At 71.9% G+C, this 57,671-nt stretch carries 47 protein-coding genes (2 of these 47 running past the window's edge); 28 read left to right on the forward strand and 19 right to left on the reverse strand.

Annotated features, from left to right (window positions below; translation table 11 throughout):
• Positions 1-167: the 3' end of a patatin-like phospholipase family protein gene (locus D3218_RS14060; protein ID WP_119540725.1), read on the forward strand. It extends 736 nt beyond the left edge of the window; only the last 167 of its 903 coding nucleotides appear in the window; its start codon lies off the left edge, out of view; its stop codon occupies positions 165-167.
• Here the strand turns inward: D3218_RS14060 and D3218_RS14065 are convergent.
• Positions 133-1,173: a DNA topoisomerase IB gene (locus tag D3218_RS14065; protein WP_119540726.1), complete on the reverse strand. Its 1,041-nt coding sequence runs from the start codon at positions 1,171-1,173 to the stop codon at positions 133-135. The genes D3218_RS14060 and D3218_RS14065 overlap by 35 nt on opposite strands.
• A 168-nt stretch (positions 1,174-1,341) precedes the next feature.
• Between D3218_RS14065 and D3218_RS14070 the strand changes: the two genes are divergently transcribed.
• Positions 1,342-1,566: a hypervirulence associated TUDOR domain-containing protein gene (locus D3218_RS14070; RefSeq protein WP_119540727.1), complete on the forward strand. Its 225-nt coding sequence runs from the start codon at positions 1,342-1,344 to the stop codon at positions 1,564-1,566.
• Positions 1,567-1,597: 31 nt separating this feature from the next.
• Here D3218_RS14070 and D3218_RS14075 read toward each other — a convergent pair whose 3' ends face one another.
• Positions 1,598-3,442, reverse strand: coding sequence for a monovalent cation:proton antiporter-2 (CPA2) family protein (locus tag D3218_RS14075; RefSeq protein WP_119540728.1), 1,845 nt, complete (start codon positions 3,440-3,442; stop codon positions 1,598-1,600).
• A gap of 120 nt (positions 3,443-3,562) precedes the next feature.
• Here D3218_RS14075 and D3218_RS14080 point away from each other — a divergent pair, with 120 nt between their 5' ends.
• Genes D3218_RS14080 through lpxK form a run of 6 tightly spaced genes read left to right on the forward strand, consistent with a single transcriptional unit; the run spans position 3,563 to position 9,109 of the window.
• A complete protein-coding gene (locus D3218_RS14080; RefSeq protein WP_119540729.1) occupies positions 3,563-4,900 on the forward strand; it encodes a TldD/PmbA family protein in 1,338 nt (445 codons plus the stop codon).
• Between the two features lie 2 nt (positions 4,901-4,902).
• Positions 4,903-5,688: a 3'(2'),5'-bisphosphate nucleotidase CysQ gene (locus D3218_RS14085; RefSeq protein WP_245415050.1), complete on the forward strand. Its 786-nt coding sequence runs from the start codon at positions 4,903-4,905 to the stop codon at positions 5,686-5,688.
• Between the two features lie 50 nt (positions 5,689-5,738).
• Positions 5,739-5,975 carry a DUF4170 domain-containing protein gene (locus D3218_RS14090; RefSeq protein ID WP_119540731.1) on the forward strand — a complete coding sequence of 79 codons (237 nt, stop codon included), beginning with the start codon at positions 5,739-5,741 and terminating at the stop codon, positions 5,973-5,975.
• Between the two features lie 22 nt (positions 5,976-5,997).
• The gene (locus D3218_RS14095; protein WP_168990530.1) at positions 5,998-6,774 is read left to right on the forward strand and encodes a lysophospholipid acyltransferase family protein; all 777 of its coding nucleotides are present in this window, start codon (positions 5,998-6,000) and stop codon (positions 6,772-6,774) included.
• Entirely contained in the window at positions 6,771-8,093 is a 1,323-nt protein-coding gene (locus tag D3218_RS14100) for a 3-deoxy-D-manno-octulosonic acid transferase (RefSeq protein WP_119540732.1), read from the forward strand. Before D3218_RS14095 ends, D3218_RS14100 begins: the two co-directional genes overlap by 4 nt.
• Positions 8,093-9,109 (forward strand): tetraacyldisaccharide 4'-kinase, encoded by a 1,017-nt coding sequence (lpxK, locus tag D3218_RS14105; protein ID WP_119540874.1) that lies wholly within the window; start codon positions 8,093-8,095, stop codon positions 9,107-9,109. Before D3218_RS14100 ends, lpxK begins: the two co-directional genes overlap by 1 nt.
• Before the next feature lie 12 nt (positions 9,110-9,121).
• Here lpxK and D3218_RS14110 read toward each other — a convergent pair whose 3' ends face one another.
• The 12 genes from D3218_RS14110 to D3218_RS14165 form a co-directional block, all read right to left on the reverse strand.
• Positions 9,122-9,337 (reverse strand): DUF2093 domain-containing protein, encoded by a 216-nt coding sequence (locus D3218_RS14110; RefSeq protein ID WP_119540733.1) that lies wholly within the window; start codon positions 9,335-9,337, stop codon positions 9,122-9,124.
• 56 nt (positions 9,338-9,393) lie between these two features.
• Positions 9,394-11,241: a DNA mismatch repair endonuclease MutL gene (mutL, locus tag D3218_RS14115; protein WP_119540734.1), complete on the reverse strand. Its 1,848-nt coding sequence runs from the start codon at positions 11,239-11,241 to the stop codon at positions 9,394-9,396.
• Positions 11,242-11,329: 88 nt separating this feature from the next.
• Entirely contained in the window at positions 11,330-13,354 is a 2,025-nt protein-coding gene (glgX, locus tag D3218_RS14120) for a glycogen debranching protein GlgX (RefSeq protein ID WP_119540735.1), read from the reverse strand.
• Between the two features lie 11 nt (positions 13,355-13,365).
• The gene (locus D3218_RS14125; protein WP_119540875.1) at positions 13,366-13,953 is read right to left on the reverse strand and encodes a DUF2585 domain-containing protein; all 588 of its coding nucleotides are present in this window, start codon (positions 13,951-13,953) and stop codon (positions 13,366-13,368) included.
• The gene (locus tag D3218_RS14130) at positions 13,950-15,581 is read right to left on the reverse strand and encodes an alpha-D-glucose phosphate-specific phosphoglucomutase (RefSeq protein ID WP_210209687.1); all 1,632 of its coding nucleotides are present in this window, start codon (positions 15,579-15,581) and stop codon (positions 13,950-13,952) included. The genes D3218_RS14125 and D3218_RS14130 overlap by 4 nt, the downstream gene beginning before the upstream one ends.
• The gene (gene glgA / locus D3218_RS14135) at positions 15,578-17,023 is read right to left on the reverse strand and encodes a glycogen synthase GlgA (protein ID WP_119540737.1); all 1,446 of its coding nucleotides are present in this window, start codon (positions 17,021-17,023) and stop codon (positions 15,578-15,580) included. The genes D3218_RS14130 and glgA overlap by 4 nt, the downstream gene beginning before the upstream one ends.
• Entirely contained in the window at positions 17,020-18,288 is a 1,269-nt protein-coding gene (gene glgC / locus D3218_RS14140) for a glucose-1-phosphate adenylyltransferase (RefSeq protein ID WP_119540738.1), read from the reverse strand. Before glgC ends, glgA begins: the two co-directional genes overlap by 4 nt.
• Positions 18,289-18,444: 156 nt before the next feature.
• Positions 18,445-20,934, reverse strand: coding sequence for a glycogen/starch/alpha-glucan phosphorylase (locus D3218_RS14145; RefSeq protein ID WP_119540739.1), 2,490 nt, complete (start codon positions 20,932-20,934; stop codon positions 18,445-18,447).
• A gap of 8 nt (positions 20,935-20,942) precedes the next feature.
• Positions 20,943-22,592 (reverse strand): glucose-6-phosphate isomerase, encoded by a 1,650-nt coding sequence (pgi, locus tag D3218_RS14150; protein WP_245415051.1) that lies wholly within the window; start codon positions 22,590-22,592, stop codon positions 20,943-20,945.
• A 208-nt stretch (positions 22,593-22,800) separates the two neighbouring features.
• The gene (locus D3218_RS14155; RefSeq protein WP_119540741.1) at positions 22,801-23,028 is read right to left on the reverse strand and encodes a hypothetical protein; all 228 of its coding nucleotides are present in this window, start codon (positions 23,026-23,028) and stop codon (positions 22,801-22,803) included.
• A gap of 78 nt (positions 23,029-23,106) precedes the next feature.
• Positions 23,107-28,485 carry a translocation/assembly module TamB domain-containing protein gene (locus tag D3218_RS14160; protein WP_119540742.1) on the reverse strand — a complete coding sequence of 1,793 codons (5,379 nt, stop codon included), beginning with the start codon at positions 28,483-28,485 and terminating at the stop codon, positions 23,107-23,109.
• Positions 28,486-30,459 carry an autotransporter assembly complex protein TamA gene (locus D3218_RS14165; RefSeq protein ID WP_245415052.1) on the reverse strand — a complete coding sequence of 658 codons (1,974 nt, stop codon included), beginning with the start codon at positions 30,457-30,459 and terminating at the stop codon, positions 28,486-28,488. It lies immediately after the preceding gene.
• 483 nt (positions 30,460-30,942) lie between these two features.
• Between D3218_RS14165 and D3218_RS14170 the strand changes: the two genes are divergently transcribed.
• The 3 genes from D3218_RS14170 (at position 30,943) to D3218_RS14180 (ending at position 34,688) form a co-directional block, all read left to right on the forward strand.
• On the forward strand, positions 30,943-31,443 hold the full coding sequence (locus D3218_RS14170; RefSeq protein ID WP_119540743.1) for a (2Fe-2S)-binding protein: 501 nt from the start codon (positions 30,943-30,945) through the stop codon (positions 31,441-31,443).
• A gap of 76 nt (positions 31,444-31,519) precedes the next feature.
• Entirely contained in the window at positions 31,520-33,874 is a 2,355-nt protein-coding gene (locus D3218_RS14175; RefSeq protein WP_119540744.1) for a xanthine dehydrogenase family protein molybdopterin-binding subunit, read from the forward strand.
• 10 nt (positions 33,875-33,884) lie between these two features.
• Positions 33,885-34,688 carry an FAD binding domain-containing protein gene (locus D3218_RS14180; RefSeq protein ID WP_119540745.1) on the forward strand — a complete coding sequence of 268 codons (804 nt, stop codon included), beginning with the start codon at positions 33,885-33,887 and terminating at the stop codon, positions 34,686-34,688.
• A 74-nt stretch (positions 34,689-34,762) separates the two neighbouring features.
• Here the strand turns inward: D3218_RS14180 and D3218_RS14185 are convergent, their stop codons facing one another.
• Positions 34,763-35,203: a BA14K family protein gene (locus tag D3218_RS14185; RefSeq protein WP_119540746.1), complete on the reverse strand. Its 441-nt coding sequence runs from the start codon at positions 35,201-35,203 to the stop codon at positions 34,763-34,765.
• A gap of 191 nt (positions 35,204-35,394) precedes the next feature.
• Entirely contained in the window at positions 35,395-35,838 is a 444-nt protein-coding gene (locus D3218_RS14190) for a BA14K family protein (protein ID WP_168990531.1), read from the reverse strand.
• Between the two features lie 226 nt (positions 35,839-36,064).
• Between D3218_RS14190 and D3218_RS14195 the strand changes: the two genes are divergently transcribed.
• The 5 genes from D3218_RS14195 (at position 36,065) to D3218_RS14215 (ending at position 41,994) form a co-directional block, all read left to right on the forward strand.
• Positions 36,065-37,300 (forward strand): putative DNA modification/repair radical SAM protein, encoded by a 1,236-nt coding sequence (locus D3218_RS14195; protein WP_119540877.1) that lies wholly within the window; start codon positions 36,065-36,067, stop codon positions 37,298-37,300.
• A complete protein-coding gene (locus D3218_RS14200) occupies positions 37,300-38,778 on the forward strand; it encodes a UdgX family uracil-DNA binding protein (protein ID WP_119540748.1) in 1,479 nt (492 codons plus the stop codon). Before D3218_RS14195 ends, D3218_RS14200 begins: the two co-directional genes overlap by 1 nt.
• A 280-nt stretch (positions 38,779-39,058) precedes the next feature.
• A complete protein-coding gene (locus D3218_RS14205) occupies positions 39,059-39,757 on the forward strand; it encodes a D-lyxose/D-mannose family sugar isomerase (RefSeq protein ID WP_119540749.1) in 699 nt (232 codons plus the stop codon).
• Positions 39,758-39,887: 130 nt separating this feature from the next.
• Entirely contained in the window at positions 39,888-41,411 is a 1,524-nt protein-coding gene (locus D3218_RS14210; protein WP_119540750.1) for a helicase HerA domain-containing protein, read from the forward strand.
• Positions 41,412-41,469: 58 nt separating this feature from the next.
• On the forward strand, positions 41,470-41,994 hold the full coding sequence (locus D3218_RS14215; RefSeq protein WP_119540751.1) for a GNAT family N-acetyltransferase: 525 nt from the start codon (positions 41,470-41,472) through the stop codon (positions 41,992-41,994).
• Between the two features lie 43 nt (positions 41,995-42,037).
• Here the strand turns inward: D3218_RS14215 and D3218_RS14220 are convergent, their stop codons facing one another.
• A complete protein-coding gene (locus D3218_RS14220; RefSeq protein WP_168990532.1) occupies positions 42,038-42,619 on the reverse strand; it encodes a DUF2585 family protein in 582 nt (193 codons plus the stop codon).
• Positions 42,620-42,755: 136 nt separating this feature from the next.
• On the opposite strand from D3218_RS14220, the gene D3218_RS14225 reads away from it, so the two are divergent.
• Genes D3218_RS14225 through D3218_RS14240 form a run of 4 tightly spaced genes read left to right on the forward strand, consistent with a single transcriptional unit; the run spans position 42,756 to position 47,608 of the window.
• The gene (locus tag D3218_RS14225; protein WP_210209682.1) at positions 42,756-44,018 is read left to right on the forward strand and encodes a glycosyltransferase; all 1,263 of its coding nucleotides are present in this window, start codon (positions 42,756-42,758) and stop codon (positions 44,016-44,018) included.
• Positions 44,015-45,181: a lycopene beta-cyclase CrtY gene (crtY, locus tag D3218_RS14230; protein WP_119540754.1), complete on the forward strand. Its 1,167-nt coding sequence runs from the start codon at positions 44,015-44,017 to the stop codon at positions 45,179-45,181. The genes D3218_RS14225 and crtY overlap by 4 nt, the downstream gene beginning before the upstream one ends.
• The gene (locus D3218_RS14235) at positions 45,178-46,695 is read left to right on the forward strand and encodes a phytoene desaturase (protein ID WP_119540755.1); all 1,518 of its coding nucleotides are present in this window, start codon (positions 45,178-45,180) and stop codon (positions 46,693-46,695) included. Before crtY ends, D3218_RS14235 begins: the two co-directional genes overlap by 4 nt.
• Entirely contained in the window at positions 46,682-47,608 is a 927-nt protein-coding gene (locus tag D3218_RS14240) for a phytoene/squalene synthase family protein (RefSeq protein WP_119540756.1), read from the forward strand. Before D3218_RS14235 ends, D3218_RS14240 begins: the two co-directional genes overlap by 14 nt.
• A 29-nt stretch (positions 47,609-47,637) precedes the next feature.
• On the opposite strand, the gene D3218_RS14245 is transcribed toward D3218_RS14240, so the two are convergent.
• Both D3218_RS14245 and D3218_RS14250 read right to left on the reverse strand, forming a co-directional pair.
• A complete protein-coding gene (locus tag D3218_RS14245; RefSeq protein WP_119540757.1) occupies positions 47,638-48,147 on the reverse strand; it encodes a sterol desaturase family protein in 510 nt (169 codons plus the stop codon).
• A gap of 128 nt (positions 48,148-48,275) precedes the next feature.
• Positions 48,276-49,208 (reverse strand): polyprenyl synthetase family protein, encoded by a 933-nt coding sequence (locus tag D3218_RS14250; RefSeq protein WP_119540758.1) that lies wholly within the window; start codon positions 49,206-49,208, stop codon positions 48,276-48,278.
• Between the two features lie 209 nt (positions 49,209-49,417).
• Here D3218_RS14250 and fni point away from each other — a divergent pair, with 209 nt between their 5' ends.
• The 8 genes from fni to D3218_RS14290 all read left to right on the forward strand — a co-directional run.
• Positions 49,418-50,461 (forward strand): type 2 isopentenyl-diphosphate Delta-isomerase, encoded by a 1,044-nt coding sequence (gene fni, locus D3218_RS14255; RefSeq protein ID WP_119540759.1) that lies wholly within the window; start codon positions 49,418-49,420, stop codon positions 50,459-50,461.
• Positions 50,462-50,546: 85 nt separating this feature from the next.
• The gene (locus D3218_RS14260; protein WP_119540760.1) at positions 50,547-51,590 is read left to right on the forward strand and encodes a class 1 fructose-bisphosphatase; all 1,044 of its coding nucleotides are present in this window, start codon (positions 50,547-50,549) and stop codon (positions 51,588-51,590) included.
• Position 51,591: 1 nt separating this feature from the next.
• Positions 51,592-52,269 carry a ribulose-phosphate 3-epimerase gene (gene rpe / locus D3218_RS14265; protein WP_119540761.1) on the forward strand — a complete coding sequence of 226 codons (678 nt, stop codon included), beginning with the start codon at positions 51,592-51,594 and terminating at the stop codon, positions 52,267-52,269.
• Positions 52,270-52,539: 270 nt separating this feature from the next.
• Complete coding sequence (locus tag D3218_RS14270) at positions 52,540-53,598, forward strand: TerC family protein (RefSeq protein ID WP_245415053.1); 1,059 nt, start codon at positions 52,540-52,542, stop codon at positions 53,596-53,598.
• 262 nt (positions 53,599-53,860) lie between these two features.
• Positions 53,861-54,976 (forward strand): ABC transporter substrate-binding protein, encoded by a 1,116-nt coding sequence (locus D3218_RS14275; RefSeq protein ID WP_119540763.1) that lies wholly within the window; start codon positions 53,861-53,863, stop codon positions 54,974-54,976.
• Positions 54,977-55,076: 100 nt separating this feature from the next.
• Positions 55,077-55,961 carry an ABC transporter permease gene (locus tag D3218_RS14280; protein ID WP_119540764.1) on the forward strand — a complete coding sequence of 295 codons (885 nt, stop codon included), beginning with the start codon at positions 55,077-55,079 and terminating at the stop codon, positions 55,959-55,961.
• Positions 55,958-56,773 carry an ABC transporter permease gene (locus D3218_RS14285; RefSeq protein WP_119540765.1) on the forward strand — a complete coding sequence of 272 codons (816 nt, stop codon included), beginning with the start codon at positions 55,958-55,960 and terminating at the stop codon, positions 56,771-56,773. The genes D3218_RS14280 and D3218_RS14285 overlap by 4 nt, the downstream gene beginning before the upstream one ends.
• A protein-coding gene (locus D3218_RS14290) for an ABC transporter ATP-binding protein (protein WP_119540766.1) crosses the window boundary here: on the forward strand, positions 56,770-57,671 show its 5' portion. Its footprint extends 226 nt past the window's final position; 902 of the gene's 1,128 nt are visible here — the first part of the coding sequence; the start codon lies at positions 56,770-56,772; its stop codon lies off the right edge, out of view. The genes D3218_RS14285 and D3218_RS14290 overlap by 4 nt, the downstream gene beginning before the upstream one ends.

Here is a 57,671-nt window from a genome sequence, read left to right on the forward strand (position 1 = left end):
TCCTGATCCGGCCGCCGGTCTCGTCCTACCGGGTGCTCGATTTCCTGCGGGCGCGCACGATCCTGCGCGAGACGCATGGCGTGCGCGAGGAGGTGAAGCGGCGGCTCGGCGAGGCGCTGGAGGGCCGCGCGGCTAGTGGGTCGCGGTTTCCTCCAGAAACCGCATGAGCCCGGTCTCGACCCGCGTCAGACCCTCGCGCGTGCGCCCGCGCATCAGGTCGGCGGGCAGGCGCTCCCCCTCGAAGGCGGCGACGATCTCCGGGTGCACATAGGACGCGCGCGCCACCGTGGGCGTGTTGCGCAGGAGCACGGACACCGCCTTCATCGCCTTGGCTACCGCGCGCTTGCGCTTGGCCTGCGTGTCCGCCTTCTCGGCCGGCACCTCCTCCAGCAGGAAGCGCAGCGCCTCGGCGGAGCCGTGGAAGGTGCGGAAGTCCTTGGCCGACACCTTCTTGCCCGACGAGTCCCTCAGGTACTCGTTGAGGAGGTTGGCCGTCAGGTCCCGGGGAGGCTCGCCCTTCTCGCGGAAGCGGAACAGGCGCTTGGCGCCGCGCTCGCGGCGCATCCGGTCGAGCGAGCGCACCAGCGCCGGCTCCACGACCTCGATGACATGGGCCTTGTTGGACTTGCCCACGAACTTGAGCACCGCGCGCTTCTTGGCGATCTTCAGGTTCTCGCGCCGTAGCGACGCGACCCCGCGCCCGCCGTCCTTGGCGTATTTCTCGTGGCCGGGGCGCATGGCGGCGACGTCGATCAGCCGGGCGGCCACGGCGGCGGTTCCGCGCCGGTCGGTGCCCTGGCGCTTGAGGTCGCGCGCGATACGCCGCCGCAGCTTGGGCAGCGCCCGCCCGAAGCGCAGCAGGCGCTCGGTCTTCACCGCGTTGCGCACGTTCACCCAGTCGTCGTGGTAGCGATACTGGAGGCGGCCCTTCTCGTCGCGGCCCGTCGCCTGGATGTGTCCGTTCTCCTCGACGCAGATCTTCACGTCGCGCCAGGCGGGCGGCAGCACCAACGCCTTGACCCGCGCCTTCAGCACCTTGTCGGTGATCGTCTCGCCGTTGGTGAAGCAGATGCGCTGGCCGCGCCCGTGCGGGTGCAGCTCCACGCCGAACTCCGCCGGATCGACGATGGTCAGTCCGAACCGTTCGGCGTGGAAGTCGAGGCGCTTGTTCATGGACCGGGGTTCACCACTGGCGTCGGGCCGTGGAAACGCCGGCCCGCGCGCGCCGGTTCCGGCAGGGTGGGGTGCGGCCGAATGCCCGTGGACGGGCCGCCGCGACGCGGAACGCGGGGGCCGCCCCGCCGTTGGGCCGCCATCGAAACGTATCGGGGAGAACCGGTGATGAGCACGGTTTCCAAGGGCGACAAGGTCGAATGGTCCTGGGGCAAGGGCAAGGCCGAGGGCAAGGTCGAGCAGCGCTTCACCGACAAGGTGACGCGCAAGATCAAGGGCAAGTCGATCACCCGCAACGCCTCCAAGGACGAGCCCGCCTATCTCGTGAAGTCGACGAACGGCGGCAAGGCGCTGAAGAGCGACAGCGAGGTGCACAAGAAGGCCGCGCACTGAGCGCGGCGCGCCCGGCCGGCGTCGGCGCCCGTCAGGACGGCGGTCGGTCCTCCGGCGCGCCGGAGAGATAGGCGGGCGCCGCGCCGCGCGGCTGGCGCGCGCGCGCGCCTTCGCCGCCCTTCGGCTTGACCAGGGGCTCGGGGGTGACGCGCCCGCGGCCCAGCACCGACGAGCCCGTGCCGGCGGTGCGCGCCTGCTGCAGCGCCAGCCGCTCGGCGTCGCGCCGGCGCACGTCCTCGACGATGCGCCGCGCCTCGTCGTGGGCGACCCCCAGCGTCTCCAGGGTCTTGCCCCCGAAGCGCAGCGCCGATTCCAGCGTCTCGCGCAGCTCGAAGGCAACGCCCCGCTCGCGCAGCGTCAGCGAGTGGTTGCGGTCGTAGGAGCGCGCGAAGATCGGCACGTTCGGAAATTCCGAATGAATTAGGTCGACGATCGCGTTGGTGGTCTCCGGCTTGTTGGTGCAGACCGCCACCACCTTGACCTGCCGGATGCCGGCCGCCTCCAGGACGCTGCGGCGCAGCCCCGAGCCGAAATAGATGCGGAAGCCGAAGCGGCCGGCCGCGCGGATGCGCTCGGCCGAGGAATCGATGATCGTCATCTCCAGCCCGCTCGACAGCATCACCTGCGCGGCGATCTGGCCGAAGCGCGAGAAGCCGATCATCAGGACGTCCGACTGCCCGGCGCCGGAGAAGTCCTCCTCCATCTCGTCGGGCCGGTCCTCGTCGGGCGCCATGCGCCGGGCCAGCCGGTCGGCCAGCGGCGTCAGCGCCATGGAGAGCGTGACGATCGACACGAGGAGCGAGCCGGTGGCGCCGTCGAGGATCGCCGAGGCGGTGGCGGCCGAGAACAGGACGAAGGCGAACTCGCCGCCCTGCGGCAGCACCAGCGAGGTGCGCAGGGCGACCGGATGCGTCTCGCCGAACGCCCGGCAGAGCGGATAGAGGATCGCCGCCTTGACGGCCATCAGCCCGGGAGCGCCGAGGAGCACGATCCAGGCGTTGTCGGCGATCACCGACAGGTCGAGCGTCAGGCCGACGCCGATGAAGAAGAGGCCGAGCAGCAGCCCGCGGAACGGGTCGATATTGGCCTCGAGCTCGTGGCGATAGGAGGATTCGGCCAGCAGCACGCCGGCGATGAAGGCGCCCATCGCCATGGAGAAGCCGGCAAGGCCCATCAGCAGCGCCGAGGCCAGCACCACGAACAGCGCCGCGGCGATCATCACCTCGCGCGCGCCCGCGTTCGCCAGCACACGGAACAGCGGGTTGAGGAGGTAGCGCCCGGCCGCCACCAGCGCCACCAGCGCGCCGAGCGAGCGCGCCATCGCGAGCGGGTCGAAGGCCGCCGCGTCCTTCCCGCCCGGCGCCAGGACCGGCAGGAGCGCCAGGAGCGGCACGATGGCGAGGTCCTGGAACAGGAGGATCGAGAACGAGGTCTGGCCGAAGCGCAGGTTGATCTCTCCCGATTCCTCTAGGAGTTGCAGCGCGAAGGCGGTGGAGGAGAGGGCGAGCCCGAAGCCGATCACCACGGCCGCGTTCCAGCCCGGCAGCACCAGCGCCAGCCCCAGCGTCAGGACGCCGCCGGTGACCATGACCTGGGCGAGCCCGAGGCCGAAGATCTGACGGCGCAGCGCCCACAGGCGCGAGAGCTTCAGCTCCAGCCCGATGATGAAGAGCAGGAACACCACGCCGAGCTCGCCGATATGGAGGATCTCGGCCTGCCCGTGCTGCACCAGGCGCAGGATCGGGCCCATCACGATGCCGGCGAACAGGTAGCCGAGAATGGTGCCCAGGCCGATGCGCTTGAACAGGGTGCCGGCCACGATGCCGCCGCCGAGGATCAGCAGGATCTCGAGAAACAGCGGCGCGGTCTCTGCCATGGCCTTCTCCGGGGGCACGCCGGCGCACGCAAGTCCTCGGGCGGGGCGGCTTGACGTCGGCTTGAAGGCAGCCAATGGCATAATAGATGGTGCGGATGCAAAAGGTTCGGCGGTTTCCCCATGAATGACGACATCGGACGGCTGGAGGAGACCGGGCAGCGGCTGATCGAGGCGGCGCGGCGCGCCGGCGCGCATGCCGCGGACGCCGCCGTGGTCCGCTCCCGCTCGCAGAGCGCGCAGGTGCGCCTGGGCAAGGTGGAGGGGCTGGAATCGTCGGAAAGCGACGACCTCTCCCTGCGCGTCTTCGTGGGCCGGCGCGTCGCCACCGTCTCGGCCGATCCGCGCGCCGACATGGACCGCCTGGCGGAGCGCGCGGTCGCCATGGCGCGCGTTTCGCCCGAGGATCCGTATGCCGGCCTCGCCGACCCCGCGCTCCTGGCCGCGGACCGGCCCGACCTCGACCTGTTCGACCCGACCGAGATCTCCGGCGAAGGCCTGGTCGAGACGGCGCGCGCGCTGGAGGAGGCCGCGCTCGGCGTGCCGGGCGTCACCCGTTCGGGCAGCGCCTCGGCCGGCTTCGGCGCCACCGGGCTCGTGCTCGTCACCTCCACCGGTTTTTCCGGCTGGCGCCGGCGCTCCGGCTTCTCGCGCTCGGTGAGCGCGGTGGCGGGCGAGGGCACCGGAATGGAGCGCGACTACGACTTCGATTCGCGCATCCACGCCGCCGACCTCGAGGGCGCCGCCGCGATCGGCCGCCGGGCGGGCGAGCGGGCGGCGCGGCGCCTCGACCCCGGCAAGCTTGCCACCGGCCGCTACGCGATCGTGCTCGATCCGCGCGTCTCGCGCGGGCTGATCGGCAGCCTCCTGGGCGCCGTCAACGGCGCGGCCATCGCGCGCGGCACGAGCTTCCTGAAGGACCGGATGGGCCGGCGCGTGCTGCCCGCCGGGCTCGACCTCGTGGACGAGCCGCGCCTCCCGCGCCGGGCCGGCTCGCGCCCCTTCGACGGCGAGGGCGTGGCGGGCGAACGGCTGGCGCTGGTGGAGGACGGCGTCTTGCGGCACTGGCTGCTCGACAGCGCCACCGCGCGCGAGCTCGGCCTCGCCACCAACGGGCGCGCCTCGCGCTCGTCCGCCGGCGTCTCGCCCTCGGCCACCAACGTCTCGCTGACGCCGGGCGCGCTGTCGCCCGAGGCGCTGCTGCGCGACACGCACGAGGGCATCTACGTCACCGAGATGATCGGATCGGGCGCCAACCTCGTCACCGGCGACTATTCGCGCGGGGCGTCCGGCTTCCGGATCCGGGACGGCGCGCTCGCCGAGCCGGTGTCGGAGTTCACGGTGGCGGGCAACCTCGCCGACATGCTGCTCGCGATCGAGCCCGCCGACGACATGGACGAGCGCTTCTCCGTGGTCGTGCCGACGCTCCGGATCGGCGAGATGACGGTGGCGGGCCGCTGAGCGTGGCGCACGACCGGGACGATCTCGCCCTCCTCGCGGAGGTCGCGGCGGAGGCGGGGCGCATCGCGCTGCGCTTCTGGCGCAAGGACCCGCGCGTCTGGTGGAAGGGGCAGTCGCCCGTCTCGGAAGCCGATCTCGCGGTGGACCAGTATCTCGCCTCGGCGCTGCTCGGCGCCCGGCCCGGCTACGGCTGGGTCTCGGAGGAGACCGCCGCGCGCCCGGCCGCCGGCGAGGAGGCGCGCTTCTTCGTGGTGGACCCGATCGACGGCACGCGCGCCTTCCTGCGCGGCGAGCCCGACTGGTGCGTCTCGGTCGCCGTGGTGGCCGGGGGGCGCCCGGTGGCCGGCGTCCTCGACGCTCCCGCGCGGGACGAGGTGTTCCTGGCCGGCGCCGATACGCCGGCGACGCTGAACGGCGCGCCGATCGCAGCGCGCACCGGGCACGGGCCCGAGGAGACGCTGCGCCTCGCCATGCCCGAGCCGATGCGCCGCCGGCTGTCCGAGCGGGCGGACGCGCGCATCGCCTTCTCGCCCAACGTCCCCTCGCTGGCGCTGCGCCTCGCCATGGTCGCCTCGGGCGCGCTGGACGGGACGCTGGTGGGCGCGCGGGCCAACGACTGGGACATCGCGGCGGCCGACCTCATCCTGGAGCGGGCCGGCGGGCGTCTTGCCGGGCTCGAGACCGGCCACCACCTTTACAATCCCGTCCCCGCGAGGCATGGCGTTCTGGTCGCCGGCGCGCCGGACATCGTGGAGCGCCTGCGCTCCTTCGCCGCCCAGGCGGCCTGACAGCTCCACCCGGCGGGACGCATGCCCGCCGCAACGATCGGATCCCGCCCATGGTCAGCGAAGCCGAGCCCCGCCAGCGCCTCCATCTCGTGTTCGGCGGCGAGCTTTCCACCCTCGAGGGCGTCGACTTCCGCGACCTCTCGGCGCTCGACGTGGTGGGCATCTTCCCGGACTACGCCTCGGCGCTCGCCGCCTGGCGCGGCAAGGCCCAGGCCACGGTGGACAACGCCTCCATGCGCTACTTCATCGTCCACCTGCATCGCCTGCTCGATCCCGAGTCGGCCTGACGGGCCGAGGGCTGCGGCGGGCGTGGACGAGATCGCGGGTTCAACAGGGGGAGGCGGCAAGGCGACCCGCAAGCGGCTGCGCGTGCGCCTCCAGCGGCGCTCCAAGGCCTGGCTGCGCTCGCCGGCCGTGATCGGCGTCGGCGCCGCGCTGGTGCACGGCGCGCTGCGCTTCATCTGCCGCACCCAGCGCACCGCCGCCGGCTCCAGCGACCACCGCGCCATCCTGACGCGGCATCACCCGGCGATCGTCGGCCTGTGGCACGGGCAGCATCTGCTCGCCCCCTTCTTCCGCCCGGTCGAACTGCCCTATGTCGCGCTCCTGTCGCGCAGCGCCGACGCCGAGATGAACGCCGCGGTCGTGGAGCGTTTCGGCATCGGAACGGTGCGGGGCTCGGGCGGGCGCGTGCGCGAGGCGGCGGCCCGGAAGGGCGGCGCGCGGGCGCTGATCGCGCTGCGCCGCAGCCTCGCCGAGGGGATCGGCGTGTGCATGATCGCCGACGTGCCGAAGGGCACCCCGCGCGAGGCCGGGCTCGGCATCGTCACGCTCGCCCGCCTGTCCGGCCGGCCGATCGTTCCGAGCGCGGCCGTCACCAGCCGGCGCCACGTGGTGCGCCGGAGCTGGGACAGGACCACCCTGCCGCTCCCGTTCGGACGGATCGCCGTGGTGATGGGCGAGCCGATCCACGTGCCGGCCGATGCCGGGCCGGAGGAGATGGAACGCCTGCGCGCCGAACTCACCCGCGCGATCGAGGCGGCGAACGCCGAGGCGCTGCGGCTCGCCGACGGAGGCCGTCCATGAGCGACTTCTGGGCCCGCCGGGCGCTCGGCGCCTATCGCATCGCCGGCTCGCTCGCCTATCCGGTGATCGGACCCTACGTCGCCTGGCGCGCCTCCAAGGGCAAGGAGGAGCGCTCGCGCCGTCGCGAGCGCTACGGCTTCGCCTCCGAGCCGCGCCCGGACGACCGGCCGCTGGTCTGGATCCATGCGGCGAGCGTCGGCGAGAGCCTCGCCGTGATGCCGCTCGCCCATACGCTGGCGGCGGAGGGCATCGGCATCCTCGTCACCACGGGCACCGTGACCTCGGCCGCGATGATCGCCGAGCGGCTGGTTCCCGGCATGATCCACCAATACGTGCCGCTCGACCTGCGCCCCTGCGTGGCGCGCTTCCTGGACCATTGGCAGCCCGACCTCGCGCTGGTGGCCGAGAGCGAGATCTGGCCGGTGACGCTGGGCGAGCTCGCCCGCCGCCGCGTTCCCCAGGTGCTCGTCAACGCCCGCCTGTCGGACCGCTCGTTCCGGCGCTGGCGCGCCGCGCCCCGGCTCGCCGAATCCATCATGGAGTGCTTCGCCCATGTCGCGGCCCAGTCGGAGGTGGACGCGGAGCGGTACCATCTGCTGGGCGCGCGCTCGGTCAGCACCGTGGGCAATCTCAAGGCCGACATCGCCGCCCCGCCGGTGAACCGCGAGGACCTCGACGAGGCCCGGCGCATGATCGGCCTGCGTCCGGTCTGGGCCGCCGTGTCGACCCACGAGGGCGAGGAGGCGATGGCGGCCGACATCCACCTCTCCCTGCGCGAGGACCGGCCGCGCCTTCTCACCGTGGTGGTGCCGCGCCACGTGGAGCGCGCCGAGGCGCTGCACCGGATGCTGGCGGCCAAGGGGCTCAACGTCGCGCGCTGGAGCCGGGGCGAGCTGCCCGACCCGACCGCCGACGTGCTGCTCGGCGACACGATCGGCGACATGGGCTTCTACCTGCGCCTCACCGACATCGCCTTCATCGGCAAGTCGATCCATGCCGAGGGCGGGCAGAACCCGCTGGAGGCGGCCCGGCTCAACACCGCGATCCTGTCGGGCCGGCTGGTGCAGAACTTCCGCGACATCTACGGCCGCCTGATCGAGCGGGGCGGCGCGCGCATCGTGCCGGACGCGGCGGCGCTGGAGGCGGCGGTGGCCGAGCTCTTCGCCCATCCCGAAACGCGCCGCGCCATGGCCGGGGCCGCGCGCGAGAGCGTCGAGGAGATGGGCGGGGCGCTTCGCCGGACGCTGAACGCGCTGGACCCCTATCTCCTGCCCCTGCGGCTGGCGGTCTCGATGGACCGGCGGGGCGAGGGGCGGTGATCGGCGCGCGCGCCCCGGCCTTCTGGTTCGCCCCCGCCGGCTGGCAGGCGTCGCTCCTCTCGCCCGCCGCGCTGGTCTACGGCCGCGTCGCCGCCCGGCGCATGGAACGCGCGCCGCGACGCCCGGCCACGGCGCCGCTGATCTGCGTCGGCAACTTCACCCTGGGCGGCGGCGGCAAGACGCCCGCCGCGCTGGCGCTGGCCGAGGCGGCGCGCGCGCGCGGTCTGCGGCCCGGTTTCCTGACACGCGGCCACGGCGGCGCAGCCCGGCTGCCGCTCCTGGTCGACCCGGACCGCCACGGCGCGGGACTGGTGGGCGACGAGGCGCTGCTTCTGGCCGAGGCGGCGCCCACCGCCGTCTCGCCCGACCGGGCGGCCGGCGCGATCCTCTTGCGCCATGCCGGCTGCGACCTGTTCCTGATGGACGACGGCTTCCAGAGCGCGCAGCTCCGCGCCGACGTGGCGCTCCTGGTGGTGGACGGGGCGCGCGGGCTCGGAAACGGCCGGGTGTTTCCCGCCGGCCCCTTGCGCGCGCCGCTCGAAGCGCAATGGCCGCTGGCCGACGCGATCCTGGTGGTGGGCGAGGGGGAGGCCGGCGACGCGGTGGCGCGCCGCGCGGCCGCGGAGGGCCGCCCGGTGCACCGCGCCCGTCTCGCGGTGCTGGACGCGGCATCCTTGCGCGGCGCCCGCTGCCTCGCCTTCGCCGGCATCGCCGATCCCGGCAAGTTCCATCGCTCGCTCGCGGAGGCCGGCGCCGTGGTGGAGGCGCGGCGCGACTTCCCCGACCATCACCCGTTCGGCGAGGCCGACGCCGGGGCGCTTCTGGCGGAGGCGGAGGCGAAGGGCCTCGTGCCCGTGACCACCGCCAAAGACCATGTGCGGCTCGCGGGCGGCGGCCCGCGCGCCCGCGCGCTGGCCGAGGCGTCGCGCGTCCTGCGCGTGGCCTTGCGCTTCGGCGACGCCGGCGCGCCGGACGCGCTGATCGCGGCGGCGCTGCGCTCGTTCGGGGCGCGCTAGAGAGGGGACGACTCAGCCGCGCCCGCCGACCTCCAGCTCGCGCGCCAGCGCGGCGGCGGCGTCGGCATAGGGCTCCTGCCGCTCCACGCTCCAGTATTTCAGGAGATCCAGCGGGATCGCCTCGCCGCTCACCGCGCAGCGCACGAAGGCGCCAGGGCGCAGCACCTCGAAGTCGCCGTCGCCGTAGCGCAGCCTGGCCTCGCCGCCGCCGTCCATCCGGTTCATCATCGTAGGTCGTCTTTCCAACAGGTCTGCCCGTTGTTCGGCGCAAAGGGCCCGTCTTGTCAACGGCGCCCGAACAGGCGCTCGATGTCGGCGAGCTTCAGCTCGATGAAGGTCGGGCGGCCGTGGTTGCAGGTGGCGGACGCCGGCACCTGCTCCATGCGGCGCAGCAGCGCGTTCATCTCGGGCGCCTGGAGGCGGCGTCCGGCGCGCACCGAGCCATGGCAGGCCATGGTGGCCGCGACGTGGTCGACGCGCAGCCCGAGGCCCGCCGCGCCGCCGGCCTCGGTCAGTTCGTCGGCGATCTCGCGCACCAAGGCGGGCGCGTCCACCTCGCCGAGGAGGGCGGGTGTCTCGCGCACCATCACCGCGCCGGGCCCGAAGCGCTCCAGGTGGAGCCCGAAGCGCCGCAGCACCGCCTCCTCCGCCACCAGCCGCTCCACCTCGGCCTCCGTGAGGTCCACGACCTCGGGGATCAGCAGCATCTGCGAGGGGAGGGGGCGGGCGTGCATCGCCTCCTTGAGCGCCTCGTAGACGAGCCGCTCGTGCGCGGCGTGCTGGTCGATCAGCACCAGGCTGTCGTCGGTCTCGGCGACGATGAAGGCCCGGCCGATCTGGGCGCGCGCGGCGCCCAGCGGAAACTCGCCCCGCGCGGGCGCTGCGGGCGCCTCCTCGAGCCCGTCGGCGCGGGCCGACGGCTGGAAGCCGCCGAAGCGTGCGGGCGGCGCGTCCAGGGGGCGCGACGGGGAACGGGCCGGATCGTAGGGCGCGACGGGGCGCTCGCCGAAGGCGAACGAGGAGCGCATGGCCGGGGCCGGGGCCAGGGCCGGGGCGCCCTCATGCCGGACCGGTGCCGGCTCGGCCACCACGCCCGTCCGGAAGCGCGCCATCAGCCCCTCCGCCCCTTCCGTCGAGCCGCGCAGGGACAGGCGCGCCAGCTCCGCGCGGATCGCGCCCACCACGAGCCCGCGCACGAGGCCGGGGTCGCGGAAGCGCACGTCGGCCTTGGCCGGGTGGACGTTGACGTCGACGTCGCGCGGGTCGACCTGGAGGAACAGGACGCAGACCGGATGGCGGTCGCGCGGCATGACGTCGGCATAGGCGCCGCGGATCGCCGACAGGATCAGCCGGTCGCGCACCGGGCGGCCGTTGACGTAGACATACTGGTGCTGCGCCGTGCCGCGATGGAAGCTCGGCAGGCCGGCGTGGCCGGCGAGGAACACGCCCTCGCGCCCCGCGTCCAGCGCGAAGGCGTTGTCGGCGAAGCTGTCGCCGACGATGGCGGAGACGCGCTCCAGCGCCTGTGCCTCCTCCACGGCGGGCAGCACGAGCGGGCTCCGGTCCTCGCCGGTCAGCTCGAAGCGCACGCCCGGAAAGGCGATCGCGATGCGGCGCACCACCTCGGTGATCGCCGCCGATTCCGCCCGGTCGCTCTTCAGGAACTTCAGCCGGGCGGGCACGGCGTGGAACAGGTCGCGCACCTCGATCGCGGTGCCGCCCGAGAGCGCCGCCGGACGCGGGCCGTCCTGCCGCCCGCCATGGACCAGGATCTCGTGCGCCCCGTCGGCCCCGCGCGCCCGCGAGCGCAGCGACAGCCGCGCCACCGAGCCGATCGAGGGAAGCGCCTCGCCCCGGAAGCCGAGCGTCTCGATGCCCTGCAGTCCGCCCTCCATCTTGGAGGTGCAGTGGCGGCGCACCGCCAGCGGCAGCTCGGCCAAGGGAATGCCGCACCCGTCGTCGGTGATGCGGATCAGGCTCTTGCCGCCACCCGCCGTGACGATCTCGATGCGCCGGGCGCCGGCGTCCAGCGCGTTCTCCACCAGTTCCTTCACGACGCTGGCCGGCCGCTCCACCACCTCGCCGGCGGCGATCTGGTCGATCAGGGTCTCGGTGAGCTGGCGGATCGGCATGGGCGGCTTTCGGCGGCTGGGGCTCGCCGTCACATAGGCCCGTCCGGGCGCCGGAGCAAACGGGCGCGGATCGCGGACCGGGGCGCTCTCACGCCGCCGCCTCGAGGATCACCGCGACGGAGCGGGGCGCCAGCGTGAAGGGCTCGCCGGGCCGGAGCGGCCGCTCGCCCGCCTCCGGCCGGTCGGTCTGGAGCACGAGCCGGTGCGTGCGGCCGGGCGCCGGCGCGGGCAGGCGGAGCGCCAGCGGCTCGCGGCCGGCATGGAGATAGACGAGCGCCGCCGAGCCCCGCGCCGCCAGCCGCGCGCCGAGCCAGCGCCGCGCATCGTCCCGCCACTCGCCGGGTGCCATCGCCTCGCCGCCGGCGCCCAGCCAGACGACGTCGGGCGCCCCGTCCACCAACGCGCCGGTCAGGAAGGCGGGGGCGCGGAGGGCGGGCACCGCCGCGCGCAGCCGGGCGAGCCGGGCGGTGAACGCGGCGAGCGCCCCGTCGGCGCCCGCCCAGTCGAGCCAGACGGTCTCGTTGTCCTGCGCATAGGCGTTGTTGTTGCCGCCCTGGCTGCGGCCCAGCTCGTCGCCGGCGACGATCATCGGGTTGCCCCGCGCGACGAACAGCGTGGCGAGGAGCGCGCGCATGTCGCGCTGCCGCGCGGCCAGGATGGCGGGATCGGGCGTCGCGCCCTCCGTCCCGTTGTTCCAGGAATGGTTCTCGCCGTGGCCGTCGCGGTTGTTCTCGCCGTTGGCCTCGTTGTGCTTGGCCTCGTAGGCGACGAGGTCGTGGAGCGTGAACCCGTCGTGGGCGGTGACGAAGTTGACGCCTGACGCGGCGTCGCGGCCCGGCCCGGCGAAGAGGTCGGGCGAGCCCGCCAGGCGCGTGGCGAGCGCCGACAGGAGGCCGCCCTCGCCGCGCCAGAAGCGGCGCACGTCGTCGCGGAACCGGTCCTGCCATTCCAGGAAGGGTGCGGGGAAGGCGCCGACCTGGTATCCGCCGGGGCCGACGTCCCAGGGCTCCATCACATGGAGACGGTCCCGCAGGACCGGGTCGGCCGCCAGGCGCCGGAGGAACGGCGCGTCCGGCCGGAAGCCTTGCGGCGTGCGGCCGAGCACCGTGCCGAGGTCGTAGCGGAAGCCGTCGACCCCGCCGTATTCCACCCAGGCCCGGAGCGCGTCGATCCCGAGCCGCATCACCGGCTCGCGCCAGAAGGCGAAGGTGTTGCCCGTGCCGGTGTCGTTGGCGAGCCGGTCGGGCTCGGCCGCGTCGGCGGCGTAGTAGGTGGCGTTGTCGAGCCCGCGATAGCAGAGCGTCGGCCCGCCGTGGTCGCTCTCGCCCGAATGGTTCAGCACCATGTCGAGCAGCACGCGGATGCCGCGCGCGTGCAGCGCGTCGCTCACCCGGCGCACCTCCGGCCAGCCGCCGGGCACGAGGCGCGGGTCGGGCGCCATCTGGCACACCGGGTTGTAGCCCCAGGCGTTGCCGAGGCCGAGATGGACGAGGTGCCGCTCGTCGATCGCCGCGGTGAGCGGCATCAGCTCCACCGTCTCGACGCCGAGGCGCTGGAGATGGTCGAGGACCGCGGGCTCGGCGAGCGCGCCCAGCGTGCCGCGCAGCGCGGCGGGCACGCCGGGATGGGCCTGCGTGTAGGCGCGCACCAGAAGCTCGTAGGTGAAGCCGGGCGCCCGGCGTGGCAGCACCGGCGCGCCGCCCGCCGGACGGCAGACCACCGCGCGCGGCATCAGCGGGGCTGTGTCGAGCCGGCGCCCGGGCGGGCTTCCCAGCGCCGCGTGGTAGACGAAGGGCCGGTCGAGGCGCAGCGCATAGGGGTCGACCAGGAGCTTCGACGGGTCGAAGCGGTGGCCCCGGGCGAGATCGAAGGGCCCATGGGCGCGAAGCCCGTAGAGCGCCCCCTCCGCCAGCCCCGGCACGAAGCCGAAATGCACGTCGCCCGCCCGGCCGGGCAGGGCGAGGCGCTCGCGCTCCCGGATGCCGGCCGGATCGAACAGGCAGAGCTCGATGCGGCTCGCATGGGCCGAGAACACCGCGAAATGCGTGCCGTCCGCGCCGGGGCTCGCCCCCAGCCGCTCGGGCGCCCCGTGCTCCGCCGTGATCGTCGTCATGCTGCCCGTCCCTACAAGGCGCCCTGCCAGTCGCGCACGGCGTCCAGCGGATAGAGAAGCATCAGGACGTTCAAGGTGAGGTTATCGCGGATCAGCCAGCCGGTCAGGAGCTCGAAGCCGAGGGCGATCGCGACCGTCGCCCAGACCGGCAGGCGTGCGGCGAGCAGGAAACCCGCCGCCATGAAGCCGATGTCGGCCACCGAATTCACCACGCTGTCGCCGAAATAGTCGAGCGCGATCGTCGCCTCGCGGTAGCGGTCGATCACCGCGTCGGTGTTCTCCGCGATCTCCCAGGCGGCCTCCATCAGCGTCGCCAGCACCAGCCGATGCCCGAGCGACCAGCGCCGGGCGAGGAGGTGCAGGAGGCCGTAGAACAGGAAGCCGTGGATGAGGTGGGACGGGGAGTACCAGTCCGACAGGTGCTGCGAGTTCTGCGAACTCGCCACCTCGCCGTGCCAGAGCTTCACGTATCCGCATTCGCAGATCGGCACGCGGCCCATGGCGAGGAGGATCGCCGCCGTCGCCGCGACGATCGCGGCGACGAGGATGGCGGCGCGCGGCGAGACGTGCCGTGCGCCGGGTGCGGATGCGGCGCTCAGGTGCGAACGTCCGGCTCGGCACGGCCCGTGCGGGCCCGGATCTCGCCGATCGCATCGGCCGTGTCGACCAGCTCCTTCAGCGCCTCCTCGACCGGCAGGGCGTGGCGCGCCGGATCGGGCTCGAAACGCTCGAGGTAGACGCGCAGCGTCGCGCCCACCGTGCCGGTGCCCGACAGGCGGAACACGATGCGCGAGCCGCCGGAGAAGACGATGCGCACGCCCTGGCCGGTCGACACCGAGCCGTCGACCGGATCCTTGTAGGAGAAGTCGTCGGCCTCCGAGACCACGAGCGTGCCGAACCGCTGGCCCGCCATGGAGGCGAGGCGCCCGCGCAAGCTGTTCATCAGCTCCTCGGCGGCGGGCTTGTCGACCTCCTCGTAGTCGTGGCGCTGGTAGTAGTTGCGGCCGAACTCGGCCCAGTGTGCCGCCACGATGTCGGCCACCGACTGGCCCCGCACGGCGAGGATGTTGAGCCAAAGGAGCACGGCCCAGAGCCCGTCCTTCTCGCGCACGTGGTCCGACCCCGTGCCCGCGCTCTCCTCGCCGCAGATCGTCACCTTGCCGGCGTCGAGCAGGTTGCCGAAGAACTTCCAGCCGGTGGGCGTCTCGTAGATGCCGACGCCCCGCGCCTTCGCCACGCGGTCCGCGGCGCCGCTGGTCGGCATCGAACGGGCGATGCCCGCGATGCCCTTGGCGTAGCCGGGCGCCAGATGCGCGTTGGCGGCGAGGACCGCGAGCGAATCCGACGGGGTGACGACGATGCCGCGCCCGAGGATCATGTTGCGGTCGCCGTCGCCGTCGGAGGCGGCGCCGAAGTCGGGTGCGGTCGGCCCCATCATCAGGTCCACCAGCGGCGCGGCCCAGACCACGTTGGGGTCGGGGTGGCCGCCGCCGAAGTCCTCGGAGGGCACCCCGTTCAGCACCGTGCCCTGCGGCGCGCCCAGCCGCCGCTCCAGGATCTCGCGGGCGTAGGGCCCGGTGACCGCGTGCATGGCGTCGAAGCGCAGCGTCAGGCCGCCGGCGATCGCCTCGCGGATCCGCGCGAAGTCGAACAGGGTCTCCATCAGCGCGGCGTAGTCGACGACGGGGTCGACGATCTCGACATCCATGTCGCCGAGGCGGCTGGTGCCGACCACCGAGAGGTCCGGCGCCTCGCCGTTCCAGATGCGGTAGTCCGCGATCTCGCGGGTGCGGCGGTAGATCGCGTCGGTCACGCCCTCGGGCGCCGGGCCGCCGTTGGCGATGTTGTACTTGATGCCGAAGTCGCCGTCCGGCCCGCCGGGATTGTGGGAGGCGGACAGGACGATGCCGCCGGCCGCCTTGCGCTGGCGGATGAGGTTGGAGGCGGCGGGCGTCGACAGGAGGCCGTTCTGCCCGACGATCACCTTGGCGACGCCGTTGGCGGCCGCCATGCGGATCGCCTTGCGGATCACGGTGGCGTTGAGAAAGCGCCCGTCGCCGCCGATCACGATGGCCGAGCCGGCGGGGCGCTCGGTGGCGTCGAAGATCGCCTGGAGGAAGTTCTCGGCGTAGTTCTCCTGCGCGAAATGCGGGACCTTCTTGCGCAGGCCGGACGTGCCGGGCTTCTGGTCGTCGAAGGGCTTGGTCGCGACGGTGCGGATCATCAGGGTCGTTCCTCGACGAGGCTCTGGTAGAGGTCTGCGTAGCGGCGGGCGCTGGCGGTCCAGGACACGTCGCTCGCCATGGCGGTGCGCTGCATGTCGCGCCACAGCGGCGCGTCGGCATAGAGCGTGAGAAGGCGCTGCACGCCCTCCATCAGCGCCTCGCGCGTGACGGGGGCGAAGATGATGCCGGTCGCCACGCCCGCGGTCTGCGCGGCGAAGTTGGCGTCGATCACCGTGTCGGCAAGGCCGCCGACGCGCGACACGACCGGCATGCAGCCGTAGCGCAGCGCATAGAGCTGGGTCAGGCCGCAGGGCTCGAAGCGCGACGGGACCAGCAGCGCGTCGGCGCCCGCCTGCACCTTGTGCGACAGGACCTCGTCGTAGCCGATGCGAACGCCCATGCGCCCGGAGTGCCGGGCGGCCGCCGACAGGAAGGCGCCCTCCAGCAGCCGGTCGCCCGAGCCCACCACGGCCAACCGGCAGCCGCTGGCGACGATCTCGTCGCAGCTCTCGGCCAGGATATCGAGCCCCTTCTGCCAGGTCAGGCGGCTGACCACGGCGAGAAGCGGCGTGTCGTCCTCCTCCAGCGCGAACTCGGCCTCTAGCGCCCGCTTGTTGAGGACGCGGCGGAACAGCGTGTCTCTGTCGAAGGTCGCGGCCACGTGCGGGTCGCGGTCCGGGTCCCAGGTCGCCACGTCGATGCCGTTGACGATGCCCGACAGCCGGTCCTCGCGCCCGCGCAGGAGGCCGTCGAGGCCCATGCCGCCCTCGGCGGTGAGGATCTCGCGCGCGTAGTTGGGGCTCACCGTGGTGATCCGGTCGCTGGCGCGAAGCCCGCCCTTCAGGAAGCCGACCGAGCCGTAGTATTCGACGCCGTCGACGCCCCAGGCCTCCGGCGGCAGGCCGAGCCCGGCGAAGATCGTCTGCGGAAAGGCGCCCTGGAAGGCGAGGTTGTGGATGGTGATGGCCGTGCGGGGACGGTCGGCGCCCAGATGCTCCAGATACACCGGGGCGAGCGCCGCCTGCCAGTCGTGGGCATGCACGATGTCGGGCCGGTAGCCCGGCACGAGGCCGGTGCCCACCAGGGCGCCGACGCGCCCGAGCGCGGCGAAGCGCGCCCAGTTGTCCGGGTGGTCGTAGCCGTTCGCGCCCACATAGGGGCCGCCCGGCCGGTCGAAGAGGTGGGGCGCGTCGAGGAGCAGCAGCGCGAGGCCCGCGACCTCCGCCCGCAGGACGCGCGCCGGGCCGCCGAAGAGATCGTCGATCGCGGCGACGGCGGACGCGCCCTCGAGCCCGGACAGCACCGACGGGTAGGCCGGCAGGAGGGTCGTCACCTCGACGCCGACCTGGCCGAGCGCCAGCGGCAGCGCGCCGGCCACGTCCGCAAGCCCACCCGTCTTGATCAGCGGAAAGACCTCCGACGCGACGGAGAGAACGCTGGTCATCCCTGGCCGAGCCGGTCGATCATGGACTGGGTGACGAGGCACACGCCTCCGGCCGAGCGGCGGAAGCGCCGGGCGTCGAGCTCGGGGTCCTCGCCGATCACCAGCCCGTCGGGGATGTGGACGCCCCGGTCGAGGATCGCCCGGGTGACGCGCGAGCCCCGGCCGATGTGGCAATGGGGCAGGACCACGGCTTCGTTGAGCACGGAATAGGAGTTCTGGCGCACCCCGGTGAACAGCAGCGAGCGGTGCAGCGAGCCGCCGGAGATGATGCAGTCGCCCGACACCAGCGAGGAGATCGCCATGCCGCGGCGCCCGTCCTCGTCATGGACGAACTTGGCCGGCGGCGTCACGTCGGCATAGGTCCAGATCGGCCAGTCGCGGTCGTAGATGTCGAGCTGGGGCACCACGTCGGTGAGGTCGATATTGGCCTGCCAGTAGGCGTCCACCGTGCCGACGTCGCGCCAGTACGAGCCGTACTCGGCCTCCGAGCGCACCACGGAGGACGAGAACGTGTGGGCGTAGGCCGTGCCGTGCTTGACCACGTAGGGCACGATGTCGTGGCCGAAGTCGCGGCTGGAGCCGGGGTCGGCCGCGTCGCGGCGGAGCTGGGCGGCCAGGAACCTCGTGTTGAAGACGTAGATGCCCATGGAGGCCAGCGCCGTGTCCGGGCGGCCGGGAATCGCCGGCGGATCGGCCGGCTTCTCCACGAAGGCGGTGATCTGGTTCTTGTCGTCCACGTGCATCACGCCGAAGGCCACGGCCTCCATGCGCGGCACCTCCAGGCAGCCGATGGTCACGTCCGCGCCCGTGTCCACATGCTGCTGGAGCATGATCTCGTAGTCCATCTTGTAGACGTGGTCGCCTGCCAGAATGACGATGTATTCGGGCGCGTAGGCCTCGATGATGTCGATGTTCTGGTACACGGCGTCGGCCGTGCCGGCATACCACTGGTCCTCCGACACGCGCTGCGAGGCAGGCAGGACGTCGAAGCTCTCGTTGCGTCCCGGCCGCAGGAAGTTCCAGCCCCGGTTGAGGTGGCGGATCAGCGAGTGGGCCTTGTACTGCGTGGCGACGCCGATGCGGCGGATGCCCGAGTTGATCGCGTTGGACAGGGCGAAGTCGATGATGCGCGACTTGCCGCCGAAATAGACCGCGGGCTTGGCGCGGTCGTCAGTGAGCTCCATCAGGCGGGAGCCGCGCCCCCCGGCCAGCACATAGGCCATCGTGTCACGCGCGATCGGCCCCGCGCGCCGGTGATCTGCCATATCGTCTCCTCCTGCGCCGTTCCCGCGAGCACCCGCCGGGGGCCTGCCGGTCGCCACTGTTCTGTGTTTCCACAGCGGAAAGATAGGGCCGATGACCCGGCGGCAACCGGCCCGGGGGCCGGTTTGCACAGAGTTTTTGAGCGATCGGGGGCCGGCTCAGGCGCCGGGGCCGGCCTTCCAGATGTCGCGCGCGTATTCGCGGATCGAGCGGTCGGACGAGAACCACGACATGCGCGCGGTGTTGCGCGCGGCGATCGCGTTCCAGGCCGCCCGGTCCTTCCAGAGGACGTCGAGCCGGCGTTGCGTGTCCCAGTAGGCCCGGAAGTCGGCGGCGATCATCCACCAGTCGCGGTCGCGGATGGAGTTCATCAGGTTGGCGTAGCGGCCGGGGTCGCCCTGGCTGAACACGCCGGACGAGATCGAATCGATCGCCGAGCGCAGCAGCGGCTGGCCGTTGATCACCGCCTGACCACCGTGGCCCTCGGCGCGCATCTTCGCCACCTCGTCGGCCTTGAGGCCGAAGATGAAGATGTTGTCCTCGCCGATATGCTCCAGCATCTCGACATTGGCGCCGTCCAGCGTGCCGATGGTGAGCGCGCCGTTGAGGGCGAACTTCATGTTGCCGGTGCCCGACGCCTCGAGGCCGGCCGTCGAGATCTGCTCCGAGAGGTCGGCCGCCGGCATGATGATCTCGGCGAGCGAGACGTTGTAGTTCGGGAGGAACACGACCTTCAGGAGGCCGCGCACCGTCGGGTCGGAGTTGACGACGCGCGCCACGTCGCCCGCCAGGTGGATGATCTCCTTGGCCTGCACGTAGGAGGGCGCCGCCTTGCCGGCGAAGATCTTGACGCGCGGCGTCCAGTCGAGATGGGGCAGGGAGCGGATCTGCTCGTAGAGCGCCACCGTCTCCAGGATGTTGAGGAGCTGGCGCTTGTACTCGTGGATGCGCTTGACCTGGATGTCGAAGATGGCGGCCGGGTCGAGGCCGATGGCCAGCCGCTCCTGCACCAGGGTCGCGAGCCGCTGCTTGGCCTCGCGCTTCACCGCCGCGAAGCGTTCCTGGAAGGCGGCGTCGTCGGCGTGGCGGTCGAGCTTGGCGATTTCGTCGATGTCGTCGCGGAAGCCGGGCCCGATCGTCTCATCGATCAGCTTCGACAGGCCGGGATTGGCCTGATGGAGCCAGCGGCGCGGGGTCACGCCGTTGGTCTTGTTCTCGATGCGCGAGGGATAGAGCTTGTGCAGGTCGTGGAACACGGTCTGCTTCATCAGCTCCGTGTGCAGCGCCGAGACGCCGTTCACCGCGTGGCTGCCCACGAACGCCAGCTGGCCCATGCGCACGCGCCGCCCGTTGCCCTCGTCGATCAGCGAGATCGCCGAGATGGTCCGGTCGTCGAAGCCCTGGCCCTGCGTCGCCTCGCGCAGGACGCCGGCGTTGATCTGGTAGATGATCTGCATCTGGCGCGGCAGCAGCCGCTCGAAGAGATGGATCGGCCAGGTCTCCAGCGCCTCCGGAAGAAGCGTGTGGTTGGTGTAGGAGAAGGTCGCCCGGGTGATCGTCCAGGCCTCGTCCCATTCCATGCCGTGCACGTCCACCAGGAGGCGCATCAGCTCGGCGACCGACACGGCCGGATGGGTGTCGTTGAGCTGGATCGCGACCTTGTCGGCGAGGTTGGTCAGGTCGTCGTACTGGGCGAGGTGGTGGCGGATGATGTCCTGCAGCGAGGCCGAGGAGAAGAAGAACTCCTGGCGCAGGCGCAGCTCCTGGCCGGCCTGGTGCGAATCGGCCGGGTAGAGGACGCGGGTGATCGCCTCGGCCTTGTTGGATTCGAGCAGCGCGCCGATGTGGTCGCCGGCGTTGAAGGCGTCGAGCAGGATCGGGTCGAGCGACTGCGCGCTCCACAGGCGCAGCGTGTTGACGTGGGCGCCGCGCCAGCCGACGGCCGGCGTGTCGTAGGCGACGGCCAGCACGCGCTCGGCCGGGCGCCAGACGAAGCGCGTGCGCCCGCCCTCCTCGATCGAGGTCACCTTGCCCCCGAAGCCGATCTCGTAGGAGCTCTCGCGGCGCTCGAACTCCCATGGATTGCCGTGCTTCAGCCAGGTCTCGGGCAGCTCGACCTGCGCGCCGTCGACGATCTCCTGGCGAAAGAATCCGTGGACGTAGCGGATGCCGTAGCCGTAGCCGGGCACGCCGACCGAGGCCATGGATTCCATGAAGCAGGCCGCGAGGCGCCCCAGGCCGCCGTTGCCGAGCGCGGCGTCGGGCTCCAGGAGCTCGACCAGGTCCAGTTCGACGTCGTAGCGCGCCAGCGCCTCGCGAATCGGATCGGTCAGGCCGAGATTGGAGATCGCGTCGCGCAGGAGGCGTCCGATCAGGAACTCCATCGACAGGTAGCAGACGCGCTTGGCCTGGCTCCGGCGCGTCTCGATCGTGGAGTTGAACCAGTTGTCGATCACCCGGTCGCGCACCACCAGCGTGGTGGCTTCGAGCCAGTCGTGCAGGCGCGCGGCGCCCGTGGTCTTGCCGATCGAATAGGTCAGCTTCTCCACGATCTCCTTGGCGATCGTGTCGGTGTCGTTGAGCCGGGGCTGCGACTTGTCGCCGGGCTCGAGGAGCGAGGGGCGGACGGCGAGGCTGGATGCGGTCATGTCGGATCTCACGTCCTCAGGTGGGCGATGGCGGAGACGAGGCCCGCCGTGGAGGAGTCACGGCTCTCGGCGGAGGCTTCGCCGCGCACGACGGGCAGGAGGCCGGTGGCCAGTTCCTTGCCGAGCTCGACGCCCCACTGGTCGAAGGCGTTGATGCCGAAGAGCTGCGCCTCCACGAAGACACGGTGCTCGTAGAGCGCGACGAGGCGGCCGAAGGCGAAGGGCGTGAGCTTGTCGTGCAGGATGGTGATCGAGGGCCGGTCGCCGGAGAACTCGCGGTGCGGCGCGATGCGCTCGGCCTCGTCCGCCGGGCGGCCGGCGTCCAGAAGCTGCCGGCGGGCCTCCTCCAGCGTGCGGCCCTTCATCAGCGCCTCCGACTGGGCGAGGCAGTTGGCCAGAAGCAGGTCCTGGTGGATCCGCATGTCCTGGCCCCTCTCGTGCGCGTTGGCGCCCACGATGAACTCCACCGGCACGATGTCGGTGCCCTGGTGCAGGAGCTGGAAGAAGGCGTGCTGGCCGTTGGTGCCGGGCTCGCCCCAGACCACCGGTCCCGTCGGCGTCTCGACGCGGCGGCCGTCCAGGCCGACATGCTTGCCGTTGGATTCCATGTCGAGCTGCTGGAGGTAGGCCGGCAGCCGGGCGAGGCGCTGGTCGTAGGGGATCACGGCGCGCGAGGGATGGCCCTGCGCGACCCGATGCCACCAGCCGACGAGGCCGAGGATCAGCGGCAGGTTGGCGTCCGCCGGCGCGTCCTTGAAATGGCGGTCCATGTCGCGCGCGCCCGCCAGGAACTCGCGGAAGCGCTCCGGCCCGATCGCGATCATCAGCGGCAGGCCGATCGCCGACCACACGGAGTAGCGGCCGCCCACCCAGTCCCAGAAGCCGAAGGTGCGGTCCTCGCCGATGCCGAAGGCGCCGACCTTGTCGAGCGCGGTGGAGACGGCGGCGAAATGCGCGCCCACCGCGGCCTCGCCGAGACGGCCCGCGACCCAGGCCCGCGCCGTCTGCGCGTTGGTCATGGTCTCGATCGTGGTGAAGGTCTTGGAGGCGACGATGAAGAGCGTGGTCTCTGGATCGAGGCCCCGCAGCGTGTCCGCCATGTGGGCGCCGTCGATGTTGGACACGAAATGGGCGCGCGGGCCGTCATGGTAGGGCGCGAGCGCGAGGCAGGCCATGACCGGTCCGAGGTCCGAGCCGCCGATGCCGATGTTGACGATGTCGGTGATCCGCTGGCCCGTGGCGCCCCGGATCGTGCCGTCGCGAAGGCCTTTCGCGAAACGCGACATGGCGGCGAGGACGCCCTCCACCTCGGCGCCCACCGCCTGTCCTTCCACGGCGAACCCGTCGCCGGGCTCGGCGCGCAGCGCCACGTGGAGCACCGCACGGTTCTCGGTGGTGTTGATGCGCGCGCCGGAGAACATCGCGTCGCGGCGCTCCAGGACGCCGGCGAGGCGGGCGAAGGCGTGCAGCGCGGCGAGGTCGTCGGCCGCCAGCGCGCATTTCGACACGTCGAGCAGGAGGTCGTCGTGCCGGAACGAGAAGTGGCGGAACCGATCCGCGTCGGCGGCGAAGAGCGCCTTGATGCCCGTCTTCGCGGCGGTCGCGCCCCGCGCCTTGAGCTGGTCGAGGGATACGTCGTTCGAGATCTGGTCGGTCACGCGATCGGTCCATGGCTTCGTCGGCGAGCCGACAGGCCCGCGCTCGGACGCCGAAGGATAGAGCGTTTTGCCGCAGTGCCCAACAGTTTCCCGTCGGGCCCCCGCCATGCCGCCCCGGCCGCGCGCCGCCGGGACGATCCGTATCGGAAAGCCATTACGAATTCGCCTATGGCGGACCGGGGAGGGGGGAGGCGACCCCCGCGGCGCCTCAGGTCCGAAGGCCGGCCAGCTTCTCGATCGCGTGGTCCAGCGTCTGCGACATCGGATCGATCCCGTCGGCCCGGTTCTCCGCGTCGACGCGGCGCTTCCATTCGCCGAGGATCGATCGCTTCTCGTGGTCGTCCAGGAACCCGTCCTCGACCACGGCCATCGGCGTATCGAACGACGTGCCGTCCTCGCGGTCGAACCGGGCGTGCTTGAGGGCTTCGGTGCTCATGGCTTGGACTCCTGACAGACGTCCCCTCGTCGGGGGACGTGCGTCGAAACGTGCGAGCCGCGGCGCCGGTTGCGCCCCTCAATATTCCTTTTCGTAGAACACGCCGACCTCGCCCCCGCCGTTCGCCGTCACCGCCGCGCGCGCCTTGATGTCGGCGCCGAGGTCGAGGTCGATGGAGACGCGTCCGGTGCTGTCGACGCCGACATAGGTGTTCTCGTTGAGGTAGCGACCGACGCCCACGGCGGCCTGACCGTCGGCCGTGGTGCGGATGTCGATGTCGTCCACGCCGAGCTGCGAGCGCAGGTTGTCGAGAAGCCCGGTGGAGCCGCCGACGCCCGCGAGCTGCGCGGCCGCCGAGGCGAGCTGGGCGATCTGCAGCGGCGACAGGTCGGCCGTGCCCTGGCCGAAGATCAGGCGCGCCAGCACCTCGTCCTGCGGCAGGGCCGGGGAGGAGGTGAAGGTGAAGCTCGGATTGTTGGCCGGGCCGGTGATGGCGATGTAGACCGTCACCTCGCCCGTGTCGGACGCGGCCAGGAGGTCCAGCGTCGGCACGAGGTTGCCGTCGAAGGTGAGGGTCGCGCGCTGGAAGTCGAGCCGGCGCGACAGGAGCTGGAAACGGCCGCGCTGCAGCTCGAAGGCGCCGGCGATGCCGAGATTGGACGACGGCCCGGTGATGCGGATGGTTCCGCCGAGCTCCAGGTCGAGACCCCGGCCGCGCACGAAGACGCGGTTCGGCGCGTTCAGCGTCACGTCCAGGCGGATGCCGCCGCCGGCGCCCCCGCCGCCGGCCGATCCCTGCGGGTCGATCTCGCGGATCTGCTGCAGGACGGCGGCCGGCGTGTTGCGTCGCTTTAGGTCGATCTGCGCCACCGAGCTCGGCAGGTTGTCGGGCACCAGGATGGCGATTTCGCGCGCGTTCACGGTGCCGGCCAGGAGGGCGCCGCCAGCCAGCGGGCCGGTGAGGGTCAGGCCGGCGTCGAGGCGCACGGTCACCAGTTCGCCGTCGGCATAGCGCCCGTCCGCGACCTGGATGCGAAGGTCCGCCGGGAAGCCGGCGCCGAGGCCGATCGTGCCCGAGACGCTCACGGTGCCGCCGGCCCCAAGCTGCGCGGTGACGCTCGTCAGCGTCGCGGTCTGTCCGTTCAGGGCGATCTGCGCGTTGATGTTGTTGACCGCGAGGTTGGCGCCCGTGTCCACGAACGAGGCGCCGGCGGTGGAGATGGTGCCGGTCACGTCGGGCGCGGCGGCGCTGCCGCGCACCCGCGCGTCCACCGCCACCGTGCCCTGAACGGAGCGTCCGCCCTCGGCCAGGATGCGGTTGGCGAGCGAGAGCGGCGCGGTGCCGTTCAGCGCGAGGTCGAAGGTCGGCGTGCCGGCGACGCCCACCGAGCCGTTGGCGGTGAAGGCGAGCCCGCTGCCCGAGAGCGACCCGTCCACCGTCACGCGGTTGTCGGCGAAGGCGCCGCGCGCGGCGATGTCGAGCGGGCCGACGCCCGCCTCGCGCGTCTGCGTGACCGAGAAGCCGGCGAGCCGGAGGTCGTATTCGGCGCGCGGGGCCGACAGGGTGCCGGTGGCGCGCGCGGAGCCGTTCAGCGTGCCCTGCGGGTCGATGCCGGAGGCCGCAGCCGCCGCCAGCGAGGCGGGCACGTTGTCGAGCGCGACGTCGAGGTCGAGCCGCTGGCCGACCGTGCCGCTGGCCGTCACCGAGCCGGAGCCGAGATCGAGGCGCGCGGTCTGGAGCCGGACGCTGCCGTCGGCATAGGCGCCGGCCGCCGTGGCGTCGATGGCGGGCGCGCCGGCGGCGCGGGTCTGCGCCACGGAAACGTCTGCGGCCCGCAGGTCGAAGGTGGCGGCGGGCTTCTGCAGCGTGCCGGTGGCGGCGAGGTTGCCCGACAGGGTTCCGCGTGCGTCGAGGCTCGGCTGGACGGCGTTGGCGAGCGCTACGGGAAGCTGGTCGAGCACCACGCGAAGGTCCAGCGCGCGGCCCACCGAGCCGGAGGCTTCCAGCGAGCCCGCGCCGGTGTCGATCCGCGCCCGCTCGAAGCGTGCGGTGCCCTGCGCGTAGGTGCCCGCGACGTCGAGCGTCACCGTGTCCACGCCGCCCCCGCGCAGCGGCGCGGCGGACAGGCCGGCGCCGGAGAGCGAGAAGGTGGCGTTGGGATCGGCGAGGGTGCCGGTGGCCGTGGCCTCGCCGTTCAGGGTTCCGCGTGCGTCGAGGCCGGGTCGCAGCCCGTTGGCGAGCGCCAGCGGCAGGTCGGCGATGCGAAGCCGCAGGTCCAGCGCGCGCCCGACCGTGCCGGTGGCCTCGACACGCCCCGAGCCGGCGGTCAGCACCGCCCGGTCGAGCCGGGCCGTGCCGCCGCGATAGAGGCCCGCAAGGTCGAGCGACACCGGCTCGACGCCGGCGCGGCGCACCTCGGCGGCTGTGATGCCACGTCCGGCGAGGTCGAAGGTGACCGCCGGGTTCTCCAGCGAGCCCGTGGCCGTCGCGGTGCCGTTGATCGTGCCCTCGGCGCCTAGCCCGTCCACGAAGCCGTTGGCGAGCGCCACGGGCAGGTCGGTGATCGCGAGGTCGAGGTCGAGCGCCTTGCCCACCGTGCCGGTCGCCTCGACCGAACCGCTGCCGAGATCGACGCGCGCCGCGGTCAGCGTCGCCGTGCCGTCGCGGTACTGTCCGGCGAGGGCCGCGTCCACCGCGTCGAGGTTCGCGGCGCGGGTCTGAGAGGTCGCCACGCCTTCGGCGCGCAGGTCGAAGTCGAGGTCGGGCGCGGCCGCAAGGCCCCCCACAGCGACCGTGCCGCTGGCGGTGCCGGCCGCCTCGAGGCCCGCCACGAACGGGTTGGCGATGGCGAGCGGGAACCGGTCCAGCGCGAGGTCGAGATCGAGCCGGTCGCCCGCCGAGCCGGAAAGGGTGAGCGAGCCCGACCCGGCGTCGAGCCGGATCTCGCTCAGCGTGGTGCGCAGCGAGCCGAGCGTCACCGTGGCCGGAGCGGCGAGCGAGAGCGCGGCGTCCGGGATCGCGGCCTGGAGCCGGCGCAGCGCGATCACCGTGCCCGCGTCGGTGAAGGCGAGGTCGCCCGCCAGCTCGACGGGGACGTCGTTGACGCGCGCGGAGGCGTTCAGCGCGGTGGCGTCGTTGATTTCCTCCAGCGTCGCGTCCAACGCCTCCACCGCGATGCCCCCGGCTTGCAGCGAGGCGGCCGCCACCGTGCCGGCGGCGCGCGGCGCGGTGAGGTAGTCGGTGGCGCGCAGCCGGATGCGCGCGCCGCGCAGGGCCGTCTCGCTGTCGTCGCGCGTCAGCGTCAGGGCGTTGCTGGTGAGGTCGAGGTCGGCGACCGGCGTGCCCCCGTTGCCGACCGCGAGCGCGACCGTGCCGTCGAGGTCGCCCGAGCCGGTCTGGCCGGCGAGCGACAGAAGGGTCGTGGCGTCCTGGATGGCGAGGCGGATCGCGCCGCTCGGGCGGTTCTCGCCGTCCAACGACACCTCGCCCTCGACCCGGTTCTCGCCCTGGCGAAGGAGAAGGTTCGACAGGCGGCGCACCGCGCCCTCGGTGGCGAGATCGGCCGACAGCGTCAGCGGCTCGCCGCCGAACGTCCCGGAGATCGCCACCGTGCCGCTCGGCGCGTCCGGCGCGAAGGTGCCCTGGATGCGGGCCTGGAGGTCGGTGAGCTGCCGTCCCACCACTTCGAGGTCGGACGCGGTGGCGGTGAGGTCGATCACGGGCGCGGACGTGGTGCCCGAGGCCTTGAGGTCGAACCGGGCCTGCCCGTTCAGTGCGGAATCGGCGATCGCCGCCTGGTTGAGCTGGCCGGTGATCGCGGCGGCGACCTCGTCGCCGGTGAGGCTGGCCGAACCCGCAAGGTCCAGCGCGTCGCCGTCGACCCGCAGGTCGTCCACCCCGAACGAGCCGTCCGCGGCCCGCCGTACGAGGCCCGAGACCGCGACGCGCTCGCCCACGTAGGGCACGGCGTCGGTGGACAGGGCCGCCGTCTCGAGGTCGCTGTCGAGGCGAAGCTGGAAGGTGGAGAAGTCGAGCGCGGCGCTGCCCGACAGGGCGAGGTTGGCCGCGCCCGTGGTGAGGCGCGCCGTGTTGAAGGTCAGGCCGTCGGCCGTGAGCGCGCCGTCGGCGTCGAGCGCCAGCGGGCCTTCCAGGACGCGCGTCGCGATCCCGTCCGGCACGGAGGCGGACTGCGCGTCGAGGTCCACCACCACGGGGCCGACGAGGTTGTTGAGGTCGAAGCCGGTGCTGGAGGCGTTCAGCGTCACCGCGTTGGCGACGTAGTCCTCGAAGCCGGCGGTGCGGGCGGCGGCGGCGAACCGGAGCGCGGAGGCGGACAGGCTGCCGCGCAGCGAGGCGTCCACCGAGGACAGCTCCAGCGCGGTGCGCGCGCCGTCCGAGCCGAAGGCGAGGGGCACCGGGTTGGCGGCGTCCGTGCGCAGCGCGACGGCGAGGTCGTTGTTCGGGCCCGTCCGGTCGAAGGTGCCGGAGGCCGAAAGGTCGAGCGGGCCGGACTGGAGGCGGCCGGCATCGATGCCGATCACGCCGTCCGGGCGCAGGAGGACGTTGGCGGCAAGGGTCAGGTTCTCGCCCACGATGCCCTGGTAGGCCAGCGGCACGAAGGGGGCGGACAGGGCGGTGAGATCGACGCCGATGCGCCGGCCTTCCGCGCCGTTGCGGACCGTCGCCCGCAGCGTCGCGGCGCGTTCGGAGCCGAGGTCCAGCGTGCCGTCGGCGGCGAAGTCGTCGAACGGGCCGGTGCCGTTCACGGCAAGGCGCACGGGCGGCGCGCCGGGCAGCTTCAGGAGCCCCGCGACGATGCCGCCCGCCGGCTCGCTCGCGTTGATCGCGATCTCCAGCCGGTTGGCGTCCGGCTGGAAGCCGAGCTTGAGCGCGATGTCGCCGCCCTGGTCGAGCCGGCGGATCGTGGCGCTGGCGTCGAGCCGGGCCGGGTCGGGCTGGAGGTTCAGCGAGGCCTCGGCCGCCAGACGCGCCGGAATTCCGGCCACGGCCTCGCCCAGCACGAACTCGTCGATCGCGATGCGTCCGATGTTGGCGGTGATCGAGGGGAGCGAGAAGGGGCCGCTCTCCTCCTCGGTCGTCTGCGGGGGCGCGGCGCGCGGCAGGCGGTCCATCACGATCTGGCCGGCCGACAGGGTCTGCACGTCCACCGTCTTGCGCACCAGCGCCAGGGGCGACCAGTCGAGCGCGAGGTTGCGCAGCGTCAGCCAGACGCCGTCGCGGTCGGCGACCGTGACCTCCTCGATGCGCACCTCGCCGCTGAAGGCGCCGCTGAGGCCCTGGATCTTCACCTGCCGGTCCTCGGTGGACAGGAGGTTCTCGAGCTGCCCGGCCAGGAACTGCGCATGCGCCGGCTGGGCGCACAGGAGCGCGGCCGCCAGGAGAGCGGCGAGGCGGAGCTTGAGAAGGAGGGCGGAAAGGAGGCGCATCGCGATCATTCAGAAAGCCTGTCCGATGCCGGCATAGATCTGGAAGGAGCCGTCGCGCGGCCCGGGGTCGAGCGGAATGCCGACATCGACCCGGATCGGCCCGAAGCTGGTCAGGTAGCGGGCGCCGATGCCCGCGCCGATCTTCAGCGCGCCGAAGTCGGGCGCGAAGTCGTCGCCCACGGTGCCGGCGTCCACGAAGGGCACGATCTGGATCTTGTCGGTGACGTTGAACCGCAGCTCGGCCGAGGCCTCGAACACCGACAGGCCGCCGATCGGCGTGTTGACGAAGTCGGGATCGGTGCCGGGCAGGGCGATCGGCGGATAGTAGGGGCCGATCGACTGGAACACGTAGCCGCGCACCGAGCCGCCGCCGCCGGCGAAGAAGCGCCGGTCGGTGGGCACGTCGCCGAGGTCGGCGCCGGCGATCACGCCGTAGCCGACGCGGCCCGCGAGCACGAAGCGGTCGCGCTCGTCCAGGGCGAGATAGGCCGACACGTCGCCGCGCGCCTTGATGAAGGGGATGCCGTCCTCGATCTCGTAGGTCGGCTCGGCGTAGAGCTTGGCCAGGAAGCCCGAGGTCGGGTTCAACTGGTTGTCGCGCGCGTCGTAGGTGTAGGTCACGGGCACGGAGGCGAGCAGGAACTCGTCCTCGCCGAGGTAGTTGCCGACCGTCTCGTATTCGGCGACCACGTTGACCACGACCTGCTGCCGCTCGTCGATCCGGTATTCCACGCCGTTGCTCACCGCGATCGACTGCCGGTCGTAGGCGAGCGGCTGCTCCGACAGGCCGGTGATCGATCCGACATAGACCGAGTCGGGCCCGAGGACGCCGGGTTTGCGGAACACCGCCGAAGCCTTGTAGTCGAAACCGTCGGTCTCGCGCCCCGTATCGGACAAGGTGTTGGCGCCGATGCGCGAGACCGAGCCCTCCAGGCGCAGGCTCTCGGCGCGGCCGAACAGGTTGCGGTGCTCCCAGTAGGCGTTGGCGCCCGCCCCGTCGGTGTTGGAGAAGGTGGCGCCGGCGCCGAACACGCGCCGGGGCCGCTCGGCCACCGTCACCTGGATCGGCAGCGTGCCGTCGGCGGCCTGCGCGTCGGCCTCGCGGATCGTGGCGGTGGAGAAGACGTTGAGCTTGCGCAGCCGCTCGCGCGCCTTGTCCAGTGCGGCCGGCGAATAGGTGTCGCCCGGCCGGATGCCGGTCATGTAGGCGACGAAGCCGGGGTCCATCCGCTCGTTGCCGGTCACGAAGGTCTGGCCGAACGGGATCGTGTCGCCGGGCGAGAGGTCGATGGCGATGTCGATCCGCCGCGTGGCGGAATCGGCCACGACGTCCCGCCGGGTCACGGCCACGAAGGGGCGACCCTCGTTGCGCAGGTCCTGCACGATGCGGTTCTCGATCTGCAGGATGCGCACCGATTCCGCCGACGAACCGGGCGTCAGCTCGTAGGTCGCCGGGTCCAGCGGCACGCCGTTGGCATCGAGCCGCACGGTGCCGATCTGGAACAGCGGGCCGGGCGTGACGTCGATCGTCACCGGCACGGGGCGCGAGGTGTCGAACGTGGCGTCCGGGGCGAGGTCGGCGATGTCGCGCCCCTCGATGCGGATCGTCACCAGCCCGTCGTAGCGGGCATTCTCGTAGAGCGTGCCGACCAGGCGGCGGCGGTCGTTCCGGGCCTTGGCCAGAAGCCCGAGCGAGCCCGACACGGGATCGTCCTCGTCGGCCTTGAGCGAGGAGGCGGCCTCCATCGTGTCCTGCAGCCCCGCCTCGTCCGGCGACACGTTGATCGTCACCTCGTAGCGCACGGGATCGGGCAGCTCGGCGGCGGCCTTCTCCTCCTCGGACGGGCCGAACAGGTTGAACGGATCGAGGATGCCGAGGTCGAGCGCGCGGGCGGCCGGCGCGCCCTGCGCCAGGGCGAGGGCAAGTGCGAGCGAGGCGGTGGTCGCCGGGCGGCGAACGAGGCGCTTCAGTCCAGAAATCAACGCGGATGCTCTCTTCGCCTGGCGACGTTCCGAGGTCGGGGACGACGCCGGTTCCGCACCCGTTCTCCGGTGGCGCGGCCCACCGCCACGGCGGGAAAAACCCGGCCGCCCTCCCCGAGCGACTAGGCCTCAAAATGCCGGACCGCGCTCAAATAACAACCGCTTGGTCGGCCTGGCGCAAGATTCGCGGCCGATCTTGTGGGAGTTCCGCCACACCCCCCACGGCCGCATGCCGAGCGTGCCGACCCCGGCCGCGACCATGCGTCGCGCCGGTGGTCGGACGGGCGGCGGACACGGCCGCGCGAGCGGCTCGCGGGCCGCTCCTGGAACGGTTCCAGAATTCGCTTGCGGGGCCCCCGTCCGCCGTTGCAGTCTCCGTTTTGCCCGACAGAAGAACGCGGCGGCGTCCCGGCGCCGACAGGCCGCGCCGCGGGCGGCGCCCCGTCGCGGGCGCATGGCGAAGGTCGTCTCGGGAGGGAGCGCATGACCGAAGTCTCCATGGTGGTGAACGGACGCAGGAGGACGGGCGCGGTCGAGGACCGCACGCTTCTCGTCCAGTTCCTGCGCGAGACCCTCGGCCTCACGGGCACCCATGTCGGCTGCGACACGTCGCAGTGCGGAGCCTGCGTGGTGCACGTGGACGGGCGGGCGGTGAAGTCCTGCTCGATCCTGGCGGTGCAGGCCTCGGGGTCTGCGGTGACCACGATCGAGGGGATCGCGGGCGGGCAGGACCTCCATCCGGTGCAGGCGGCGTTCCGCGAGCACCACGGCCTCCAGTGCGGCTTCTGCACGCCCGGCATGATCATGACCGCCACGGACATGATCCGGCGCCACGGCGCGGAGCTGGACGAGAAGACGGTGCGCGACGAGCTCGACGGCAACATCTGTCGCTGCACCGGCTACCACAACATCGTGAAGGCGATCCTTTCGGCCGCTCAAGGCATGGGCGCATCCGCCGACCCGCAGCGCGTCGCCGCCGAATAGGGCCGGGCCTTCCGCCCGGCCGTTCCGGCGCGCCCGTCCGCGCCGGCCAGAACAGTTTCGATCTCGGGAGGATCTCATGGGTGTCGAGGGCATCGGCGCGCGCGTCCTGCGCAAGGAGGACCGCCGCTTCATCACCGGGCGGGGCCGCTACACGGACGACATGGTCGTCCCCGGCATGAAGTTCGCCGCCTTCGTCCGCTCGCCGCACGCGCATGCGCGGATCCGGGGCATCGACGCGGCGGCCGCGCGCGGGATGCCGGGCGTCATCGACGTGCTCGACGGCGAGCAGCTCACCGGCGACGGCATCGGCAACCTGATCTGCGGCTGGGCCGTCACCTCGCGCGACGGCACGGGCATGAAGATGGGCGCCTGGCCGGCGCTGGCCGTGGGCACCGTGCGCCATGTCGGCCAGGCGGTCGCCGTGGTGGTGGCCGAGACGCGGATGGAGGCGCGCGACGCGGCGGAAGCCGTGGAGGTCGACTACGAGACGCTTCCAGCCATGGTGGACGGGGCCAAGGCGCTGGAGGCGGGGGCGCCGCAGCTTCACCCGGAGGCCGAGGGCAACCTCTGCTTCGACTGGGAGCTCGGCGACAAGGCGGCGACCGAGGCCGCCTTCGCTGGCGCCGCGCACGTCACCCGGCTCGACATCGTCAACAACCGGCTCGTGCCCAACGCCATGGAGCCGCGCGCCGCGCTCGGCGTCTACGACCCGGCGGACGACCACTACACGGTCTGGACGACCTCGCAGAACCCGCACGTGGCGCGCCTCGTGATGAGCGCCTTCTACAACGTGGCGCCCGAGCACAAGCTGCGCGTGATCGCACCCGACGTCGGCGGCGGCTTCGGCTCCAAGATCTACATCTACCCGGAGGAGATCGTCTGCCTTTGGGCGTCCAAGCGCACCGGCGTTCCCGTGAAGTGGACCTCGGATCGCTCGGAGGCGTTCCTGACGGACGCTCACGGGCGCGACCACCGAACGGTGGCGGAGCTCGCCACCGACGAGAGCGGCAGGATCCTCGCGCTGCGCGTCGACACGATCGCCAACCTCGGCGCCTACATGTCGCTGTTCTCGTCCGCGACGCCGACCTATCTCTACGCGACGCTGCTGTCGGGCCAGTACGACATCCCGGCGATCTACGCCAACGTCCGGGCGGTCTACACCAACACCGTTCCGGTGGACGCCTATCGCGGCGCGGGACGGCCGGAGGCGACCTACGTGGTGGAGCGGCTGATGGAGACCGCCGCACGCGAGCTCCGGCAGTCTCCGGCAGAATTCCGCCGCCGGAATTTCATCACCGCCTTCCCGCACCAGACGCCCGTGATCATGAACTACGACACGGGCGACTTCCCGGCCTCGCTCGACGCCGGCATGAAGGCGGCGGACGTGGCGGGCTTCGAGGCGCGCCGCGCCGAGGCCGAAAGCCGTGGCAAGCTCCGGGGCCTCGGCATGAGCTGCTACATCGAGGCCTGCGGCATCGCCCCGTCCAAGGCGGTGGGCTCGCTCGGCGCGGGCGTCGGGCTGTGGGAATCGGCCGAGGTTCGGGTGAACCCCGTGGGTACGATCGAGATCCTCACCGGTTCGCACAGCCACGGCCAGGGTCACGAGACCACCTTCGCCCAGCTCGTCTCGCAGCGCTTCGGCCTGCCGGTGGACAACGTGCAGGTGATCCACGGCGACACCGACAAGGTGCAGTTCGGCATGGGCACCTACGGCTCGCGCTCCGGCGCGGTGGGCATGAGCGCCATCGCCAAGGCGCTGGACAAGGTCGAGGCCAAGGCCAAGAAGATCGCCGCCCATCTCCTGGAGGCGGCCGACGAGGACATCGTGATCGAGGGCGGCGAGGTGAAGGTGGCCGGCACCGACCGCAAGCTCGCCTGGCACGAGGTGGCGCTGGGCGCCTACACGGGCCACAACCTGCCCGACGGGATGGAGCCCGGCCTCAAGGAGGGCGCGTTCTACGACCCGCAGAACTTCACCTTCCCCGCCGGATGCTACATCTGCGAGGTCGAGGTGGACCCGGAGACCGGCAAGACCGACATCGTGCAGTTCGTGGCGGCCGACGACTTCGGCACCGTGGTGAACCCGATGATCGTGGAGGGCCAGGTCCATGGCGGGCTGGCGCAGGGGATCGGGCAGGCGCTGCTGGAGGGCGTGCACTACGACGACGCCGGACAGCTCGTCACCGCCTCCTACAACGACTACGCCATGCCGCGCGCCTGGGACCTGCCGATGTTCCGCGTACTCACCACCGAGACGCCCTGCACCACCAACCCGCTCGGCATCAAGGGTTGCGGCGAGGCCGGGGCGATCGGCTCGCCGCCGGCCGTGATCAACGCGATCACCGACGCGATCGGCAACAACGAACTGACCATGCCGGCAACGCCCGAGAAGGTCTGGCGCGCGCTGCGCGCCGTGTCGGCCCGGGCCTGAGGAGGGACGCATGTACCAGACGCAATACCGGCGCCCGACCTCGCTGGCGGAAGCCGCCGAAGCCATCGGCGCCACGGCGGGAGAGGGCAAGTACCTGTCGGGCGGCATGACGCTGATCCCGACCATGAAGGCGCGTCTGGCGGCTCCGTCCGCGCTGATCGACCTGCGCCATGTCGAGGCGCTCAAGGGCATCTCGGTGGAGGGCCGCCGCGTGCGGATCGGCGGCGGCGTGACCCATGCCGAGGTCGCGGCCTCGCGCGAGATCGCGGCGGTGTGCCCGACCTTCTGCGAGCTCGCCAACCTGATCGGAGACCCGGCCGTGCGCCACATGGGCACGATCGGCGGCGTGGTCGCCAATTTCGACCCGGCGGCGGACTATCCGGCGGCGCTCCTGGCGCTCGGCGCCACGATCCACACCGACCGGCGCGAGATCGCGGCGGACGACTTCTTCCTCGGCCTGTTCGAGACGGCGCTGGAGGAGAACGAGATCGTCACCGCCGTGTCGTTCGAGGTGCCGGAGGCGGCGGGCTGGGAGAAGTTCCGCAACCCGGCCTCGCGCTATGCCATGTGCGGCGTCTTCGTGGCCCGGCGCGGCGGCGAGGTGCGTCTGGCGGTCACGGGGGCGGGGGCGGATGGTGCCTTCCGCTGGCCGGAGGGCGAGGCCGCCCTTCGGAGCCGTTTCGCGCCCGAGGCGCTGGACGGCGCGCGCGTCGACGAGGGCGGGATGCTCGGCGACCTGCACGGCTCCTCGGCCTATCGTGCGGCGCTGGTGCCCGTGGTGGCCAAGCGGGCGGTGCGCTCGGCCGGCGGCTGACGCGGCAGCCGGCTCATAATCGAGAAGGGCGGGCCGTCGCGACCCGCCCCCTCCATGCCCGACGGGTGCACCCGTCAGAGATCGCAGCGGCGCTCGTAGCCGTCGTAGCCGACGAACGTGTCGGTGCGCGGGTCGTAGGACCGGTAGCGGGCGAGGCACCGCTCGACATGGCCGTTGCGCGTGTAGCTGCCGTAGTCGTCGTAGTAGCGCGCCTGACGCGGCTGGCGGTAGCGCGGCGGCGCGGGGATCGTGTCCTCGTAGCTCGGCGGCGCGACGTAGACCGGGCGCGGCGGCGGCTCGTAGTAGCGGGGCGCGGGTTCGTAGTAGCGCGGCTGCTGCGGCTGCGACAGGGCCGAGCCGAGAAGCGCGCCGGCAGCCAGGCCCACGGCGCCGCCGAGCAGCACGTCGCCCGCGTCCACGCGGTTGCGGTGGCGCCAGGGGTCGGCCTGGGCAGCGGGCACGGCGGCCGTCAGGGCCACCGCCGAGGTCACGAGAGCAAGAAGCGTCCTACGCATGAAAGCACTCCCATCCGGCACCGCCGGTGCGTTCCGCAGCGGGCACCCGCCCGCTTGTCGACGGTGATGAAGCACGATTTCACCTGAACGCGAGCTGAATGCGCCGGGTTGCCTGCGGAGGGCGTCGAGGTGCGAAAAAGGCGCCGGGCGTGAAACCCGGCGCCTTCCTTACGATCTCCTGGACGACGCGGTCAGAGGTTGCAGTAGCGGCGCTCGCCGGCGCTGTTGGCGACATAGGTGTTGGTAGCCGGATCGTAGGTCCGGTAGCGCGCCGAGCAGCGGGCGATCTTGGCGCGGCTCACGCTGCCCGAATAGGCCGGAGCGCGGTTGGCGTTGGCGGCGGCCCCGACCGCCGCGCCGGCCGCGAAGCCGAAGATCGCGGCCGCGGCGGCATCGCCCCGGTTCCGCTGGCGGTAGTTGTCGCGATACCAGCGATTGTAGCGGCGCTCGTCCCAGCGACGATGGTCGCGGCGGAAGTCGCGGCAGTCGCGCGCACCGGGATTGTGGGCGCAGAAGCGCTCCACGAACCGCTGCCGCTCGCGCATGCCCTGGGCCTCGGCCTGCGGCGGGGAGAAGGTGACCATGCCGGTGGCAAGAACGGCGGCGGCCATGAAGGACTGGAACAGTCTGCGCATGTATGGGGCTCCCATGAGTTCGGGTCGCAGCAAACGCCCGGGGGGCGCAAACGGCGGACCGCAGGAACCGGCCAGCTCGCGTCCGGTTCCCCAATGATCGTAAGCTGGGCTTTGCAAGCTGAACCGGGCGTGAACGGGTGCGACAAGACGCAGCGGCCCGTGCGCGGAGGTGGAAAACTCGGGCACGCGCATGGCCCGAACGAAGCGCGAACACTATATCGGTGCGATGAGCAAGCCGACCCTGATGCAGAAGCTGGCGATCCTCAGCGACGCCGCCAAGTACGACGCATCCTGTGCCTCCAGCGGGACGTCCAAGCGCGATTCGGTTAAGACCGGGGGCATCGGCTCCACCGAAGGCTCGGGCATCTGCCACGCCTATGCGCCGGACGGTCGGTGCATCTCGTTGCTCAAGATCCTGATGACCAACTTCTGCATCTACGACTGCGTCTACTGCGTGAACCGCTCGTCCTCCAACGTGGCCCGGGCGCGCTTCACGGTGGAGGAGGTCGTGAAGCTGACGATGGCGTTCTACAAGCGGAACTACATCGAGGGCCTGTTCCTCTCCTCGGGCATCATCCGCAGCTCCGACTACACGATGGAGGAGATGGTCCGCATCGCGCGCAAGCTGCGGATGGAGGAGAACTTCTCCGGGTACATCCATCTCAAGACCATTCCCGACGCCTCGCCGAAGCTGATCGAGGAGGCCGGCCTCTTCGCCGACCGCCTGTCGATCAACATCGAGCTGCCGACCGACATCGCGCTGGAGACGCTGGCGCCCGAGAAGAAGCCGCGCGACATCAAACGCTCGATGGGGCACCTTCGGCTCAAGATCGACGAGCACAAGCCGCAGGCCAAGGACCGCGCCAAGCCGGCGAAGTTCGCGCCGGGCGGGCAGTCGACGCAGATGATCGTGGGCGCCGACGGAGCCAGCGACGACCTGATCCTCGGCCGCTCGGAGAACCTCTACGGCAACTACCGGCTGCGGCGCGTCTACTATTCGGCCTTCTCGCCGATCCCCGACAGCTCCTCGCGCCTGCCCGTGTCCCGGCCGCCACTGATGCGCGAGCACCGGCTCTACCAGGCCGACTGGCTGATGCGCTTCTACGGGTTCGGCCGCGACGAGATCGTCTCGGGCGGCTCGGACGGGATGCTGGATCTGGCGATCGACCCGAAGCTCGCCTGGGCGCTCAAGAACCGCGACCGCTTTCCCGTGGACGTCAACCGGGCCGACCGGGAGGCGCTCCTGCGCGTGCCGGGTTTCGGCACCAAGGCGGTGGACCGCATCCTCTCCACGCGCCGCCACCGGACGCTGCGCCTCGACGACGTCGCGCGCCTCTGCCATTCGGTGGAGAAGGTTCGGCCCTTCGTCCAGGCGCTGGACTGGACGCCGGGCGGCCTCACCGACAGGGAGAACCTGCGCGGCCTCCTGGCGCCCAAGGCCGAGCAGTTGAGCCTGTTCTGATGTATCTCGCGCGCCTCGACCATCCGGCGGACTTCGACGGCTGGCGCGAGGCGGCCCGCACGGCGCTGGCGCTCGGCGTGCCGCCCGAGGAGATGGCCTTCGCGGTGGGCGAGGAGGCGGCTTCGCTGTTTGCGCAGACCCTGCCCGAACGCCCGGCGGACGCGCCGCCCTTCACGGTGCCGAAGGCCTTCCCGGACGTCGCGCGCAAGCTGATCTGCCACGCCGACCCCGAGCGTTTCGTGTTCGCCTATCGCCTCCTGTGGCGGATACAGACGGAGAAGAAGCTTCTCGAGATCGTCTCCGACCCCGACACGCGGCGGGCGGTGGAGATGCAGAAGGCCGTCTATCGCGACAGCCACAAGATGAAGGCCTTCGTGCGCTTTCGCGAGATCGAGGACGAGGCGGGCGACCGGCACTACGTCGCCTGGTTCGAGCCCTTCCACCATGTGGTGGAGCTCACCGCCCCGTTCTTCATGCGCCGCTTTCCCGGCATGGTCTGGAGCATCCTGACGCCCAAGCGATCCGTCCACTGGGACGGCGTCGACATGGTCTTCGCGCCGGGCGCCGACCCGTCGCAGAAGCCGGCCGACGACGACATGGAGGCGCTCTGGCTCACCTACTACGCCTCGATCTTCAATCCGGCCCGGCTGAAGGTGAAGGCGATGCAGGCCGAGATGCCCAAGAAATACTGGCACAACCTGCCGGAGGCGACCTTAATCGAGCCGCTGATCCGGGGCGCCGAGGCGGCGCAGCGCCGCATGATCGAAACCCAGCCGACGCTCCCGAGTTTCCGCCACGAGAAGCAGGCGGAGCGAAACGACATGGCACGCGCGGCATCCGCGGTTCCGGCCTTCAACGGCTTCAACAGGCCGCCCGAGGACATCGAGGAGGCGCGCGACCAGGCGCGGCACTGCCGGGCCTGCCCGCTCTGGGAGCCCGCCACCCAGACCGTCTTCGGCAAGGGCCCGGCCGACGCGCCCGTGATCTTCGTGGGCGAGCAGCCGGGCGACCAGGAGGATCTGGCGGGCGAGCCCTTCATCGGCCCCGCCGGCAAGGTGTTCGACGAGGCGCTGGCGGCCGCCGGCATCGACCGGAGCCAGGCCTACGTCACCAATGCGGTCAAGCACTTCAAGTTCGAGCCGCGCGGCAAGCGGCGCATCCACCAGAAGCCGAACATGGGCGAGGTCAAGGTCTGCCGCTGGTGGCTGGAGCAGGAGCGCGAGCTGATCAAGCCGAAGCTCATCGTGGCGCTGGGCGCCACCGCCGCCGCGTCCGTGCTCGGCAAGACGGTCACGATCCGCGACACGCGCTCCAAGCTCATCGACCTGCCGGGCGGCGACGCCAAGCTCCTCGTCACCGTCCACCCCGCCTATATCCTGCGCCTGCCGGACCCCGAGGCGCAGGCCCGCGAGCGCGAGGCTTTCCATGCCGACATGGACCGCGCCAAGGCCTACGTGCCCGAGATCGCGCTGACTTGAGGGCGCGGGGGGTGGTGGCGGGGCTGCCGCCCCGGTCCCCGCCCGGGGCCCGACGCCCCGGAGCCCCCGCTTTCTTTCGAGACTTTTCCGAGACCGGGAGGGGCCCCGCCGGCTCCTCCCGGTCTCGGACACGCCTCGAGTGAGGAAGGGGTCCGGGGGACATCATGTCCCCTGGCGGGGGGGCAGGGGCAGCGCCCCTGCCATCAACCACCCGCCCTCCCAAGCCGGCACCATCTCGTGCTAGGGCTCGGGCGACGAGGCATGGCTTGGAGGAGGCGGCATGAAGAGATCGCGGGTCAACGAGATCATCCGGGAGAGCGATGCGTTCATCCGCTCGTTCGGCTACGTCATGCCGCCCTTCGCCTACCTGCGGCCTGCCGAGATGCGGGCGCGGCGGGCGGACCTTGCGGCGGTGGTCGACCGGCGCCTCGGCTGGGACATCACCGACTACGGGCGCGGCGACTTCGATGGCCTCGGCCTGTTCCTGTTCACCACGCGCAACGGCGACAACGCCGACCTGAAGGCGGGGCGCGGCATGCTCTATGCCGAAAAGATCATGATCTCGCGCAAGGACCAGCTCTCGCCGATGCACCGGCACGACCTGAAGGCCGAGGACATCATCAACCGGGGCGGGGCGACGCTGGCGCTGAAGCTCTACACCGCCGGGCCGGACGGCGAGATCGACACGTCGCTGCCCGTCAACGTCGTGACCGACGGCATGCGCCGCCAGATGCGGGGCGGCGACATCCTGCGCCTCGTCCCCGGCGAGAGCGTGACGCTGATGCCGGGCGTCGACTGGCACGCCTTCTGGGGCGAGGGCGGGGACGTCCTGATCGGCGAGGTCTCGACCGTCAACGACGATCTGACCGACAACGTCTTCGCGGAACCCATCGGACGGTTCTCCGAGATCGAGGAGGACGAGGAGCCGCTGCACCTTCTCGTCTCCGACTACGACAAGTGGCTGGGCGAGGGCCGATAACTGTGGACGCCGGGCGCGGCGGGACTCCAGATCGGGCGCCCGCTCCGCTAGGCTGGGCCTTCCTCGACCTTGAACCATTCGGGCTCGCGCTTCCGGCGCGCGGGGCCGTTCGCATTGCGGAGACAGCCGTTTGACCAAGGTCGCCGTCGATCTCGGAACGACCGCCACGGGCGAGCCGGCGGAGATGGACCTGGAGGAGCTCCTGTCCACGCGCCTCCTGGTCCAGGGCAATTCGGGCTCGGGCAAGTCGCATCTCTTCCGCCGGATCCTGGAGCAGAGCGCGGGCTGGGTGCAGCAGGCGATCATCGATCCGGAAGGGGACTTCGTGTCCTTCTCCGACCGTTTCGGCCATGTCGTGGTGGATGCCGACCGGACGCCGGCCGAGCTCGCGCGCATCGCGACGCGTATCCGACAGCACCGCGCCTCGGTGGTGCTCAACCTCGAGGGGCTCGACGCCGAGGTGCAGATGAGCTGCGCCGCCGCCTTCCTGAACGGCCTGTTCGACGCCGACCGGCACCACTGGTTCCCGATGCTGATCGCGGTGGACGAGGCGCAGATCTTCGCGCCCGCCATCGCGGGCGAGGTGGGCGACGAGGCGCGGCGCGTCTCGCTGGGCGCCATGACCAACCTCATGTGCCGCGGCCGCAAGCGCGGGCTGGCGGGCATGATCGCGACCCAGCGGCTCGCCAAGCTCGCCAAGAACGTCGCCGCCGAGGCGTCGAACTTCCTGATGGGCCGCACCTTCCTCGACATCGACATGGCGCGCGCGGCCGATCTCCTCGGCCTCGACCGGCGGCAGGCCGAGCGGTTCCGCGACCTGGAGCCCGGCCATTTCGTGGCGCTCGGGCCCGCCCTGTCGCGCCGGCCGATCCCGTTGCGGATCGGGCCGGTGGAGACCGCCGGGCGCTCCGGGCGTCCCGTCCTGATGGCGCTGCCCGAGGCGAGCCCGGCGGAGATGGCCGATCTCATCTTCACCGCCGGGGCGGACGAGCCCGAGCCGCTGCCCGCCCCCGTGCGCCGCGAGCCGGCGGTGGCGACGCGCGAGCTCCTGGAGCGCGTGTCGGCCCCCCGTTTCGCGGCCCCGGCCCCGGCGGCGGAAGAGCCGATCGAGGAGGACGAGGAGACGATCGCCGAGCGGCAGGCGCGGCTCGACGCGATCTTCACCGACCTGATGGCCGACCCCGAGGCCGCCTTCCGTCCGGTGCAGACGCTGTATCAGGACTTCCTCACCCATTGCCGGCTGAAGCGCCTGTCGCCCGGCGCGCTCGATCTCGGCATGTTCCGCCGCAAGCTGGCGCTGGCGCGCGCGGGCGTCGGCTCGGACGGCGAGGACGAGGCCTGGACCGAGGTCGTGGCGCGCTCGGAGGAGCTGCCGGAGGACATGCAGGGCGTCTACCTGATGCTCGCCAAGGCGGCGCGCGACGCCGAGCCCTGCCCGGGCGACGAGGCGCTGGCGCGCGCCTACGGCAGCCACTCGCCGTCGCGCGGGCGCTTCCTCCTCACCTGGATGGCGGAGCGCGGCTACATCGCCGCCGAGACCGATTTCCGGGGCAATCGCGTGGTCACGATCGCCGGCAACAACTGGCGCACGGGCGCGGGCAGCGCCAAGCCGCGCGGGGCCGCCGGAGCCCCCCGGCTTCGCCGCGCCACGTGAGGCCCGGCGCGTCCGGGCGGGGCTCGTACCGGACGCCGATCCATGCCAGAAGGGCTGCATGTTTCCCGAGACGCTCTGGACCGAAGACCTGATCCTGCGACCCATCGCCCTCGGCGACACGGGCGCGATCTTCGACGAGTACGCGCAGGACCCCGAGGTCACGCGCTACCTGACCTGGGCGCCGCACACCTCCGTGCGCGAGACCGAGGACTACATCTCCCGGTGCATGGCGAGCGAGACCTCGCGCACCTACACGCTGCTGGGGCGACGCGACCGGCAGTTGCGCGGCGCGCTGACCATCCGGCGCGACGTGCCGGGCCGCATCGGCTTCGGCTACGTCCTGTCGCGCCGATCCTGGAACCAGGGACTGATGAGCGAGGCGCTGACCGAGGTCGTCGCCTGGTCGATGAAGCAGCGCGACGTCTGGCGCGTAGGCGCCACCTGCGACGTCGACAACGTCGCCTCGGCCCGCGTCATGGAGAAGGCGGGCCTCCTGCGCGAGGGGCTCCTGAAACGCTGGATGGTGCATCCCAACGTCGAGGACACGCCGCGCGACTGCTGGATCTTCGCCAGGGCCCGCTAGCCCCGGCCGGCGCGCATCGGCGACCTCCCGCCCTGCCCGGCGGTCAGACCGGCGGCACGGAGACGCCGAGGAGGCGCAGCGTGCCGAGCACGAACCCGTCGCGGATCGCGAAGGCGATGGCGAGCTCCAGCACGAGAACGAGAGCGATCGTCCACCGGAGCGGCAGGGCGCGTGCGACCAGGAAGCCGGCCGCCACGAACACGGTGTCGCCGACGGCGTTGAGCACGCTGTCGCCGTGGTAGTCCGGCGCCCCCACGGCCTGCCCGAAGAGGGCGATGATCCAGGGCGTGTTCTCCATCAGCTCCCACACCGCGCTGGAGGCGAGGGCGGTCAGAAGGAGCCAGCTCGTCGGCCAGTGCGGGCGGGCGCGGACGAGCGCCAGGAACAGGCCGACGCCGTAGATCACGTGCAGCGCCGAGTACCAGTCGGCGAACTGCTGCGAGGAGCCGGGCGAGTGCGGGTCGCCGTCCCAGAGGCGGATCGCGCCGCAGTCGCAGACGAGCGGCCGGCCCATCAGGTCCAGCGCGGCCGCCATGACGAGGACGATCGCCGTGCCGACCAGGACCTGGCCTCCCGGACCGGCGAGAAGGGCGTTTTGCGCGCGGACCAGGGGGCGGGGGGCCATGTCTGTCATGACGGCTGAACGCGAAGCGCCCGCTCCCGGTTGCGGTCCCCGGCGTCGTCCACAATCTTATGCGTCGCCGGGCGCGCGATCCACGCTATCTAACGCGGCGTCGCCCGCACCAACCTTCGGCATCCCCTTGCATTTCGGCCTCGTCTGCCCCCCGTTTCCGAGCCATGCGCGCGCCTTCGAGGCGCTGGCCACGGCCCTGGCCGAGCGCGGCCACCGCGCGACCTTCGTGATGAACGCGGGCGCCGGCGGCCTCGTGCGCCCCGGGCCCTGGAGCGTGCGCGAGGTCGGCCTCGGCAGCCCGGCGCGCACCGCCGGTGCGGGCTCCACCGGCCTGTTCGGCATCCTGCGCACGGTGGCCGACGCCGCCCGGCGCACGGAGGGGCTGGCGGCCGGCGGCGGTGCCGTCTTGGCCGCGGCGGGCGTCGACGCGCTGCTGGGCGATCAGATGGAGCCGGCCTCCGGCCTTCTGGCCGCCCATCTCGGCCTGCCCTTCGTCTCGGTCGCCTCGGCGCTGCCGATCGATCCCGACCCGGCGACGCCGCCGCCCTTCCTGGACTGGCCCTTCGACGACAGCGCCGAGGGGCTGCGGCGCAACCGGGGCGGACGGCGCGTGGCCGGCCTGCTCCTACGCCGGCAGGCCGAGGCGATCCGCCGTTCGGCCCTCTCGCTGGGCCTGCCGCCGCGCGGAGGCATGGAGGACTGGCTGGCGCCGCTCGGAACGCTGTCGCAGACCCCGCCCGAGTTCGACTTCCCCTATGCCGGGCGGCGGCGCATCCTGCGTGTCGGCCCCTTGCGCGCGCCGGGCGAGGGCGAGGCGCCGCTGCCGTTCCGGCCCGATCCCGTCCGCCCGCTCGTGTTCGCCTCGCTCGGCACGCTGCAGGGCCATCGGCTCGGGCTCTTCCGCGCGGTGGCTCGAGCCTGCCGGCGGCTCGGGCTGGACCTCGCCGTGGCCCATTGCGGGCGCCTGTCGGCGGCGGAGGCGGCCACGATCGACGCGCGCGTCGTGACCGACTTCCTGCCCCAGCGCGCGATGCTGCGGGTCGCCGCCGCCTGCGTCACCCATGCCGGGCTCAACACGGTGCTCGACGCGATGGAGGCCGGCGTGCCGACGCTCGCCATCCCGATCGCCTACGACCAACCGGGCGTCGCCGCACGGCTGGTGCATCACGGCGCGGGCCTTCGGCTCGCGCGCCGCCGCCTGGCGCCGGATGCCGTGGAGGCCGCGCTGGAACGGCTCCTGGGCGAGCCCCGCTTCCGGGAGCGCGCGGGAGCGATCGGCGCGGCGATCGGGCGGGCCGGGGGCGCGCGCCGCGCGGCGGAGGCGGCGGAGGCCTGGGTCGCCGAGACCCTCCACGCCCGCTCCCGCCCGTGCATGGCGGAGCCCGCATGAGCCTCGACGCCGATGTGATCCTCCTGGGCGGGGGCCTTGCCAACGGGCTGATCGCGCATCGGCTCGCCACGCGCCGCCGCGAGCTTTCGGTGATCGTGGTGGAGGGCGGCGAGGCGCTCGGCGGCAACCACACCTGGAGCTTCCACGACGGCGATCTCAGCGCCGCCGAGCAGGACTGGATCGCCCCGTTCGTGGTCGCGCGCTGGCCGGACTACGACGTGCGCTTTCCCAACCGCCGGCGTCGGTTCGCCACCGGATACGCCTCGGTTTCCTCCGAACGCTTCCGCGAGATCCTCGCCGCGCAGCTCGGCGGCGGCGTGCGCTGCGGCGTTCCCGCCGTGGCAGCGACGCGCACCGGCGTCACCCTGGCCGACGGGACCGTCCTTGCCGCGCGGGCCGTGATCGACGGGCGCGGCGCCCGCCCGAGCCCGCATCTCGACCTCGGCTTCCAGAAGTTCCTCGGCCAGGAATGGGAGTTCGACCGCCCGCACGGGGTCCGGCGCCCGGTGATCATGGACGCCACCGTGCCCCAGCGCGACGGCTACCGATTCGTCTACGTCCTGCCCTTCTCGCCGACGCGCCTCCTGGTGGAGGACACCTACTACGCCGACCGGGGCGCGCTCGACGTCGAGATTCTGCGCGCCCATCTCGCCGACTACGCGCGCGCCGCCGGCTGGGGGGAGGGGCGGCTCCTGCGCGAGGAGCACGGCGTCCTGCCGATCGCGCTCGGCGGCGACATCGACGCGCTGATCGCCGCGGCGGACGGCATGCCGACCGTCGGCCTCGCCCACGCGCTGTTCCACCCCACCACCGGCTATTCGCTGCCCGACGCGGTGCATGTGGCCGATCTCGTGTCGCGCGCGCCGGACGTGTCGCCGGATGGGCTGGCGCGCCTGCTCGACGCCCATGCGCGCAACATCTGGGCCGACCGCAGCTACTTCCGCCTCCTCAACCGCCTTCTGTTCGGCGCCGGACGGCCGGAGGAGCGCTACCGTATCCTGGAACACTTCCATCGCCTGCCCGAACCGCTCGTGGCGCGGTTCTATGCCGCACGGCTGGACTTTGCGGACAAGCTGCGCATTCTCGCCGGCAGGCCCCCGGTCTCCGTGCTCAGCGCCGTCCGGGTTCTGGCCGCCTCCCGTTCGCGCAAGGACTCCGCATGAAGCACGTGACCCCGCCCGCCGGCTCCGCGCCCCCAAAGACGGCCGTGGTGGTCGGCTCGGGCTTCGGCGGGCTGGCCCTGGCGATCCGGCTGCAGGCGGCGGGCGTCGCCACCGTGCTCCTGGAGAAGCGCGACAAGCCGGGCGGCCGGGCCTACGTCTACGAGGACGGGGGCTTCGTGTTCGACGCCGGGCCCACGGTGATCACCGACCCCTCGTCGCTGGAGGAGCTGTTCGAGGTGGCCGGTCGCCGGCTCGCCGACTATGTCACGCTGCTGCCGGTCAGCCCGTTCTACCGCCTGTGCTGGGAGGACGGGTACCAGTTCGACTACGCCAACGACCAGGCCGAGCTGGACCGCCAGATCGGCGCCAAGAACCCGAAGGACGTCGAGGGCTATCGCCGCTTCCTCGCCTATTCGCGCGCCGTGTTCGAGGAGGGCTATCTCAAGCTCGGCACCGTGCCCTTCCTGCAGTTCCGCGACATGGTGCGCGCCGGACCGCAGCTCGCCCGGCTCCAGGCCTGGCGCTCGGTCTACGCCAAGGTCTCGGAGTTCATCGAGGACGACCAGCTCCGGCAGGCCTTCTCGTTCCACTCGCTGCTGGTCGGCGGCAACCCGTTCGCCACCTCCTCGATCTACGCGCTGATCCACGCGCTGGAGCGCGAATGGGGCGTGTGGTTCCCGAAGGGGGGCACCGGGGCGCTGATCGCCGGCATGGCGAAGCTCTTCGCCGACATCGGCGGACGCGTCGAGCTCGGCGCCGAGGTCGCGCGCATCACGGTGGACGGTCGGCGCGCGACGGGCGTCGTGACCCATGACGGGCGCGTCTTCGAGGCCGACCTCGTGGCCTCCAACGCCGACGTCGTCCACACCTACGACGCGCTGCTGCGCGGCACGACGCGCGGCGCCTCGGAGGCGGCGCGGCTGAAGCGCAAGCGCTTCTCCATGTCGCTCTTCGTCCTGTATTTCGGCCTGAAGCGGCATCAGCCGCAGCTCCAGCACCACACCGTCCTGTTCGGCGCGCGCTACCGCGCGCTGATCGACGAGATCTTCCGCGCCAAGACGCTGTCGGGCGACTTCTCGCTCTATCTCCACAGCCCCTGCGCCACCGATCCCTCGCTCGCGCCGCCCGGCATGGGCAGCTACTACGTGCTGTCGCCCGTGCCCCATCTCGGCAACGCGCCGATCGACTGGTCGGTGGAAGGACCGCGCTACGCGGAGCGCATCTTCGACTACCTGGAGGCGCGCTACATGCCGGGGCTCCGGGCCGATCTCGTCACCCACCGCATCTTCACGCCGAACGACTTCCGGTCCGAGCTGAACGCCCATCACGGCTCGGCCTTCTCGCTCGATCCGGTGCTGACGCAGTCCGCCTGGTTCCGCGCGCACAACCGCGACGACTGGATCCCGAACCTCTACCTGGTCGGCGCGGGCACGCATCCGGGGGCGGGCGTGCCGGGCGTCGTGGGCTCGGCCAAGGCGACCGCCGGGCTGATCCTCGGGCATGAGCGGGCCTGACATCGCGGCCATCTCGGCCGCGTCGATCGCCAGGGGGTCCAAGAGCTTCGCCGCCGCCTCGCGCCTGTTCCCGAAGCGCACGCGCGAGAGCGTCGTGATGCTCTACGCCTGGTGCCGGCACTGCGACGACGTGGTGGACGGGCAGGACGCGGGCTCGGCGCTGCGCCACGTCGACGGGCGGCCTCCGGCCGAGCGCATCGCGGCGCTGCGGCGCGACACGGACGCCGCCTTCCAGGGCGACACCGAGGGGCTGCATCCCGCCTTCGCCGCGCTCGCCGAGGTGGTGCGGCGCCACGACCTGCCCCGCGAGGACGCCGCGGAGCATCTGGCCGGGTTCGCCATGGACGCCGACGGGGAAGCCTTCCGCACGCTGGACGAGCTCTTTCTCTACTGCTGGCGGGTGGCGGGCGTCGTCGGGGTGATGATGGCGCGCATCATGGGCGTGCGCGAGCCGGGGGTGCTGGATCGCGCCAGCGATCTCGGCCTCGCCTTCCAGCTCACCAACATCGCGCGCGACGTGGTGGACGACGCCGTGGCGGGCCGCGTCTACCTGCCGGCGGAATGGCTGGCGCAGGAGGGATTGGCGTCGGGCGAGCTCGCGGACCCGCGCCGGGCCGAGGCGGTGTTCCGACTGCGCCGGCGCCTGGTGCAGGCCGCCGAGCCCTACTATGCCTCGGCGCGGATCGGCGTCGGCGCCCTGCCGCCTCGCTCGGCCTGGGCGGTCGGCACCGCCTTCGGCGTGTACCGGCGCATCGGGCTGAAGCTCGTGGCGCGCGGGCCGGAGCCCGTGCCCGAACGGGTGTCCACCTCGCGGGGGGAGAAGTTCGCCGAGATCGGGCGGGGGGCGGCGATGGCGCTCGGGCGCCGCGCCGGGGCGCCGCGACCGCCGCTCCTGTGGACCCGGCCGCGCTGACGCAAGGCGATCGCCGGGAAGCCGCCGCGCTACGGTGCCGCTCGGCGCTCCTGCGCCTCGGCCGCGACCTTTCCCGAGGCCCGGAGCTGGGCCGAGAGCGTTTCCACGGGCGGCGCGTAGAGGAAGCCGAAGGACACGCAGTCGTCCTTGCCCTTCACCGCGTGGTGCAGCCTGTGCGCCTGCACCAGACGCTTGGCGTAGCCCCGATGCGGGATGTGCCGGAACGGCCAGCGCTGGTGCACCAGCCCGTCGTGGACGATGAAGTAGAACAGGCCGTAGAGCGTGATGCCGCTGGCCACCGCCGTGACCACCGGCAGGTCGGCGAAGGTGCCCAGCGCGAACAGCGCCACCGCGAAGACCGCGAAGACCACGGCGTAGAGGTCGTTCTTCTCGAACAGGTCGTCGTGCGGCTCGTGATGGCTCTCGTGCCAGCCCCAGCCCCAGCCGTGCATGATGTACTTGTGCGCGGCCCAGGCCACCCATTCCATGACGAAGAAGACGGCGATCGCGATGGCGATCAGGGCGGGCCAACTGTCCATGGGTCGAGCGATCCCTTCCGTTCGGAACATGGCATCCATACAGGATCGCGGGCTTGCGAAAAAGCCCGCATGGCGGGCGGGACGCCGAGGAAAATCAAAGGTTTGGAACGATTCCGGACTGGCTCGCCCTAGCGCCGCGCGCCTTCCTGCTCCAGGGGCCGGGCGGCCGCGTCCGCCAGCGCGCGGCCCGACACGGCGAGGGCCTCGATCAGTGCGTCGAGGCGCGAGCCGGCGCCGAACACCGTCTCCAGATGCGCGCGGGCCGACCCGATGTGGCGCTCCACCAGGCGTTGCGTGCGCTCCACGCCCACCAGGGCCACCACGGTCGACTTGCCCGCGTCGCGCCCGACGTCCTTGCCGATCGCGGCGGGATCGGCGGACAGGTCGAGGAGGTCGTCGAGAAGCTGGAAGGCGAGGCCGAGCTCGCCCGCGAAGGCGCACAGGTTGGCGCGCTGGCCGGGCGTCGCGCCCGCCACGATGGCGCCGAGCTCCACCGCCGACAGGAACAGGGCGCCCGTCTTGCGGCCGTTGGCGTCGGCCATGTCCTGCGCCGAGCGTGCCCCGCGCCCGCCGCGCAGGTCCTGGTATTGGCCGCCCACGAGGCCGAGCGAGCCCACGGCCGAGGCGAGCACGCCCACCGCCGCGCTGCGTCGCTCGGGCGCCAGACCCTCGATGCGGGCCAGCACCGCGAAGGCTTCCGTCAGGAGGGCGATCGAGGCCAGCACCGCGACGTCCTCGCCGTGCCCGCGATGGATCGCCGGGCGGCCGCGCCGCAGGGCGGCGTCGTCCATGCAGGGCAGGTCGTCCAGGATCAGCGAGGCGGCATGGACCATCTCCACCGCGCAGCCGGCGTCGAGCGCCGCCTCCAGCGGGCCGCCGAGGTCCTGCGCTACGATCGCCGCGATCAGCGGGCGCAGGCGCTTGCCGGGAGCCAGCAGGCTGTCGCGCATGGCCGCCTCCAGCCCCTGCTGGCCCGCCAGAACCACGGGAACCAGATCCGCCAGACGCGCTTCGATACGGACGAGGAGGTCGGAATTCGGGCCGTCGGGCGAAGGGCTCATCGCGTCTTGATCACTTTCCGGCGCGGGGACATGCCTGATGTCACCAGAGGCTGAAGTTCGTTACGAGGTTGTAGCACGGGCGGGCGCCGCTGGAAGCGCCGCGGCCCGCGGGGCGCGGGAATGCGACGAATCGACGTAGCGCCGAACCGCGTCCCGGAATGGCATGCGGGAAGGACACGGGCATGACGGCGGCAGGAGATTCTAGGCGGATGGACGAGGGAGACGGCGGCATCGCCGGGCGCAAGGGAGACCATCTCGACATCGTCCTGTCGCCGCACGCCGCCGGGCGGCGTGCCGACACGGGCTTCGACGCCGTGCGGTTCGAGCACGTCGCGCTGCCCGAGATCGACCTCGACGCGATCGACCTCGGCGCCCGGTTCCTCGGCCGCACCATGCGCGCGCCGCTCCTGATCTCGTCCATGACCGGGGGGCCGGAGCGCGCCGGCGCGATCAACGCCCGGCTCGCCGAGGCGGCCGAGCATCTCGGGCTGGCGCTCGCCGTCGGGTCGCAGCGCATCGCGCTGGAGGGGCGCGGCTCGGACGGCCTCGATCGGGCGTTGCGCCGCCGCGCCCCCAGCGTCCCGCTGCTCGCCAATATCGGCGCCGCCCAGCTCGTGGCCGGCTGGGGCGTCAAGGAGGCGCGGCGCGCCGTGGAGATGATCGGCGCCGACGCCCTGATCGTCCACCTCAACCCCTTGCAGGAGGCGCTGCAGCCGGGCGGCGACCGGCACTGGCGCGGCGTGTTCGCCGCGATCGCCGCCCTGGTGGGGGCGGCGGAGTTTCCCGTCGTGGTCAAGGAGGTCGGGGCCGGCATCTCCGGCCCCGTGGCGCGGCGGCTCGCCGAGGCGGGCGTGGCGGCGATCGACGTCGCGGGGGCGGGCGGCACGAGCTGGGCGGCGATCGAGGCCGAGCGCACGGGCGATCCGCGCGCTCGCGCCGCCGCGCTCCTGTTCTCCGACTGGGGCATTCCCACGGCGGAGGCGATCGCCGCCGTGCGGGCGGCCTGTCCCGAGGCCGTGGTGATCGGCTCCGGGGGCGTGCGCCACGGGCTCGACGCGGCGCGCGCGATTCGCCTTGGGGCCGACCTCGTCGGCCAGGCGGCGGCGGGGCTCCCGGCGGCCGATCGGTCCACCGAGGCGGTGGTGGCGCATTTCGAGCAGGTGATCGCGGAGCTGCGGATCGCCTGCTTCTGCACGGGTTCGGCCGACCTCGCCGCCCTGCGCCGCGCGCGCCTTCTCCCCGCGCAGGTCTGAGCCGGGCGCGGGGCGTCGCTTTCCGTTTGCCGCCGGTGCGCCCGATCCGCTAATCCCTGCGGGCCACGGTTTCCTCGGAGGACGCATGACGACGCTGACCCAGTATCTCGAGGCCCATGCGGGCGAGGGCTCCGAGCGGCGCGACGTCGCCGCGCTGATCGAGCGGCTGGCCGAGGCGGCCGGTGCGCTCCAGCGCCTGATCTCAACCGGGGCCACGGGAGACGCGGGCGCCGCCACGGGCGCGGACGGCGATCCCAACGGGGGCGGCGACATCCAGAAGGTGCTGGACCGCGAGGCCGACCGGCTGTTCCTGGCCGCCGCAAGGGCGGCGCCCGTCGCCTTCTACGGCTCGGAGGAGCAGGACGAGGCGGTGCCGCTCCGCGAGGGCGCGAGCCTCGCCATGGCGATCGACCCGCTGGACGGCTCCTCCAATATCGAGACCAACGTGTCGATCGGCACGATCTTCTCGGTGCTGCCCGTCACCGACGCGCACCGGGCCGACCCCGCCGGCGTGTTCCGCCAGCCCGGCCGGGCCCAGCTCGCGGCCGGCTTCTTCGTCTACGGCCCCCGGCTGATGCTGGTGCTCACCCTCGGCCAGGGCACGCACGCCTTCGGCTGGTCGCCCGAGACCGGCGCGTTCACGCGCATGGGCCCGCTCCACATCCCGCCGGTCGCCAAGGAATACTCGATCAACGCCTCCAACGCCCGCCACTGGGAGGACCCGGTGCGGCTCTACGTGGAGCAGTGCCAGGAGGGGGCGGACGGCCCGCGCGGGCGCGACTTCAACATGCGCTGGGTGGCGTCCATGGTGGCGGACGCCTACCGCATCTTCGTGCGCGGCGGCATCTACATCTACACGGGCGACCGCCGGAAGGGCTACGACAAGGGGCGCATCCGCCTCGTCTACGAGGCCAATCCGGTGGGCTTCTGCGCCGAGCAGGCGGGCGGCGCGGCGAGCGACGGCGTCCGGCCGATCCTCGACCTCGTGCCCGAGGGGCTGCACCAGCGCACGCCCGTGGTCTTCGGCTCGCGCGAGGAGGTGCTCGCCTTCGCCGCCGTGATGACCGACCCGGCGAGCCTTTCGGAAGTCTCGCCGCTGTTCGGCCAGCGTCCGATCGGGGGCATCTGACATGGACGGCGACATCCTGATCGCGCCCTCCATCCTGTCCTCCGACTTCTCGCGGCTGGGCGAGGAGATCGCGGCGGTGGACCGCGCCGGGGCGGACTGGATCCATCTCGACGTGATGGACGGACGCTTCGTGCCCAACATCACCTTCGGTCCGCCCGTGGTGGCGGCCGTGCGCGGAGCCTCCGCCCGGTTCTTCGACGCGCATCTGATGATCGCCTCCCCCGACGCCTATCTCGAGGGCTTCGCCAAGGCGGGCTGCGACGGGATCACGGTGCATGCGGAGGCCTGCACCCATCTCGACCGCACGCTCCAGGCGATCCGCGCGCTGGACTGCCGGGCGGGCGTCGCGATCAATCCCGCCACGCCCGAGACGGCGATCGAATACGTCCTGGACCGGGTCGACCTCGTGCTGGTGATGACCGTGAACCCGGGCTTCGGCGGCCAGAGCTTCATCCCCGCGACGCTGGAGAAGGTGCGCCGCCTGCGCGCCATGATCGGAGCGAGGCCGATCCGCCTCCAGGTCGACGGGGGCGTGGCGCCAGAGACGATCGGCGCCATCCGCCAGGCCGGCGCCGACACGTTCGTGGCCGGTTCGGCGGTCTACCGGGGCGGTACGGAAGACAACTACCGCAACAATATCGACGCGCTCCGTCGCTCGGCCTCGGTCAACAAAGCGTGATGCTCGGCAAGTAACGAAGCCGTATTCTCTGATTTCAAACGTTTCTTCGCCGATTCCGAGCCGCGCCGTTGCCTCGCGCGGCGCCCTTCGCCAAGATTTGTGCGCGGGGGATGTTGCATCGCGGCGTGGAGGACACACCTAAGCGGCCGCGTGCCGGGCGGGAACGCCGCCGGACGGCGGCCTCCCCGGCGCGGAACGTCAGTCGCGGCCGTCCGGGGCCTTGTCAGTATCGAAGCCGCATCCGGGGTCTGGACGGCGAAGGAGGGATCGTTGGAGCAATCGTTATCGGAGGCGGCGGCACAGACGGCGGTGACGGGGGTCTCGCCCGACGTGGTGCCGACCTGGGTCTGGCTGGCCACCATCGCGGGCATCGCCGCGCTGTTCGTCTTCGACTTCCTCACCCACGTCCGCAAGCCGCACGAGCCGACCTTCAAGGAATCGGCCCTCTGGTCGACCTTCTACGTCGCGCTGGCGCTCCTGTTCGGCTGGGGCGTGTGGGAGTTCTGGGACCGCCAGCACGGCATCGAGTACTTCGCCGGCTTCGTCACCGAGAAGTCGCTCTCGGTCGACAACCTCTTCGTCTTCGTCATCATCATGAAGAGCTTCCTGGTGCCGCGCGCCTACCAGCAGAAGGCGCTGCTGATCGGCATCGTGATCGCCCTGGTGATGCGCGGCATCTTCATCGCGCTGGGCGCGGCGGCCATCGAGCGCTTCTCCTGGGTGTTCTACATCTTCGGCCTGTTCCTCCTGTGGACGGCGTGGAAGCTCATCGTCGAGAGCCTGAAGCACCAGAAGTCGACCGACGAGGAATACGAGCCCAACGCCATCGTGAAGTATTTCCAGCGGCACCTGAGCACCACGGACGACTTCCGCGGCAACCAGCTCTGGGTGATCGAGAACGGCAAGCGCTTCTTCACCCCGATGTTCATCGTGATCCTGGCGCTCGGCATGACCGACCTCCTGTTCGCGCTGGACTCGATCCCGGCGATCTACGGCCTGACGGACGCGCCCTACATCGTGTTCACGGCCAACGCCTTCGCGCTCCTGGGCCTCCTTCAGCTCTACTTCCTGATCGGCGGGCTGCTGGATCGCCTCGTGTATCTGGGCATCGGGCTGTCGCTGATCCTCGCCTTCATCGGCCTCAAGCTGATCGTCCACGCCGTGGAGGCCAACACGCTGCCCTTCCTCAACGACGGCCAGCCGGTCGCCGTCCCGTCCTGGATGCATGTCGAGATCGAGCAGTCGCTCATGGTCATCATCGGCATCCTGGTGGTGACCACGGTGGCCAGCCTCCTGAAGAGCCGGTCGGACGCCCGCAAGGCGGGTTGAGGCCCGCAACGGCGCACAACCTGCGGTGATCGCGAGGCCGGCCCTTCGGGGCCGGCCTTTTTCGTGCGGCGCCCGTCTGGGGACGGGGCGTCTTGCCCCTTGCCCCGCCGCCGGTTTCCCGCTCACATAGGCGCCGAACGCAGGAGACGCCGGCCGCGGCGCGAGCGACACGCAACTGTCACGCCACGGTGATAGTCCCGCTCGGCCGATGGGGGGTGCGGCTGCGCGACACGCCATCGCAGGAAAACCTCAGGAGAGCGGGATGATCGGGACAATGAAACGGGGCGTGTCGCTGGCGGTTCTGGCGAGCGTCGCCTTGGGCGCGGCCACGGCCGGCGCGAGCGCGCAGGGCATGGACGCGCTGGTGGAGGCCGCCAAGAAGGAGGGCCAGCTCACCACGATCGCCCTGCCGCACGACTGGTGCAACTACGGCGAGATGATCTCCGGCTTCAAGGCGAAGTACGGCATCGCCGTCAACGAGCTGAACCCGGACGCCGGCTCGGCCGACGAGATCGAGGCGATCAAGGCCAACCAGGGCAACACCGGGCCGCAGGCGCCCGACGTGATCGACGTCGGCCTCTCGTTCGGCCCGCAGGCCAAGACCGACAAGCTGATCCAGCCCTACAAGGTCGCGACCTGGGACGAGATCCCCGCCGACGCCAAGGATGCCGAGGGCTACTGGTACGGCGACTACTACGGCGTGCTCACCTTCGAGGTGAACAAGGACATCGTGTCTGAGGTGCCGCAGGATTGGCCCGACCTCCTGAAGTCCGACTACGCCAACTCGGTGGCGCTCGCTGGCGACCCGCGCGCCTCGGCGCAGGCGATCCAGGCCGTCTACGCCGCCGGCCTGTCCAAGATGCCGGACGGCTCGGCCACGCAGATCGCCGATGCCGGCCTCGACTTCTTCAAGCAGCTCAACGCGACCGGCAACTTCGTGCCGGTGATCGGGAAGCCCGCCTCGCTGGCGCAGGGCACGACGCCGATCATGATCCGCTGGGACTACAACGCCCTGTCGAGCCGCGACACGCTGAACGGCAACCCGGAGGTCGAGGTCGTGGTGCCGAAGTCGGGCGTCCTCGCCGGCGTCTACGTCCAGGCGATCAGCGCCTACGCGCCGCATCCCAACGCCGCCAAGCTCTGGATGGAGTACATCTATTCCGACGAAGGGCAGCTCACCTACCTCAAGGGCTACTGCCACCCGATCCGCTTCAACGAGATGGCCAAGGCCGGCAAGATCCCGCAGGACCTCTTGGACCGCCTGCCGCCGGCCGCCAGCTACGAGATCGCCAAGTTCCCCTCGCTGGACGACCAGAACGCGGCCAAGGCCGAGATCACCACCAAGTGGGACGGTGTCGTGGGCGCCAACGTCCAGTAGGGCGGGTGCGAGCTTCGAGGATCGCCGCCCATCGCGGCGGTCCTCCCCCGGCTTCAGCGAAAGGGCTCATGCGTTGAGTGTCCAGGCCCTCGAACCCGGCATGGCGGCGGCCGCCGACGGCCCGCCGACGCAGCGCGCGCGACGGCTCCCGCTGGCTTGGCTCGGCGTCGTTCCCTTCTTCGCCTTCGCCCTCCTGTTCCTGGTCGCGCCGACCTTCTACCTGGTGGTCGGCGCCTTCCAGAACCCGGCGGGCGCCTTCACCCTCGACAACATCGCCGGCCTGTTCCAGTCGCAGATCCTCTCGGCCTACTGGATCTCGATCCGCATCAGCCTCGCCTCGGCGGCGCTGGGGGCGCTGCTCGGCTTCTTCCTCGCCTACGCGATCGTGCACGGCGGACTGCCGTCGTGGATCCGCTCCTCCGTGGTCACCTTCTCGGGCGTCGCCTCCAACTTCGCGGGCATTCCACTCGCCTTCGCCTTCCTGGCGACCCTCGGGCGCATCGGCCTCGTCACCTGGCTCCTGAACGAGGCCTTCGGCCTCAACATCTACCGGCTCGGCTTCAACCTCCTGAGCTTCTGGGGGCTGACCATCACCTACCTCTACTTCCAGATCCCGCTGATGGTTCTCATCATCACGCCGGCGCTGGACGGGCTGAAGCGGGAATGGCGCGAGGCCTCCTCGATCCTGGGCGCCTCCAACTGGCAGTACTGGCGCCTCGTGGCGCTGCCCGTCCTGTTTCCCAGCCTCATGGGCTGCTTCCTGCTCCTGTTCGCCAACGCCTTCGGCGCCATCGCCACGGCCTACGCGCTGACCGGCTCCTCGCTCAACATCGTGCCGATCCTGCTCTACGCGCAGATCCGCGGCGACGTGCTCTACAATCCCAATCTCGGCTATGCGCTGGCCTTCGGCATGATCGTCATCACCGGCTGCTCCAACCTCCTCTACATCTGGCTGCGCGCGCGCGCCGAGCGGTGGCTGCGATGAGGGCGCCGCGCGTCCTCGCCTGGATCGCGGTGGCGCTGGCCGCGCTGTATTTCCTGCTGCCGCTCTACGCGACCTTCCAGTTCTCGCTGTCGATGCTGCGCGGCCAGTGGAGCTTCGAGGCCTATCGCGTCGTGTTCGCCGACGACCGGTTCCGCGACACGTTCCTGTTCTCCGGCGTGTGCGCGCTGGCCACGATCGTGATCGGCGCGCTTCTGGTGGTGCCCACGGCCTACTGGGTTCGCCTGTGCCTGCCGCGCCTGCGCCCCTATGTGGAGTTCGTCACGCTCCTGCCGCTGGTGATCCCGCCGATCGTGCTCGTGTTCGGCTATCTGCGGCTCTACAACTCCTCGTCCTGGCTGCCGTTCACCGGATCGGTGGCGGGCACCAACGTTATCCTGGTCTTCGGCTACACGGTGCTGTCGCTACCCTACATGTACCGCGCGGTGGACACCGGCCTCCAGGCGATCGACATCCGCACCCTGACGGAGGCCGCTGAGAGCCTCGGGGCCAGGCGCCGGACCATCCTCGCCAGCGTGATCCTGCCCAACGTCCGGGCGGCGGTGCTGTCGGGCGCCTTCCTGACCTTCGCGATCGTGATCGGCGAGTTCGTGCTGGCGAGCCTGCTCAACCGTCCTGCGTTCGGCCCCTACCTCCAGAACGTCGGCGCCAACCGCGCCTACGAGCCGGCCGCGCTCGCCATGATCGCCTTCGCGGTCACCTGGGGCTGCATGGTGCTGCTGCATCTCCTCGGCGGGGCGGGCCCCGGCCGGGCCCGCTCCTTCCTCAAACCCAAGGCGAAGGCGGTTCCATGAGCTTTCTCGAGATCGCGGGCGTCTCCAAGAGCTTTGGCCCGAACACGGTGCTGCACGGGTTCGACCTGGCGGTGGAGAAGGGCGAGTTCGTCACCTTCCTCGGACCCTCCGGCTGCGGCAAGACGACCATGCTGCGCATCGTCGCCGGCTTCGAGACGGCGAGCCGGGGCACGGTTCGCATCGACGGGCAGGACGTCACCGGCCTCGCCCCCAACGCCCGGCGCATCGGCATGGTGTTCCAGGCCTATGCGCTGTTTCCCAACATGACGGTGGCCGACAACGTGGCCTTCGGCCTCAAGGTCGCGGGGGTGCCCAAGGCGGAGCGCCGGACGCGGGTGGAGGACATGCTGCGCCTGATCGGCCTGCCGCGCATCGCCGACCGCTACCCCTACCAGCTCTCGGGCGGCCAGCAGCAGCGCGTGGCGCTGGCCCGCGCCATCGCGCCCCGTCCCCGCGTCCTCCTGCTCGACGAGCCGCTGTCCGCGCTCGACGCCAAGATCCGCGTCTCGCTGCGCACCGAGATCCGCGACCTCCAGCGCGAGCTCGGCATCACCACGATCTTCGTGACGCACGACCAGGAGGAGGCCCTGTCCATGTCGGACCGGATCGTGGTCATGTCGGACGGGCGCATCGAGCAGGTCGGCATCCCGTTCGAGATCTACAACCACCCGCGCACCCGCTTCGTCGCGTCCTTCGTCGGAACGCTCGGCCTCCTCAAGGGCGAGGTGGCGCACGGGGGGCGGGTGATCATCGACGGGCAGGAGATCGAGGCCGACGCCGGCGCCGCGCGGCCGGGCGAGACGGTGACGCTGGCGCTGCGCCCCGAGGCACTCTCGCTCCAAGCCAGCCGCGAACGCTCCAACGCGCTGCGCGGCGAAATCACCTCCGTCGCCTTCCT

Origin of the sequence: Aureimonas flava, from assembly GCF_003583935.1 — a bacterium.
In the GTDB taxonomy this organism is placed as follows: Bacteria; Pseudomonadota; Alphaproteobacteria; order Rhizobiales; family Rhizobiaceae; genus Aureimonas; species Aureimonas flava.

Coding starts and splice junctions, on each gene's coding strand:
- D3218_RS14065 (WP_119540726.1), bottom strand. CDS start 1,173: ATGAACAAGCGCCTCGACTTCCACGCCGAACGGTTCGGACTGACCATC.
- D3218_RS14070 (WP_119540727.1), top strand. CDS start 1,342: ATGAGCACGGTTTCCAAGGGCGACAAGGTCGAATGGTCCTGGGGCAAG.
- D3218_RS14075 (WP_119540728.1), bottom strand. CDS start 3,442: ATGGCAGAGACCGCGCCGCTGTTTCTCGAGATCCTGCTGATCCTCGGC.
- D3218_RS14080 (WP_119540729.1), top strand. CDS start 3,563: ATGAATGACGACATCGGACGGCTGGAGGAGACCGGGCAGCGGCTGATC.
- D3218_RS14090 (WP_119540731.1), top strand. CDS start 5,739: ATGGTCAGCGAAGCCGAGCCCCGCCAGCGCCTCCATCTCGTGTTCGGC.
- D3218_RS14100 (WP_119540732.1), top strand. CDS start 6,771: ATGAGCGACTTCTGGGCCCGCCGGGCGCTCGGCGCCTATCGCATCGCC.
- D3218_RS14110 (WP_119540733.1), bottom strand. CDS start 9,337: ATGATGAACCGGATGGACGGCGGCGGCGAGGCCAGGCTGCGCTACGGC.
- mutL (WP_119540734.1), bottom strand. CDS start 11,241: ATGCCGATCCGCCAGCTCACCGAGACCCTGATCGACCAGATCGCCGCC.
- glgX (WP_119540735.1), bottom strand. CDS start 13,354: ATGACGACGATCACGGCGGAGCACGGGGCGCCCGAGCGGCTGGGGGCG.
- glgA (WP_119540737.1), bottom strand. CDS start 17,023: ATGACCAGCGTTCTCTCCGTCGCGTCGGAGGTCTTTCCGCTGATCAAG.
- glgC (WP_119540738.1), bottom strand. CDS start 18,288: ATGGCAGATCACCGGCGCGCGGGGCCGATCGCGCGTGACACGATGGCC.
- D3218_RS14145 (WP_119540739.1), bottom strand. CDS start 20,934: ATGACCGCATCCAGCCTCGCCGTCCGCCCCTCGCTCCTCGAGCCCGGC.
- D3218_RS14155 (WP_119540741.1), bottom strand. CDS start 23,028: ATGAGCACCGAAGCCCTCAAGCACGCCCGGTTCGACCGCGAGGACGGC.
- D3218_RS14160 (WP_119540742.1), bottom strand. CDS start 28,485: ATGATCGCGATGCGCCTCCTTTCCGCCCTCCTTCTCAAGCTCCGCCTC.
- D3218_RS14170 (WP_119540743.1), top strand. CDS start 30,943: ATGACCGAAGTCTCCATGGTGGTGAACGGACGCAGGAGGACGGGCGCG.
- D3218_RS14175 (WP_119540744.1), top strand. CDS start 31,520: ATGGGTGTCGAGGGCATCGGCGCGCGCGTCCTGCGCAAGGAGGACCGC.
- D3218_RS14180 (WP_119540745.1), top strand. CDS start 33,885: ATGTACCAGACGCAATACCGGCGCCCGACCTCGCTGGCGGAAGCCGCC.
- D3218_RS14185 (WP_119540746.1), bottom strand. CDS start 35,203: ATGCGTAGGACGCTTCTTGCTCTCGTGACCTCGGCGGTGGCCCTGACG.
- D3218_RS14190 (WP_168990531.1), bottom strand. CDS start 35,838: ATGCGCAGACTGTTCCAGTCCTTCATGGCCGCCGCCGTTCTTGCCACC.
- D3218_RS14195 (WP_119540877.1), top strand. CDS start 36,065: ATGAGCAAGCCGACCCTGATGCAGAAGCTGGCGATCCTCAGCGACGCC.
- D3218_RS14200 (WP_119540748.1), top strand. CDS start 37,300: ATGTATCTCGCGCGCCTCGACCATCCGGCGGACTTCGACGGCTGGCGC.
- D3218_RS14205 (WP_119540749.1), top strand. CDS start 39,059: ATGAAGAGATCGCGGGTCAACGAGATCATCCGGGAGAGCGATGCGTTC.
- D3218_RS14215 (WP_119540751.1), top strand. CDS start 41,470: ATGTTTCCCGAGACGCTCTGGACCGAAGACCTGATCCTGCGACCCATC.
- D3218_RS14220 (WP_168990532.1), bottom strand. CDS start 42,619: ATGGCCCCCCGCCCCCTGGTCCGCGCGCAAAACGCCCTTCTCGCCGGT.
- crtY (WP_119540754.1), top strand. CDS start 44,015: ATGAGCCTCGACGCCGATGTGATCCTCCTGGGCGGGGGCCTTGCCAAC.
- D3218_RS14235 (WP_119540755.1), top strand. CDS start 45,178: ATGAAGCACGTGACCCCGCCCGCCGGCTCCGCGCCCCCAAAGACGGCC.
- D3218_RS14240 (WP_119540756.1), top strand. CDS start 46,682: ATGAGCGGGCCTGACATCGCGGCCATCTCGGCCGCGTCGATCGCCAGG.
- D3218_RS14245 (WP_119540757.1), bottom strand. CDS start 48,147: ATGGACAGTTGGCCCGCCCTGATCGCCATCGCGATCGCCGTCTTCTTC.
- D3218_RS14250 (WP_119540758.1), bottom strand. CDS start 49,208: ATGAGCCCTTCGCCCGACGGCCCGAATTCCGACCTCCTCGTCCGTATC.
- fni (WP_119540759.1), top strand. CDS start 49,418: ATGGACGAGGGAGACGGCGGCATCGCCGGGCGCAAGGGAGACCATCTC.
- D3218_RS14260 (WP_119540760.1), top strand. CDS start 50,547: ATGACGACGCTGACCCAGTATCTCGAGGCCCATGCGGGCGAGGGCTCC.
- rpe (WP_119540761.1), top strand. CDS start 51,592: ATGGACGGCGACATCCTGATCGCGCCCTCCATCCTGTCCTCCGACTTC.
- D3218_RS14275 (WP_119540763.1), top strand. CDS start 53,861: ATGATCGGGACAATGAAACGGGGCGTGTCGCTGGCGGTTCTGGCGAGC.
- D3218_RS14280 (WP_119540764.1), top strand. CDS start 55,077: ATGGCGGCGGCCGCCGACGGCCCGCCGACGCAGCGCGCGCGACGGCTC.
- D3218_RS14285 (WP_119540765.1), top strand. CDS start 55,958: ATGAGGGCGCCGCGCGTCCTCGCCTGGATCGCGGTGGCGCTGGCCGCG.